53 protein-coding genes (1 of these 53 running past the window's edge) are annotated in these 57,671 nt (G+C 31.8%); 36 read left to right on the top strand and 17 right to left on the bottom strand.

Annotated elements, in window-relative coordinates; translation table 11 throughout:
• The 20 genes from rplF to N5D90_RS07170 form a co-directional block, all read left to right on the top strand.
• Positions 1-407, top strand: partial view of a 50S ribosomal protein L6 gene (rplF, locus tag N5D90_RS07265; protein WP_171623149.1) — the 3' portion only. It extends 139 nt beyond the left edge of the window; the window shows 407 of its 546 coding nt (coding positions 140-546); the start codon falls outside the window, past its left edge; the stop codon is at positions 405-407.
• 13 nt (positions 408-420) lie between these two features.
• A complete protein-coding gene (gene rplR / locus N5D90_RS07260) occupies positions 421-774 on the top strand; it encodes a 50S ribosomal protein L18 (RefSeq protein WP_114999013.1) in 354 nt (117 codons plus the stop codon).
• A 16-nt stretch (positions 775-790) separates the two neighbouring features.
• Positions 791-1,312 (top strand): 30S ribosomal protein S5, encoded by a 522-nt coding sequence (gene rpsE / locus N5D90_RS07255; RefSeq protein ID WP_171623150.1) that lies wholly within the window; start codon positions 791-793, stop codon positions 1,310-1,312.
• Between the two features lie 11 nt (positions 1,313-1,323).
• The gene (gene rpmD / locus N5D90_RS07250) at positions 1,324-1,503 is read left to right on the top strand and encodes a 50S ribosomal protein L30 (RefSeq protein WP_135835261.1); all 180 of its coding nucleotides are present in this window, start codon (positions 1,324-1,326) and stop codon (positions 1,501-1,503) included.
• A gap of 29 nt (positions 1,504-1,532) precedes the next feature.
• Positions 1,533-1,988, top strand: a complete 456-nt coding sequence (gene rplO, locus N5D90_RS07245; protein ID WP_114999016.1) for a 50S ribosomal protein L15 — start codon at positions 1,533-1,535, stop codon at positions 1,986-1,988.
• 15 nt (positions 1,989-2,003) lie between these two features.
• On the top strand, positions 2,004-3,374 hold the full coding sequence (gene secY, locus N5D90_RS07240; protein ID WP_038335544.1) for a preprotein translocase subunit SecY: 1,371 nt from the start codon (positions 2,004-2,006) through the stop codon (positions 3,372-3,374).
• A 22-nt stretch (positions 3,375-3,396) separates the two neighbouring features.
• The gene (gene infA, locus N5D90_RS07235; RefSeq protein ID WP_019974180.1) at positions 3,397-3,612 is read left to right on the top strand and encodes a translation initiation factor IF-1; all 216 of its coding nucleotides are present in this window, start codon (positions 3,397-3,399) and stop codon (positions 3,610-3,612) included.
• A gap of 75 nt (positions 3,613-3,687) precedes the next feature.
• A complete protein-coding gene (gene ykgO, locus N5D90_RS07230; RefSeq protein ID WP_013598490.1) occupies positions 3,688-3,804 on the top strand; it encodes a type B 50S ribosomal protein L36 in 117 nt (38 codons plus the stop codon).
• Between the two features lie 12 nt (positions 3,805-3,816).
• On the top strand, positions 3,817-4,194 hold the full coding sequence (gene rpsM / locus N5D90_RS07225; RefSeq protein ID WP_038335547.1) for a 30S ribosomal protein S13: 378 nt from the start codon (positions 3,817-3,819) through the stop codon (positions 4,192-4,194).
• Positions 4,195-4,205: 11 nt separating this feature from the next.
• Entirely contained in the window at positions 4,206-4,595 is a 390-nt protein-coding gene (gene rpsK / locus N5D90_RS07220) for a 30S ribosomal protein S11 (protein WP_019974178.1), read from the top strand.
• 47 nt (positions 4,596-4,642) lie between these two features.
• Entirely contained in the window at positions 4,643-5,245 is a 603-nt protein-coding gene (rpsD, locus tag N5D90_RS07215) for a 30S ribosomal protein S4 (protein WP_114999018.1), read from the top strand.
• Positions 5,246-5,267: 22 nt separating this feature from the next.
• On the top strand, positions 5,268-6,260 hold the full coding sequence (locus N5D90_RS07210; protein ID WP_114999020.1) for a DNA-directed RNA polymerase subunit alpha: 993 nt from the start codon (positions 5,268-5,270) through the stop codon (positions 6,258-6,260).
• A gap of 12 nt (positions 6,261-6,272) precedes the next feature.
• Positions 6,273-6,746 (top strand): 50S ribosomal protein L17, encoded by a 474-nt coding sequence (gene rplQ / locus N5D90_RS07205; protein ID WP_038335555.1) that lies wholly within the window; start codon positions 6,273-6,275, stop codon positions 6,744-6,746.
• Between the two features lie 89 nt (positions 6,747-6,835).
• Positions 6,836-12,832, top strand: coding sequence for an MG2 domain-containing protein (locus tag N5D90_RS07200; RefSeq protein WP_280062038.1), 5,997 nt, complete (start codon positions 6,836-6,838; stop codon positions 12,830-12,832).
• A gap of 113 nt (positions 12,833-12,945) precedes the next feature.
• A complete protein-coding gene (locus N5D90_RS07195; RefSeq protein ID WP_236688209.1) occupies positions 12,946-14,016 on the top strand; it encodes a DUF6263 family protein in 1,071 nt (356 codons plus the stop codon).
• A 1-nt stretch (position 14,017) separates the two neighbouring features.
• A complete protein-coding gene (locus N5D90_RS07190) occupies positions 14,018-14,275 on the top strand; it encodes a hypothetical protein (protein ID WP_114999023.1) in 258 nt (85 codons plus the stop codon).
• Positions 14,265-16,910: a YfhO family protein gene (locus N5D90_RS07185; protein ID WP_280062037.1), complete on the top strand. Its 2,646-nt coding sequence runs from the start codon at positions 14,265-14,267 to the stop codon at positions 16,908-16,910. The genes N5D90_RS07190 and N5D90_RS07185 overlap by 11 nt, the downstream gene beginning before the upstream one ends.
• 7 nt (positions 16,911-16,917) lie before the next feature.
• Positions 16,918-18,213, top strand: a complete 1,296-nt coding sequence (locus N5D90_RS07180) for a glycosyltransferase family 4 protein (RefSeq protein WP_114999025.1) — start codon at positions 16,918-16,920, stop codon at positions 18,211-18,213.
• A 73-nt stretch (positions 18,214-18,286) separates the two neighbouring features.
• Positions 18,287-20,317 (top strand): hypothetical protein, encoded by a 2,031-nt coding sequence (locus N5D90_RS07175; RefSeq protein WP_280062036.1) that lies wholly within the window; start codon positions 18,287-18,289, stop codon positions 20,315-20,317.
• Positions 20,318-20,476: 159 nt separating this feature from the next.
• Entirely contained in the window at positions 20,477-21,640 is a 1,164-nt protein-coding gene (locus tag N5D90_RS07170) for a T9SS type B sorting domain-containing protein (RefSeq protein ID WP_280062035.1), read from the top strand.
• 67 nt (positions 21,641-21,707) lie between these two features.
• On the opposite strand, the gene N5D90_RS07165 is transcribed toward N5D90_RS07170, so the two are convergent.
• A complete protein-coding gene (locus tag N5D90_RS07165; protein WP_280062034.1) occupies positions 21,708-22,205 on the bottom strand; it encodes a hypothetical protein in 498 nt (165 codons plus the stop codon).
• A 206-nt stretch (positions 22,206-22,411) separates the two neighbouring features.
• Between N5D90_RS07165 and N5D90_RS07160 the strand changes: the two genes are divergently transcribed.
• Entirely contained in the window at positions 22,412-24,676 is a 2,265-nt protein-coding gene (locus N5D90_RS07160; RefSeq protein ID WP_280062033.1) for an NADP-dependent malic enzyme, read from the top strand.
• Between the two features lie 99 nt (positions 24,677-24,775).
• On the opposite strand, the gene N5D90_RS07155 is transcribed toward N5D90_RS07160, so the two are convergent.
• Positions 24,776-25,171, bottom strand: a complete 396-nt coding sequence (locus tag N5D90_RS07155; RefSeq protein WP_280062032.1) for a hypothetical protein — start codon at positions 25,169-25,171, stop codon at positions 24,776-24,778.
• Between the two features lie 60 nt (positions 25,172-25,231).
• Positions 25,232-25,567 (bottom strand): hypothetical protein, encoded by a 336-nt coding sequence (locus N5D90_RS07150; protein ID WP_280062031.1) that lies wholly within the window; start codon positions 25,565-25,567, stop codon positions 25,232-25,234.
• 255 nt (positions 25,568-25,822) lie between these two features.
• Here N5D90_RS07150 and N5D90_RS07145 point away from each other — a divergent pair, with 255 nt between their 5' ends.
• Entirely contained in the window at positions 25,823-26,746 is a 924-nt protein-coding gene (locus tag N5D90_RS07145; protein ID WP_038335576.1) for a T9SS type A sorting domain-containing protein, read from the top strand.
• A 33-nt stretch (positions 26,747-26,779) separates the two neighbouring features.
• Here N5D90_RS07145 and N5D90_RS07140 read toward each other — a convergent pair whose 3' ends face one another.
• The 4 genes from N5D90_RS07140 to N5D90_RS07125 form a co-directional block, all read right to left on the bottom strand.
• Positions 26,780-27,706 (bottom strand): T9SS type A sorting domain-containing protein, encoded by a 927-nt coding sequence (locus N5D90_RS07140; protein ID WP_280062030.1) that lies wholly within the window; start codon positions 27,704-27,706, stop codon positions 26,780-26,782.
• Between the two features lie 116 nt (positions 27,707-27,822).
• A complete protein-coding gene (gene dnaK / locus N5D90_RS07135) occupies positions 27,823-29,724 on the bottom strand; it encodes a molecular chaperone DnaK (protein WP_280062029.1) in 1,902 nt (633 codons plus the stop codon).
• A 217-nt stretch (positions 29,725-29,941) separates the two neighbouring features.
• Positions 29,942-30,964 carry a hypothetical protein gene (locus tag N5D90_RS07130; protein ID WP_280062028.1) on the bottom strand — a complete coding sequence of 341 codons (1,023 nt, stop codon included), beginning with the start codon at positions 30,962-30,964 and terminating at the stop codon, positions 29,942-29,944.
• Positions 30,965-30,973: 9 nt separating this feature from the next.
• Positions 30,974-31,300: a tRNA-binding protein gene (locus tag N5D90_RS07125; protein ID WP_280062068.1), complete on the bottom strand. Its 327-nt coding sequence runs from the start codon at positions 31,298-31,300 to the stop codon at positions 30,974-30,976.
• Between the two features lie 615 nt (positions 31,301-31,915).
• Here N5D90_RS07125 and N5D90_RS07120 point away from each other — a divergent pair.
• The 6 genes from N5D90_RS07120 (at position 31,916) to ftsY (ending at position 37,121) form a co-directional block, all read left to right on the top strand.
• Positions 31,916-33,559 carry a M1 family metallopeptidase gene (locus tag N5D90_RS07120; RefSeq protein ID WP_280062027.1) on the top strand — a complete coding sequence of 548 codons (1,644 nt, stop codon included), beginning with the start codon at positions 31,916-31,918 and terminating at the stop codon, positions 33,557-33,559.
• 142 nt (positions 33,560-33,701) lie between these two features.
• The gene (gene lnt, locus N5D90_RS07115; protein WP_280062026.1) at positions 33,702-35,357 is read left to right on the top strand and encodes an apolipoprotein N-acyltransferase; all 1,656 of its coding nucleotides are present in this window, start codon (positions 33,702-33,704) and stop codon (positions 35,355-35,357) included.
• Positions 35,358-35,439: 82 nt separating this feature from the next.
• On the top strand, positions 35,440-35,676 hold the full coding sequence (gene rpmB / locus N5D90_RS07110; protein ID WP_038337064.1) for a 50S ribosomal protein L28: 237 nt from the start codon (positions 35,440-35,442) through the stop codon (positions 35,674-35,676).
• A gap of 11 nt (positions 35,677-35,687) precedes the next feature.
• Positions 35,688-35,870, top strand: a complete 183-nt coding sequence (rpmG, locus tag N5D90_RS07105) for a 50S ribosomal protein L33 (protein ID WP_038337065.1) — start codon at positions 35,688-35,690, stop codon at positions 35,868-35,870.
• 14 nt (positions 35,871-35,884) lie between these two features.
• The gene (locus tag N5D90_RS07100) at positions 35,885-36,034 is read left to right on the top strand and encodes a DUF4295 domain-containing protein (RefSeq protein ID WP_084106961.1); all 150 of its coding nucleotides are present in this window, start codon (positions 35,885-35,887) and stop codon (positions 36,032-36,034) included.
• A 124-nt stretch (positions 36,035-36,158) separates the two neighbouring features.
• Positions 36,159-37,121, top strand: a complete 963-nt coding sequence (ftsY, locus tag N5D90_RS07095; RefSeq protein WP_038337066.1) for a signal recognition particle-docking protein FtsY — start codon at positions 36,159-36,161, stop codon at positions 37,119-37,121.
• A 67-nt stretch (positions 37,122-37,188) separates the two neighbouring features.
• On the opposite strand, the gene N5D90_RS07090 is transcribed toward ftsY, so the two are convergent.
• From N5D90_RS07090 to N5D90_RS07080, 3 genes are all read right to left on the bottom strand, one after another.
• Positions 37,189-37,815 (bottom strand): SDR family oxidoreductase, encoded by a 627-nt coding sequence (locus N5D90_RS07090; RefSeq protein ID WP_280062025.1) that lies wholly within the window; start codon positions 37,813-37,815, stop codon positions 37,189-37,191.
• A gap of 73 nt (positions 37,816-37,888) precedes the next feature.
• The gene (locus tag N5D90_RS07085) at positions 37,889-38,656 is read right to left on the bottom strand and encodes a helix-turn-helix domain-containing protein (protein ID WP_280062024.1); all 768 of its coding nucleotides are present in this window, start codon (positions 38,654-38,656) and stop codon (positions 37,889-37,891) included.
• Between the two features lie 10 nt (positions 38,657-38,666).
• The gene (locus N5D90_RS07080) at positions 38,667-39,101 is read right to left on the bottom strand and encodes a hypothetical protein (protein ID WP_280062023.1); all 435 of its coding nucleotides are present in this window, start codon (positions 39,099-39,101) and stop codon (positions 38,667-38,669) included.
• Positions 39,102-39,216: 115 nt separating this feature from the next.
• Here N5D90_RS07080 and N5D90_RS07075 point away from each other — a divergent pair, with 115 nt between their 5' ends.
• On the top strand, positions 39,217-41,307 hold the full coding sequence (locus N5D90_RS07075) for an outer membrane beta-barrel protein (protein ID WP_280062022.1): 2,091 nt from the start codon (positions 39,217-39,219) through the stop codon (positions 41,305-41,307).
• Positions 41,308-41,435: 128 nt separating this feature from the next.
• Here the strand turns inward: N5D90_RS07075 and N5D90_RS07070 are convergent, their stop codons facing one another.
• On the bottom strand, positions 41,436-42,497 hold the full coding sequence (locus N5D90_RS07070; protein WP_280062021.1) for an acyl-CoA reductase: 1,062 nt from the start codon (positions 42,495-42,497) through the stop codon (positions 41,436-41,438).
• 62 nt (positions 42,498-42,559) lie between these two features.
• Here N5D90_RS07070 and N5D90_RS07065 point away from each other — a divergent pair, with 62 nt between their 5' ends.
• On the top strand, positions 42,560-42,910 hold the full coding sequence (locus N5D90_RS07065; protein WP_114999046.1) for a 4Fe-4S dicluster domain-containing protein: 351 nt from the start codon (positions 42,560-42,562) through the stop codon (positions 42,908-42,910).
• 198 nt (positions 42,911-43,108) lie between these two features.
• Here the strand turns inward: N5D90_RS07065 and gldG are convergent, their stop codons facing one another.
• The 4 genes from gldG to N5D90_RS07045 are packed head-to-tail and all read right to left on the bottom strand — an operon-like array spanning position 43,109 to position 46,939.
• Positions 43,109-44,776, bottom strand: coding sequence for a gliding motility-associated ABC transporter substrate-binding protein GldG (gene gldG / locus N5D90_RS07060; protein ID WP_280062020.1), 1,668 nt, complete (start codon positions 44,774-44,776; stop codon positions 43,109-43,111).
• Between the two features lie 4 nt (positions 44,777-44,780).
• A complete protein-coding gene (locus N5D90_RS07055) occupies positions 44,781-45,509 on the bottom strand; it encodes an ABC transporter permease subunit (RefSeq protein WP_280062019.1) in 729 nt (242 codons plus the stop codon).
• Position 45,510: 1 nt separating this feature from the next.
• Complete coding sequence (locus N5D90_RS07050; RefSeq protein WP_038337072.1) at positions 45,511-46,056, bottom strand: CopD family protein; 546 nt, start codon at positions 46,054-46,056, stop codon at positions 45,511-45,513.
• Between the two features lie 40 nt (positions 46,057-46,096).
• Complete coding sequence (locus N5D90_RS07045; protein ID WP_114999051.1) at positions 46,097-46,939, bottom strand: S-adenosyl-l-methionine hydroxide adenosyltransferase family protein; 843 nt, start codon at positions 46,937-46,939, stop codon at positions 46,097-46,099.
• Between the two features lie 76 nt (positions 46,940-47,015).
• Here N5D90_RS07045 and N5D90_RS07040 point away from each other — a divergent pair, with 76 nt between their 5' ends.
• On the top strand, positions 47,016-47,990 hold the full coding sequence (locus tag N5D90_RS07040) for a PhoH family protein (RefSeq protein ID WP_038337083.1): 975 nt from the start codon (positions 47,016-47,018) through the stop codon (positions 47,988-47,990).
• 67 nt (positions 47,991-48,057) lie between these two features.
• Here N5D90_RS07040 and N5D90_RS07035 read toward each other — a convergent pair whose 3' ends face one another.
• Positions 48,058-48,231, bottom strand: a complete 174-nt coding sequence (locus tag N5D90_RS07035) for a hypothetical protein (protein WP_180905924.1) — start codon at positions 48,229-48,231, stop codon at positions 48,058-48,060.
• A 239-nt stretch (positions 48,232-48,470) separates the two neighbouring features.
• On the opposite strand from N5D90_RS07035, the gene N5D90_RS07030 reads away from it, so the two are divergent.
• A complete protein-coding gene (locus N5D90_RS07030) occupies positions 48,471-51,386 on the top strand; it encodes a VIT domain-containing protein (RefSeq protein ID WP_280062018.1) in 2,916 nt (971 codons plus the stop codon).
• 94 nt (positions 51,387-51,480) lie between these two features.
• Here the strand turns inward: N5D90_RS07030 and N5D90_RS07025 are convergent, their stop codons facing one another.
• Entirely contained in the window at positions 51,481-53,007 is a 1,527-nt protein-coding gene (locus N5D90_RS07025) for a YifB family Mg chelatase-like AAA ATPase (RefSeq protein WP_280062017.1), read from the bottom strand.
• Positions 53,008-53,114: 107 nt separating this feature from the next.
• Between N5D90_RS07025 and N5D90_RS07020 the strand changes: the two genes are divergently transcribed.
• The 4 genes from N5D90_RS07020 to N5D90_RS07005 all read left to right on the top strand — a co-directional run bounded on the left by N5D90_RS07020 (position 53,115) and on the right by N5D90_RS07005 (position 57,300).
• Positions 53,115-53,588: a cytidine deaminase gene (locus N5D90_RS07020; RefSeq protein WP_038337075.1), complete on the top strand. Its 474-nt coding sequence runs from the start codon at positions 53,115-53,117 to the stop codon at positions 53,586-53,588.
• 56 nt (positions 53,589-53,644) lie between these two features.
• On the top strand, positions 53,645-54,649 hold the full coding sequence (gene pdhA, locus N5D90_RS07015) for a pyruvate dehydrogenase (acetyl-transferring) E1 component subunit alpha (protein ID WP_114999057.1): 1,005 nt from the start codon (positions 53,645-53,647) through the stop codon (positions 54,647-54,649).
• A gap of 5 nt (positions 54,650-54,654) precedes the next feature.
• Positions 54,655-56,259, top strand: a complete 1,605-nt coding sequence (locus N5D90_RS07010; RefSeq protein ID WP_280062016.1) for a pyruvate dehydrogenase complex dihydrolipoamide acetyltransferase — start codon at positions 54,655-54,657, stop codon at positions 56,257-56,259.
• A 99-nt stretch (positions 56,260-56,358) separates the two neighbouring features.
• Positions 56,359-57,300, top strand: coding sequence for a YihY/virulence factor BrkB family protein (locus N5D90_RS07005; RefSeq protein WP_114999060.1), 942 nt, complete (start codon positions 56,359-56,361; stop codon positions 57,298-57,300).
• Positions 57,301-57,671: the final 371 nt, after the last annotated feature.

The raw sequence follows: 57,671 nt of genomic DNA, 5'->3' as shown, positions 1-57,671 counted from the left end.
ACGGAGTTTTAACTGTAGTTCGTCCAAATGATTCTAAAGATAACAAAGCTTTACATGGTTTGTACCGTGCATTAATCAATAACATGATTATCGGTGTTACTGAAGGTTTCAAAAAACAATTAGAATTAGTTGGGGTTGGGTATAGAGCTTCTAACCAAGGACAAAAATTAGATTTGTCATTAGGTTTCTCTCACAACATCATTATCGAATTACCAACAGAAGTTAAAGTTGAAACTTTAACAGAGAAAGGTAAAAGCCCTATTATTACATTATCATCACATGATAATCAATTATTAGGAATGGTTGTAGCTAAAATCCGTTCTTACCGTAAGCCAGAGCCTTACAAAGGAAAAGGAATTAAGTTCGTAGGAGAAATTATTAGAAGAAAAGCAGGTAAATCTGCATAAAAATCATTGAAAAATGGCATTATCTAAAGTAGAAAAAAGACAAAAAATAAAAAGACGCGTGCGTCGAAATATTTTTGGAACAGAAACTAAACCTCGTTTGTCAGTTTACCGTTCTAACAAAGAAATTTACGCTCAAATTATTGACGATAACAATGGAGTAACTTTAGCTTCTGCATCATCTCGTGAAAAAGGTGTTGCTGTAGAAGGTACAAAATCTGAAGTTTCTGTATCAGTTGGTAAAGCTTTAGCTGCAAAAGCTATCGCAAAAGGAATTGAAACTGTCGTTTTTGATCGTAACGGTTTCGTGTATCATGGTAGAATCAAAGCTTTAGCAGACGGTGCTAGAGAAGGTGGATTAAAATTCTAAAAAAGAGAAAGAAATTATGTTAGGATTTAAAAACGTAGAAAGAGTAAAACCAACAGGTTTAGATTTAAAAGATCGTTTAGTTGGAGTACAACGTGTTACTAAAGTAACAAAAGGAGGTAGAGCATTTGGTTTCTCAGCAATCGTAGTAGTAGGTGACGGAAACGGAGTAGTAGGTTACGGATTAGGGAAATCTAAAGACGTAGCATCTGCAATCGCTAAAGCTATCGAAGATGCTAAGAAAAACTTAGTACGTATCCCATTATTTAACAATACAATTCCTCACGCTCAAGAAGCTCGTTTCGGTGGTGCACAAGTATTCATACGTCCAGCAGCAAAAGGTACAGGAGTAATTGCAGGTGGTACAGTACGTGCGGTATTAGAATCAGTTGGTGTACATGATGTATTATCAAAATCAAAAGGTTCTTCTAACCCTCACAATGCAGTAAAAGCTACATTCAGCGCTTTATTAAGCTTACGTTCTGTAGAAACTATTGCACGTCAAAGAGGTATTTCTGTAACTAAAGTGTTCAACGGATAAAAAAAAGTAAAATGAGCAAAGTAAGAGTAAAACAAACACGTAGTGCAATCAACCGTGATAAATCTCAAAAAGCTACATTAGTTGCTTTAGGTTTAAGAAAGTTGAATCAAGTAGTAGAGCACGAATCAACTCCTCAAATCGAAGGAATGATTCGTAAAATCTCACACTTAGTAGTAGTAGAAAGAGCTTAATCGCTTTAACCTTTTAAAAATTATTAAAAATGAATTTAAGTAATTTAAAACCAGCTGCTGGTTCAGTACAAAATAAATTCCGTAAAGGTAGAGGTGAAGGTAGTGGAAACGGTTTGACAGCAGGTCGTGGACACAAAGGTGCTAAATCTCGTTCTGGTTATTCAAGAAAAATCGGTTTCGAAGGTGGACAAATGCCTTTACAAAGACGTTTACCTAAATTTGGTTTCAAAAACATCAACAGAGTTGAGTACACTGGAATCAATTTAGATACAATTCAACAATTAGTTGATAACAACAAAATTACAGATACTTTAAATAAAGAAACATTAGTTCAGTTAGGATTAGCTCACAAAAATGACTTAGTGAAAATTTTAGGTCGTGGAGAGTTAAAAGCAACTGTTAATGTTACTGCTGATAAATTCACTCAAACAGCTCAAGAAGCTATTGTGAATGCAGGAGGTAAAGTAGAATTAGTTAACGCTTAAGAATATATTTTATAGATGAAAGGGTTTATACAGACCATAAAAAATATCTGGAGCATAAAAGAATTGAAGGATAAGTTACTTGTAACTATCCTTCTATTGTTGGTTTATAGATTCGGTTCTCATATTCCACTTCCAGGTGTCGATATTAACGAGGTTAATCGTTTTGTTGCAGACCAAGAAAATGCAAATTCAGGAATTTTAGGATTATTAAACTCTTTTACCGGAGGTTCTTTTAAGAGAGCTTCCGTATTTGCGTTAGGAATTATGCCTTATATCTCTGCTTCGATTGTTATACAATTGATGGGATTAGCAGTACCTTACATCCAAAAACTACAAAAAGAAGGAGAAAGCGGACGTAACAAAGTAAATCAAATTACGAGATGGTTGACAATCGGGATTTGTTTGGTGCAAGCACCAGCATACCTTACATTGGTAACTTCTCAAATTTTACCTTACGATCCAACTTCATCATATGCTATCTATGTAATTCCTCCAACCAACTTTTGGTTCTGGTTCCCTTCAACAATCATTTTGATTACAGGGACAATCTTTGCCATGTGGATGGGAGAAAAAATTACTGACAAAGGTATAGGTAACGGTATTTCAATCTTAATTATGGTTGGTATCCTAGCCGACTTACCAAAAGCAATATTTAATGCATTTGAAGTAGACCCTTCAAACGGTATTTTCTTCTTGATAGAAATGTTAGGGTTAATCCTAGTTATTGCAATGTGTATTATGATTGTTGCAGCGGTGCGTAAAGTACCAGTACAATATGTAAGAAGAGCGCAAACTTCAAGTAGCTCATATATGAGATCAGTTACAGACTCTGTACGCTCATATATTCCACTTAAAGTTAATGCAGCAGGTGTAATGCCTATTATCTTCGCGCAAGCAATTATGTTTTTACCAGGAACATTGGCAAACTATTTTCTAGACGAAGGAAGTCCAGTAAAAGCATTCTTCGCGAAAATGGCAGATCCATTTACGTGGGAATACAATTTGATCTTCGGATTATTAATTATTATCTTCACCTATTTCTATACTGCGATCACAATCCCAGTAAACCAAATGGCTGAAGACTTAAAACGTAACGGAGGAATCATCCCTGGAATCCGCCCTGGAAAAGAAACTGCAAATTTTTTAGACGAAATTTTATCAAAAATTACGTTACCTGGAGCAATTTTACTAACTTTGCTTGCTGTTTTGCCAGCGATTGTAAAATTATTAGGTGTAGAACAGAGCTTAGCAATGTTCTTTGGAGGTACATCAATGTTAATTATGGTGGGAGTTATCTTAGATACTGTACAACAAATTAATACATATTTATTAAATCACCGTTACGATGGTTTAATGTCTTCAGGTAGAACTTCAAGAGATATCTAATAAGATTTTATTAAAAAGATTTATGGCTAAACAAAAACATATTGAACAAGACGGTACGATTACAGAAGCATTATCCAATGCAATGTTCCGTGTCGAATTAGAAAATGGACATGTTGTAACATGTAACATATCTGGTAAAATGCGTATGCACTATATCAAATTATTACCAGGTGATAGAGTTAAAATAGAGATGTCTCCTTACGATTTAACGAAAGGTAGAATATCTTACAGATACTAAAAGAAATAATAACGACTGGTGATAGAGTTAATGTAGATACGTTAACTCTATCGGATTATAAATAAATTTACAAAGATGAAAATTAGAGCATCCATTAAAAAGAGAAGTGCTGACTGTAAAATTGTGCGTCGTAAAGGACGTTTGTATGTGATCAACAAAAAGAATCCTAAGTTTAAACAAAGACAAGGTTAATTATTTAGAATTATGGCAAGAATTTCAGGTGTAGATTTACCTAAAAACAAAAGAGGGGTAATCGGACTTACATACATTTACGGGATCGGAAGAAGCAGTGCTTCTAAAATCTTAGCTGAAAATAATATTTCAGAAGATACAAAAGTTAGCGAATGGACTGATGAAGAAATCAACGCAATCCGTGCATCGATCAATGAAACTTTCAAAGTAGAAGGTGAATTAAGATCAGAAATCCAATTAAACATCAAACGTTTAATGGATATCGGATGTCAAAGAGGTATTCGTCACAGATTAGGTTTACCATTACGTGGTCAAAGAACAAAAAATAACTCACGTACAAGAAAAGGTAAAAAGAAAACAGTTGCTAACAAGAAAAAAGCCACTAAATAATAAATAGGATCATGGCAAAAAATCAGAAAGTAGTAAAGAAAAGAAAAGTAGTTATTGAAGCTACTGGACAAGCTCATATTCAAGCATCGTTTAACAACGTTATCGTTACTTTAACAAACAAAAACGGTGAAGTTATCTCTTGGTCTTCAGCAGGTAAAATGGGATTCCGTGGATCTAAAAAGAACACTCCTTACGCTGCTCAAGTAGCTGCACAAGATGCAACAACAGTTGCATACGAAGCAGGATTAAGAAGAGTAAAAGTATTCGTGAAAGGACCAGGTCAAGGTCGTGAATCTGCTATTAGAACAATTCATAACGGTGGTATCGAGGTTTCTGAAATCGTTGATGTTACTCCATTACCACACAATGGATGTCGTCCACCTAAAAAGAGAAGAGTATAATCATTTTTCTCAATTTAATTATTTAATATATTTAATAGTAACAAATCATGGCAAGATATACAGGACCAAAAACTAAAATTGCAAGAAAATTTGGACAACCAATTTTCGGTGACGATAAATCTTTTGAGAAAAAGAAATATCCTCCAGGGCAACACGGACCTAACAAAAGAAGAGCTAAAAAATCAGAATACGCTATTCAGTTAACTGAAAAACAAAAAGCAAAATATACTTACGGTATTTTAGAGCGTCAATTTGCTAACTTATACAAAAAAGCAAATGCTTCTAAAGGAATTACAGGTGAAGTATTATTACAATTATGTGAATCTCGTTTAGATAACGTAGTTTACCGTTTAGGTATCGCAAACTCACGTAGTGCTGCACGTCAATTAGTATCTCACAAACACGTAACTGTAAACGGAGAAATCGTGAACATCCCTTCTTACCAATTAAAAGCAGGTGATGTAATCGCTGTTAGAGAAAAATCTAAATCTTTAACTGCAATCACAAACTCTTTACACGCACGTAGCGAGTACGATTGGTTAATTTGGAACGACGAACAAAAATCAGGAACTTTCACAAAAGCTCCAGAAAGAGTTCAAATTCCAGAAGATATTAAAGAGCAATTAATCGTCGAGTTATATTCTAAATAAACCTTAAAATCAGACTAATAAAATGACTATTTTAAATTTCATCAAACCTGACAAAGTAATCTTAGTAGAGTCTGACTCTAAATTCGGACAATTCGAGTTCCGTCCATTAGAACCAGGATACGGGATTACAGTTGGAAATGCTCTACGTAGAGTGTTACTTTCTTCATTAGAAGGATATGCGATCACTTCAATCAAAATTGAAGGAGTTGAGCACGAATTTTCAACTATTCCAGGAGTAGTGGAAGATGTTACAGAGATCATTTTAAATCTGAAAAAGGTTCGTTTTAAGAAACAAATTGATGAATCAGATGCTGAAACTGTAACTGCTACTATCTCAGGGCAAGATCAATTAACAGCAGGTGATTTAGGGAAATTTATTTCTGGATTCCAAGTTTTAAACCCTGAATTAGTTATCGCTAACTTAGACGCTAAAGTAAACGTAACAATTACATTTACAATCGAAAAAGGTAGAGGATACGTACCAGCTGATGAGAATAAAAAGGCTTCTGCGCCAATCGGTACTATAGCAATTGACTCAATTTACACTCCAATTAAGAATGTAAAATACGCAATTGAAAACTATCGTGTAGAACAAAAAACTGACTACGAAAAATTAGTTTTTGAAATTACAACAGATGGTTCTATAACACCTCAAGATGCTTTAACTGAAGCAGCTAAAATCTTAATTCACCACTTTATGTTATTCTCAGATGAGAGAATTACATTAGAAGCGGAAGAAGTTGCATCTGGTGAAACTTATGATGAAGAAGCATTACATATGCGCCAATTATTGAAAACAAAATTGGTAGATATGGATTTATCAGTAAGAGCATTAAATTGTTTAAAAGCAGCTGAAGTTGAAACATTAGGCGAATTAGTTTCTTTCGCTAAGTCTGACTTAATGAAATTCAGAAACTTTGGTAAGAAATCTCTTACAGAGTTAGAAGAATTGGTGGACAGCAAAGGTCTTAACTTTGGAATGGACATCGCAAAATATAAGTTAGACGTAGAATAATTTTATTAAAAAATGAGACACGGAAAAAAATTTAACCATTTAGGTAGAACTGCCTCTCATAGAAGAGCTTTATTATCTAATTTAGCTATAGCGTTGATTACTCACAAGAGAATTAACACAACAGTAGCAAAGGCTAAAGCATTACAAACATATGTTGAGCCTTTATTGACAAAGTCTAAAACAGACGATACTAACAACCGTCGCGTTGTATTTTCATACTTACAAGATAAAGAAGCTGTAACTGAATTATTCAGAACTGTAGCTCCTAAAATTGCAAATCGCCCAGGAGGATACACTCGTATCATCAAAACTGGATTCCGTTTAGGTGACGGTGCTGATACTGCAATGATCGAGTTAGTAGATTTCAATGATATCTACACTAACGCGAAAGTAGAGAAAAAAGCAACTACACGTCGTAGTAAAAAAAGTACTAAAACAGAAGAAGCTGCACCAGCTGCTGAAACTGAAAGTACAGAAGAAGCATAATCTATTCGATTATATAGTAAAAAGCCTCCCAATTTGGGAGGCTTTTTTTGTTATAGAAAATTTCATATTTTTAGATGATAATTAACTATATGAAATTCAAATTACTACTTTTTATATTACTGAGTACTTTTACATTTGGTCAAAATTATAATTTTAAGAATTCATTTGATTCTATTAAAGTTAATCAATCGAAGTTAAAATACACACGAGTAGCTTATTATATTGGTGACATAAAATCGAATGCTTTAAAAGAAAATAAAAGACCTGAATATCTTTTTGCTACGATAAAAGAATTTGAGAACCAAAGTAAACAGCATACAAAAAGAGAAGATATTGTTAATAAAATTTCTCCATTAATAGAAAAAGAAATTGCTAAAAGTAAACCTATCGATCTGGCATTTCTTAATTTTTATTACGCGAATCTATTATTTGAAAACATCAATGTAGAATCTTCTACTAAAAGTGATTTGTCTACTAATTTCGTGGATTGGACTTTCGAAAAGAGATTTAAAATGATTGATTCATTATTGTCTGAATCAATAAGAAATAAAGAACTTTTGATGAATGAACCAACAGAAAATTGGAAGATTATTTTAGATTCAGATTATATCAATCAAGCTTTGGAAAAAGAAGCTAAAAAGTCAGTTTATCATTACAATCAATTCACTTTAATACCCACGCTTTATCATTTATTGGGAAACTTATATATAAACGGGATTAATCAACTTTATCAAAGCAATCGTTATATTCAAAAAGATAAATTTGAGCGAATTGCAAATAAAGTGAAACCTATTTTGTTTGAGTTAAATCAACTTAATGAAAAGAAAAATTATAAAGAAGCAAGTTCATATCAATTTTATAAAAACATTAATTATTTAGCTGATTTCGATAAATTAAAAAATGAATTAAACAAAAAACCAGCAGATTTTAATGCTCAGATTTTATTTTATCAATTAAAGGAAGCTTATTCTATTCATCCTGATGCAGACAAAACTGTTAAGCAATTAAATGAGGTCATTCAACTTTATCCAAAATCAATTTGGACTAAAAATCTTGTAGAATTTCGGAATGATATTTCGGCTCCAAAATTAGATATTCAATATACCGATTCTTATCCAAGCAACGAATACATTCCGATTACTGTAATTCACAAAAAAGTAAATGAGCTTTATATAAGAGTTTACAAGAAGAAATATTCGCCAAAACAAGATGAAATTTATACGAAATATGATTCGTTGACCAAAAGTTATCATTTGGATGAAGAACTTGTTTATAGTGAAAAAGTAAAATTAAAGGAATTTAAAGATTACGATCATCACAAAGTTTTGTACAAATTAAATCCGCTTACAAATGGATATTATGAAGTTTTTATTAGTAATAATGAAAATTTTATTGATGATTATTATTTTAATATCGTCAAGAATACAACTATTCAGGTTTCAGATTATTTTATTTCTGCTTTTGAAACCGAAGAATTAGAAAATGGTTATAAATACAGAGGACAAATTATTAATCGAAAAAATGGTTTGCCCTTAGCAAATAAAGCAATCAAACTTTATGGAGAAGCGAATAAGAAAGCCTTCCATAAAGTAAAAAGTGTGCAAACGAATGCGAATGGTGAATTTACATACAAGTCGAATGATGATTCGGATAAACGCGAAGATTTGGACAATTTGTATTTATACATTCCATCTACAAAAGATTTTTTTGACTTATCGAATAACAATATAAACGAAATTTACGATTATTCGGATAATGAATCTGATATAGAAACAGATGCTACACTTTTGTTGGATAGAAAAATTTATCGACCAAATCAAGACGTATTTTTCAAAGCTATTTTGCACGAACGAAATGCAGTTGAAGGTAAGGTTCTTCCAAAAGTTGATTTGATAGCTTTTCTAAAAAATGCAAATAAAGAAACGATAGATAGTTTAGCTTTAACAACCAATGATTTTGGATCTATAAATGGAAAATTTAAATTGCCAGCAGAAACATTGAATGGAAATTTCAGAATTGAAATTCGTTCTTCAAATTCAAATAATAAAAAATCCATCAATTCAATTAGTTTTAATGTAGAGGAATATAAACGTCCAACTTTTAGAGTTGTTCTTGAGAAGAATAAGGAAACGTTACAAATAGGAGATAAAGCGACTTTCAAAGGTTATGTAGAATCGCTTTCGGGAGCGCGAATTAATGATGCAAGCATCCAATATTATTTTGAACGAAATTATGGTTCGATAAACGAAGAATCTGATACGATAAAAACTGATCAAAATGGCGAATTTGTCATTGAAAAGTTATTAACAGGAAAAGAAGATATAGAAAATATAACGTTAGATGTTACTGCGGTTTTGCAAACAGGAGAAACTCAAAATACATCAACGAATTATTATTACGGGAAAAATATTTTCGAGATTAAAATAATTTCTGATGAGATTTTCATCAATAAAGATTGGAATAAAATCAATTTAGAAACCAAAAATTTAAATGATGTTTTTGTTCCTATGAAAGGGAAAGTTTCAATTTATAAACTTCAAGAACCGAAAGGAATTTATGGTTCTAACTATTTAAGTTTTGATTCGGATTATGATTTATTAACGCAACAAGAAAAACAAGCGTATTTCGGAAAGTATAATTTAGATAAAAAGAATTCAAAAAATTGGAACAAAGAAACGATTGTTCAACAAACTGATTTTGATACGACATTAGAAAAAACGATTGCAATTAATCATCCAGAAAAATTACAAAAAGGATATTATTTGGTTGAAGCAATTTCGTTGAATAAGAATGATACAGTAATTAGTTCTCGCATCATAAAAATTGCAGAAGATATTTCGTATCATTTTTCTTATAAGGAATTTTTAGCGGTTAGCACGGAAAAAACAGCATATACAATTGGTGATACATATAATTTGTTTTTTGATACAGATTTTAAGGAAGATGGTGTGGTTTATATTTATACACAAGATCAGAATAAATTTATAAAATCGGAGAAATTAAATTTCAAAAATGGAAAAGCAACTTATTCTGTAAAAGTAACAAAGGATATGATTATGAATAAATTCAGAATTGATTATTTATTCATTCGAAACAATCAATATCAGAGTGCTTTTGTTACAATTCCTACGGAAGAAAAAAATCATCAACTAATTGTAAAGACAGAAGTTTTTCGAGATAAAATTCAACCCAATCAACAAGAAACATGGTCGCTTAAAATTTCAAGTCCTTCGAATAAAAAAGTAGATGCAGAAGTTTTAACAACAATGTATGATGCGTCTTTAGATCAGTTTAGAAGCAATAATTATTTTGATGCAATTAATTGGAATTTTAATTCATATTACCCATTTTCTTCTTATAAAATAACAGAGAATTTTTATGATTTTGCAAGTTTTGGTTCGCTTTATTCTCCTAAAAATATTCAACCAATCGAATTTACATTTCCTCAAATCAAGACTTCTCTTTTCAGAAGTTTTAATGCTGCAGATATTGATGAAATTATAAGCAAATCATCACTTTCTTACATAGTAAATCAAGAAGAAAGCGAGGATTATCTTTATGCGTTATCAGGAAAACTTAATGGGCTAGATTTAGCAGAAGTTGTGACAACAGGTTATGGTCAAACTGGAGCTTCAAAAAATATGATTATTAGAGGTGTAGGAAGTATAAATTCTCAACAAGAAGCATTGGTTATAATTAACGGAGAGGTGAAGAAAATGACAGATATTAATGCAGATGATATTGGCGAAATTACGGTTCTAAAAAATAATGAAGCTACGGCTTTATATGGTAGTCGTGGAGCAAATGGTGTAATTATTATACAAACAAAAAATAAAAATTCGGAAGAAAAACAAATAGATTTATCTAAAATAAAAGTGCGCACAAATCTTAATGAAACAGCTTTCTTTTATCCAAGTTTACGTACAGATTCAGAAGGAAATGTTTCTTTTGATTTTACTACGCCAGAAGCATTAACGGAATGGAAATTATTAGTGTTTGCACATGATAAAGAGTTGAATTCTGGCGATGGAACTTTTATTACAAAAACACAAAAAGATTTGATGGTTTCACCGCATTTACCTCGTTATTTTAGAGAGAATGATGAAATGATTCTTTCAACTCAAATTCAAAATATTTCGGATAAAAATCTGAATGGAATTGCAAAAATTGAGTTGATTAATCCAAAAAATAATCAAATCATTACTTCTGATTTCGCTGTACAAAATGAAACACAAAACTTTGATGTAAATGCTAAACAAACGTCAATGATTGAATGGAAGATAAAAGTTCCTGAAAATTATGAAGATGTTATCGTTAAAATTGTCGCAGGAACAGAACTGTTTTCTGATGGTGAACAACAAGTTCTTTCTGTTTTATCAAATAAAATTACACTTGCAGAAAGTCAATCTATTGTGGTTTTACCAAATGAAACGAAAGAAATTAAGTTAGACATTTCTAAAAATCAGTTCCAATCGTTCAAATTTGTAATTGAAACAAATCCATTATTTTCGGTTCTTAGCTCGTTGCAGCAGTTAGCAATTTATCCGTACGATTGCAGTGAACAAACGACAAGCAAATGGTTTGCGTATAAAATGTTAGAAATTTTACAACAAAAATATCCTGATATTGCTGAATATTTCAAATCGATTAATCAAAAAAATGTCCCTAAAACGGCTTTAGAATATGAGATTTCTACAAAACCAACTTCTTGGAATAATAAGGTAAAAACGCAAGAAGAAATAATTGTTGAAATTGCTAAAACGATGGAAGAAAAATACATCGAAAAACAATTGACAATTTTAGAAAATAAATTGGTCAAAATGCAATTTAAAGATGGAAGTTTTCCTTGGTTTGTAGGAGGAAAAACCAATGTTGCGATTACAAAACAGAATTTGATTTATATTGGTCGATTAATCAAATTTTATCCAGAAAATGTTTCGAATGAACTGAAACAATCTTTCAGAAAAGGTCTTGATTACTTGATTGATTATAATCTAAATTTGAAGAAGAATAATCCCAAAAAACAATATGATTTAACAGAATTTGTAGATTTGATGTACATCGAACAATTTTATCCTTCCACAAATAAAAAATTGGAGGAAGTAGTAAAAATGTATGAAAATGATTGGAAATCGATAGAGAAAATTGCTGGTAAAAATGAGTTAGAATCTAGAGCGAAATCTGCCATTGTTGCAAATTATTTGAATGCAAAATCGTTTGGTGCAACAATCATAAAAAGTATAGAATCTGAAATGATTATTGACAAGGTAAATGGAAATCATTGGAATGCAGATGAAAATCAATATTTGACAAATTCTATCTCAACTCAATCATTAATTATTGAAGCTTTTAAGACATATAAAATCGAAACGAAAAGTTTAGTACAATGGATTTTACATCGATACAAACAAGACACTTGGCAAAGTACTTTAAGTTCTAATTATGCTTTACATTCGATTATTTCAACTTCTGATTTTAATAAAAACACAAATAAAGTTTTGATAGAAGGAATTGATTCGAATAAAATAAATCAATTATTTGGACAAAATATTTTTGAAACATCAAACTTAAAGGAACTACCAAAATCAATAAAAATAACAAATAATTTTTCAGAAATTTTGAATGGTAGTATCGTTACTTATAAATCTGTTCCGATGAATGAAATAAAAGCAGATCAAAGTAAATTACGCGTCGAAAAAACGTTACTTGTAAAGGAAAAAGACAAATGGATTCCATTAAATAGAAAACTAAAATTAGGAGAAACTGTTCGTATTCATATCACATTAATTGCAGATGAAAGTGTAAGTTTTGTGCAGTTAAAAGATTATCGTGCAACTGGTTTTGAGCCTATTTTTGTGCCGTCTGGATATATTTGGAATCGAAATGCTCCTTATTATTTTGAAACAAATGACGAAGAAACGAACTTTTTTATTGATTATTTACCAAAAGGAAAACACGAGTTTGAATATGATGTGAAAGCTAATTTGCAAGGGAAATTTAATAACGGAATCACACAAGTAGAAAGTATGTACAATAATAATTTCCGAACGCATACTGACAATAGAATAGTAGAAATAGAAAAATAATGGTTAGAAGTTTCATTCCCAATACATTTCAATCTTAATGTTAAAAAATCAACTAAAATCCTTATTTTTGGATTGATTTTGGCAATAAACCAATTATCAAACATAAAATTGATATGAAAAAATTACTATTCATGATGGCTGTCGCAATGGCAGTTGTTTCATGTAAAAAAGATGATAAAGTCGTAGGAAAAGATAAAGACGGAAAAGAATTAATTGTGAACGAAAAAGGCGATACAGTTGCCAAAACGGAAACAACAGATTCTTTGAAAGTCGCTGAAACACCTGCTGAGCCAGAAGTTGTAGCAATAACAAAAGGTGCAGATGACAAATATGCGTACAAATACAATTTAGAGATAGGAAAAACTTATCCAATGACGTTGGGAATCAAAACAACTCACACGGCTTCGGATGGGAAACAATCTCAAAAAATGTCAAGCGAAAGTAAAAAACAAATTGATTATACGGTAAAAGATTTCAAAGATGGTGTGTATACATTAGAAGTGAAATCTAAACAATATAGCGAGAAAATGACAGATCCTTCGGGGAAATCAATTTCGTATGATACAAATGCTGCGAAACCAGCGAACAAAGATATTGCGGTTTCTTGGTCGATTTACAAAGCGATGACGGGGAAAACGTATACAATGAAAGTTGATCAGAAAGGAAAAGTTGTAAGCGTTGATGGATTAGAAGGAATCAAAACTTCAATTCTTAATTCTGTGAAGAAACAAGTTTCTGCAGAAGAGTTCAAATTCTTTACACAGATTATCGACAATTCATTAAACAAACAAGCAATTTCTTCTCAATTTGAAGAAACAATGAATATTTTCCCTAACAAAACTTTAGCGCTTAAAGAATCTTGGAGCGATAGTCAAAAAATTGACCAAGGTCCAATGAAAGGAAATATTTCAATGAAGAGAACTTTAGCAAGTGTTGAGCCTGCAAATACGACAATTACTGTAAATGGAACGCAAAGTTTGAAAGGTAATGAGTCGCAACAAGGTGTTACAATGTCTGCGAATAGTAGTGCGAATGTAGATGGAAAAATTTTGTTGGACACTAAATCTGGTTGGATCAACAAAGTTAATTTAACGAAAAAGGAAACATTAAAACGTACAGTGGAAGCGCAAGGTCAAAAACAAACAATGACTGAGTCGGTTACAACTGTCACAACAGTTAACTAAAATGAAAACAATTCTTTGGGTTCTAGTTTTAAGTATTATTTTCTTAACTATTTTTAGATTTTTAAGAAAAGTATTTGCTGTAAAAAAAGTTTTTCAAGAAGCAATTAATCAGCAAAGAAACGCTTATAATGAGAGCCAAAACTCAAATGATTCGTACAACGAATCGAAACCAAACACATCTTTCGACAAACCGAAATATAATATAGACGCCGAAACGGTGGATTACGAAATAATCGAAGAAAAAAAGGATGAAAAATAAAAAGAATTTACTCTACGTTCTTATCTCATTGCTGCTTTTTGCAGTGATTGCATTGGTGTATTGTTCACCAGTTTTATCAGGGAAATCTGTTATTCAGCCTGATATTATCAACTACAAGGGTAGTGCACAAGAAATGTTAACGTATCAAGACAAAACGGACGAAAATGTCTATTGGTCTGATGCGATGTTTGGTGGAATGCCAACCTATCAAACTGGTGCGAAATATAGTTTTGATATCATCAAAACCATTGATGGCGCATTCAGATTTTTACCGCGTCCAGCAGATTACATTTTCTTGTTATTTACAGGATTTTTTATTCTTGGCTTAACGCTTTTCAAAAAGTGGCAATACGCTTTAGTCGGTGCAATTTTCTTTGCATTTGGTTCGTATTATTTCGAATTAATTGCAGCCGGACATAACGGAAAACTACATACAATTGGTTATTTCGCGCCTTTGGTTGCTGGAATTCTTTTATTGTATCGCAAAAAATACATTGCAGGTTTTGTACTCACAACATTGTTTATGGGATTGCAATTACAAGCCAATCACATCCAAATGACGTTTTATTTGTTTTTAGCGATGTTGGTTTTTGCAATCGTTCAATTTATTGATAGTTTAAAGAAAAAAGAATTACCAGATTTCTTCAAATCATCTGCATTAGTGGTTGTAGCTGTAATTATTGCAGCAGGATTGAATGCAAATCGATTATTGTCAACTTACGAATACAGTAAAGAAACGACTCGTGGAAAATCTGAAATGACTTTGTTGAAAAAGAATTCGAATGGATTAGATCACGATTATATCACACAATGGAGTTATGGAAAATTAGAAACACTAAATCTTTTTATTCCAAATTTGATGGGTGGTGGTTCGCAAACGAATCCAGAAGATTTAAAAAATTATACATCCGAATTACAAAATACACAATATAGCCTTGGTGAAGACGAGTTCAATCGGCAAGTTTTTCAAGCTGTGGCAAGTCAGCCGAGAAGTGCGTATTGGGGAGATCAACCAGGAACTTCGGGACCTGCTTATCAGGGAGCTGTTGTTGTTTTCCTGTTTATTATCGGAATGTTTATGGTGCGAGGAAAATATGCGACCTATAAAAAATGGTTAGTTGGTGCAACGATTTTAAGTTTCATTTTGGCTTGGGGTAAAAATTTACCTTTCGTTACCAACTTATTCATCGACTATTTCCCTATGTACGATAAATTCCGTGCCGTATCATCAATCTTGGTGATTGCCGAATTTACAATGCCTTTCTTAGCAATTTTGACTTTATATTATTTCTTTAATTCTGACGAATCAGATGAATTCAAAAAGAAAGTACTTTATATAGCCGGTGGTTCTACAGTCGGAATTCTAATTATATTCTTCTTATTCGGTGGAATGATTTTTCCATTTACATCAGAGAACGAAAAATTAATGACTGAACAATTAATCGGACAAATTCAGCAAGCAAATCCAAATGCAATCGGACTTTGGGATGGATTAATTAAACGATTGGATGAAGCATTAATTCAAGATAGAATTGCAATGTTTAAAGCGGATACAGTACGTACATTGATTTTTGTTTTGTTCACAATGGCTTTGTTGTTGGCCTATTTATTCAAGTTTATCAAAAAACCAATTATCGTTATTTTAGCGATTGGTGCGTTGGCTTTTATTGATGGATTTACGGTGAATAAAAGATATTTGAACGAAGATAATTTTGTGTCTAAATACATTGTTGACAATCCTTTCCCAACAGAAATGTCACCTCGTTTACAAACCGAAGCTCAGAACAATAATAATGTAGCGCAAATTGCTTACAAAGTTCCGTTGAACAATTTATTGTCAAATATATCTAAACAAGATAAATCACATTTCCGTGTATACAACACAGTTTTGAGTACATTTAACGAAGCTGGAACTTCATATTTTGTTCCTTCAATTGGTGGTTATCATGCAGCGAAATTAGGAAAATACCAAGATGTTGTGGATATCTATTTTTCGCAAGATCCACAATTGAAAAAATACGGAATCAAAGATGAAACAGGTTTGATTAATGTATTGAATATGATGAATACGAAATACATTATTCATGGAAGTCCTACTGAGCCACAAGTGCAGCAAAATCCTACAGCTTTGGGAAGTGCGTGGTTAGCCTCAAATATTAAATGGACAGAAAATGCAAATGATGAAATTTTAGCGATAAATTCTACACCAGTTGATCATACGGTTATTTTACGTAAAGATTTGGTTGAGAATAAAAACTTAAATGTTTCGGCAGATGCTAATTCTAAAATTGAATTGGTTGATTATTCACCGATGAAAATGACGTATAAATCTTCTTCTAACGCAGATCAAATTGCTGTTTTCTCAGAAGTTTATTACCCACATGGATGGACTGCAACCGTTGATGGAAAAGAAGTTCCGATCGAAAAAGCGAATTATGTTTTGCGTGCAGTTCCTGTACAGAAAGGAAATCACACAATCGTGATGGAATTTAAACCACAAGTTATTTCTACTGGAAATATGATTGTGATTGTTTCGAATATTTTACTTTTAATCGTTGTGGCTGGAGGTATTTATTTGGGATATAAAAAATGTTCTACAAAAGAGAATTTAAACTTAGCCGCTGAAAAGGCTTAATTTTAGAATGAAAAAAATATTAATCATCACCTATTACTGGCCTCCTGCGGGAGGTCCTGGTGTTCAAAGATGGTTGAAATTCACAAAATATCTTCCTGAATTTGGATATGAAACCTACGTTTATATTCCAGAAAATCCTTCTTATCCAATTCTCGACGAAACTTTAGCGAAGGACATTAATCCAAAAGTTAAAATCGTCAAGAATAAAATTTGGGAACCTTATCAGTTGGCAGAAAAACTGAATCCAAAAAATAAAGCTTACAAAGGTGGACATTTTGAGAAGAAAGAAAATCAATCTTTCATGTCGAGATTGTCGGTTTTTGTGCGTGGAAATTTCTTTATTCCAGATGCGCGCAAGTTTTGGGTAAATCCTTCTGCGGAATATTTGAAAGACTTTTTACAGAAAGAAAATATTGATACGATTGTAACTTCTGGTCCGCCTCATAGTTTACATTTAATCGGTTTGAAATTGAAAAAACAATTACCAAATCTCAAATGGTTGGCAGATTTTCGTGATCCTTGGACGCAAATTAGTTATCATAAAGAATTGAAATTAACTTCTTGGGCAGCTAAAAAACACGAAGATTTAGAGCGTGAAGTGATGCAAAAAGCAGATGTTGTTTTAGCAACTAGTTATGCTGATGGAGAGAATTTTAAGAAGATTGGCGCAAAACATGTAGAAGTAATCACAAATGGTTTTGAAGAAGTAAAACAACAAACAGAAAAAGATCAAAATCACTTTCATTTGATGTATTCTGGAGGTTTGGAAATGCTTCGAAATCCAATTGCTTTGTGGAAAGCTTTAGCCGAAATTAGCAACGAAAATCAATCATTTCGAGAAGATTTTAAACTTAATTTTTATGGTTCTTTGGCTGATGATGTTAAACAAACAATTCTTGAACAAGGTTTACAAAATAACTTGATTGTTCACGGATATGTTTCGCACCAAGAATCGTTACATGCGATTAATTCTGCAAATATTCTGTTGTTAACAAATTTTGATAATGTTGCTTCGAAAGGAATTATTCCAGGGAAATTATTCGAATATATGGCAACTGGAAATCCAATTTTAGCGGTTGGTCCAGCGGATGCTGATGTCAAAAAAATACTTCAAAAAACAAAAGCGGGCGATTATTTTTCTCATCAACAAGTCAATGAAATCAAAACATACATTCTTTCGATTTACAATCAATGGTTGAGAAATCCAAACCAAAAATTTGAAACCAACGAAGCCGAAGTTCAACAATTCAACCGTAAAAACTTAACGAAGAAATTGGTTGAAGTGGTGGGGAAATTATCATAATAAAATACTATGTTTTAACAATATAAAGTAAATATTTCTGTTTAAGGATTATATAATTATTAAATGATAATCAATGAAGAAGTATTTACTTATTTTATTTTTATTTCTTAATATTATCCAATCATTTGCTCAACTTGATACAAAACATTGGTTTGCACCAATGATGGATAGAACAGGAAACCCCTTTCCTAATCAAAAAGTATATTTATCTACGAATAGAACTATTCCTTTTGAAGTTAAGATATATAATAACAATGTTGTTGTTGGTAATGTAACAATAAGTAAAGGGAATCCAGGTATTTTTAATATTCCAAGATCATATATAATTACAAGAGACCAAGCTGATATGTTTAAGCCAATAAAAAAAGGGTTATACTTAGAAGCAGATTATGCTTATTTTGCAAACCTTAGGTTTTCTGTCGCTCAACATGCTGAGATTGTGACATCTAAAGGAAGGGCAGGTACTGGAACTTTATTTTATACTGTTATGGCTCCAATAACGACATACAATGGTATTTTGAACTTTATGACAAGTGTTTTAGCTACAGAAGATAATACCACAATAAAGGTTTCAAATTTTGATTCTAATATTATTTTTAGTGATGGAGAGAAGAGAACAGAATTTAATATTATATTAAACAAAGGAGAGTCATATATTATTGATGGTATTGGAAATTATAAAGTGAATTATGAAGGTTTTATCGGTGCTAAAATTGAATCAGACAAACCTATATCTACAGCAAATGGTAATTTTAATGGGCAATATGCAGGTTATTTTCCAAATAGTTCAGATATTTTAATGGATCAAAACGTTCCAGTTTCTCAACTTGGAAATGAATTTGTTTTGGTAAAAGGTTTGGGTGATATTGGAAGTAATATGGAAGGCGCAATAGTTGTTGCAACTGAGGATGGCACTGATGTTTATGTAAATAATGATCCTATTCCGCTCATCACCTTAAATGAAGGCCAACACTATATTATTAACGAAAATAAATACATTAATCAAGGAAAAAATCATTTTAATTTATATATTCAGACAACTCATAAGGCATATGTATATCAATTGTTAGGAGGAAGTAATGAACGAAATATTGAAGCTACAGGTGGAATGAATTTTATTCCAGCACTTAATTGTTTTCTACCAAAATCAATAGATGAAATTGGTTTGATAGATGAAAATGAAATTTATTTATCTAAAGAAGGAAGTGGTAGTTATTATTCAATTCTTAATGTGCCAACTAAACTTAATTTAATAACAGAAAAAAATGCTAATCTTACTGTAAATGGAAAAGTTCCTAATTCCAATTACGGTCCATTTGATATAGTTGGAACAACAAACTGGGTAACTTACGGTATACCTAATATAAAAGGAAATGTAACAATTAAATCTGATAAAGCTGTAACAGGAGGTATCACAGCAGGAAGTGAAGCTGCTGGATATGGTGGTTTTTTTGCTGGATTACCAACAAAACCAAAAATCGTAGCAGAAGGATGTTTTCCTGATGTAACATTAACAGTAACACCAGATATATACGAAACATATCAATGGTTTGAGGATGGGGTTGCTATTCCAGGAGCAACCGAAGTAACTTTTAAACCAACAAGATTAGGAAATTATTCGGTAGAAGTTACAATAGGTACTTGTCCGCCATTAAAAGACGAATATAAATTAAGAACTTGTCCTGATGAATCAGAATTAGAATTTGAAACATGTGGAGTTGCTCCAATTCATATTACTCCAAAATTTACAAAATCTGCCCAAACGATTAATTTCAATGAAACCAAGATAGTAGAAAATCCTTCAAAAGGAGTCGTTACAATTAACACTGTAAAAGGTATTATTACTTATACGCCAAATAAAGGGCAAAAAGGTTATGATGAATTCAAATATATAATTTATGGATCTGATAAATTTGAGGATAGTGAGATTGTAACAGTTAAAATTTTGATTAATGAACTCATTGTTAATAATGCAACGGTCTATGCGTGTAATGTAAATGGTAAAGGTATTTTTGATCTATCTGATGCAAATGTAACTTCTGATCCAGATGTGACAAAAAATTATTATCCTACGAAAGAAGATGCAGAAAATGAAGTGAATTAAATAATAGATTTTGAGCATTATGAATCTACAAATAAGAAAGTTTATGTAGTTGTCAAAAATAAAACAGGATGTAAAGAAATTGCCGAAATACAATTAGAGTTTTTTCCTTTTCCACAGATTGATTTAACTAAATATCAAACTACATATTGTGGAAGCAAAATGAATATTAAACTTGATGAAATTATCCGACAAATTTTTTCTAACCGAGAATTGTTTACAGTAAAATATTATTTAAATGAGCAAGATGCTTTAGACGGAAATACGAATACAATTTCATCTCAAAATATATTTACTGCTGATACAAAAGTGTACGTAAGAATTGAGACATTGAAAGGTTGTCAACCAGAAATTATTACTTTAGAATTTAAATTCGGTGAAAAAGTAAAACTTAATCAAGAAGTTTTAGATGTAGATGTTTGTGATAACGATTTTGATGGAGTTTATACATTCAATTTGAATGATTATGTTTTAGTAAATTTTGTTAATGATTATAATTACGATTATAAGTTTTTTGAAACCTTCGATGACGCTGAGAATAACATAAATTCAATTAATTCTAATCAAGTTGTAAATAGAGCTAAAACTTTTTATGTAAGATTTGAAAAAGCAGGTTTATGTTTTTCTATTGCTGTTATTAATACTTTTGTATCTGTTCCGGAATACTCATCAACGCTAAAAGATGTGAAAATATGTCCTAATACCAAAACTATTTTAGATGCAGGAGATAATTATTTAGATTATAAATGGAGTACAGGTGAAACAACACAGACGATTGAGGTTGGGTTTGGAGATTATTGGGTAGAACTTCTTTCAAAAGAGGGATGTCCATATGTTCACAATGTTAATGTTTCTCATTTTCAATTACCAAATATTGTAATGATAAAAACTGTCAATGGACGTGCAGAAATCATTGTAGAAGGAGGAACACCACCATATAAATACTCATTAAATGGTGTAGATTGGCAAAGTTCGAATGTCTTTGAACCTTTAAAAGAAGGAAATTATACTGTTTATGTAATTTCGGCTGATAATTGTACTCCAGTAACAAAAGATTTTTTTGTAAACTTAATTCCTAATTTTATTTCACCTAATAATGATGGTTATAATGATAGTTGGAGAGCACAATTTTTAGGTTACAAAAATGCAATTGTTCAAATCTTTGATCGATATGGAGCAATTATAAAAGATGAAGTTGTGAATGATGAATATATTTGGGATGGTAAAAAGAATGGTTTTACAGTTCCTTCTGATAGTTATTGGTACAGAATAAAATTGAATGATAAAGAAATTATTACAGGCTATATAACAGTTAAAAATAAATAATTTTTTTGAAGTAAAATCCCACTTTCTACATTCTGAAAAGTGGGATTTATTATTTAAAATTAATAATTTAAGTTATGTTTCCAATAACATCTAATGATTCATTTTCATCATCACAAATTATAACAATTTCGTTTTTAGATTTTGTTATTAAAGGACTTGGATGGCATTCTGTTAGATAAAAGTTAGAGAAATTTTTGTTTAAAATATTTTTCCAAAGCTGAATTTCTTCTAACAATCCACAACATTGTGGGAATAATTCAATTTTATTATTAATTGAAATTGCATATCCACCAAAAAGTGAAATGGAATCTACTATTTTAGTATCAGCAAGATGTAGGTTTATAATTTTCTCCATATTTGCTAATGATATTTTCAAAAGATTGTATTGATAAATTCCAGACTGAATAGGTTGAGGAAAGTTAGTATAAATTTTATCAATTTGATTTTTTTGATAACTATCCCATTCAATAGAATTGTTGAATGAAATTTCTTGCAGAATTTTTCCATTTTGATTGTCTTTCAAAATAGGAGGTTCTATTAAAGGAATAAATTTGATTTTATCCATTTTTGAAAATTTTGTAAAAATATCGTTTAATACTTATATACAATATATATAATTCTTATAAAAAATAAAAATATCACAATATAAATTCGCCAAATAGTATAAGTTGATAAAAATTTTTCTAAAATTTTAAAAATCTAACATCTGTCATAAGTGGGTTGAATATATTTTGCCTAAATTTATTTTGAAAAAATATAAACCACAGAGAAATGAATGACAATCGTAAGAAAGATGCATTGAATTACCATTCGATGGGTCAACCAGGAAAGATTGCAGTTGTGCCTACAAAACCTACGAATACGCAACGTGATTTATCGCTTGCTTATTCGCCAGGTGTTGCGGAGCCTTGTTTAGAGATTGAAAAAGATCCAGAAAATGCTTATAAGTACACAGCAAAAGGAAATTTGGTTGCTGTAATTAGTAATGGAACAGCCGTTTTAGGTTTGGGAGATATAGGTGCAGTAGCTTCAAAACCGGTTATGGAAGGTAAAGGTCTTCTATTCAAAATTTTTGCTGATATTGATGTTTTCGATATCGAATTGGATACAAAAAATGTTGATGAATTTATCAATACGGTAAAAGCTTTAGAGCCAACTTTTGGAGGAATCAATTTAGAGGATATTAAAGCGCCTGAATGTTTCGAAATTGAGAAACGTTTGAAAGCTGAAATGAATATTCCAGTTATGCACGACGATCAACACGGAACAGCTATTATTTCTGGTGCAGCGTTGATTAATGCGTGTGAATTACAAGGAAAAGATATTTCTAAAGTCAAAATTGTAGTGAACGGAGCTGGTGCAGCAGCAATTTCGTGTACAGGAATGTATATTTCTGTAGGAGCAACGAAAGAGAATATCGTGATGTTGGATAGTAAAGGTGTTATCCGTTCGGACAGAGATAATCTTGATCCTTCTAAAGCAGAATGGGCAACAGATCGTGATATTTCGACATTGGCAGATGCTGTGAAAGATGCGGATGTTTTTATCGGTTTATCAGCGGCAGATGTTTTGTCAGCAGATATGTTGAATACAATGGCAGAAAATCCAATTGTATTGGCAATGGCAAATCCGAATCCAGAGATAGCATACGATTTAGCAGTTGCGACACGTCAAGATATTATTATGGGAACTGGGCGTTCTGATTATCCAAATCAGGTGAACAATGTACTTGGATTTCCGTATATTTTTAGAGGAGCGTTAGATGTTCGTTCAACGACAATTAATGAGGAAATGAAAATTGCTGCTGTTCGTGCAATTGCAGAATTGGCGAAAGAACCAGTTCCAGAAGTGGTAACGCAAGCATACAATAATCATTCAATCAAATTCGGAAAAGATTATATCATTCCAAAACCTAACGATCCACGTTTGTTACCAGAAGTTTCGGCTGCGGTTGCAAAAGCTGCGATAGAAACTGGTGTTGCAAAAAATACAATTACAGATTTCGAAGAATATAAATTGTCTTTGATTAAGCGAATCGGAAAAGAAAGTACGATTATGCGTAATTTGACACAAACGGCGAAATCAAATCCAAAACGTGTTGTTTTTGCTGAAGGAGATCGTTTCGAAATTCTTCGTGCAGCGCAAATTGTAAAGGAAGAAAAAATCGCTATTCCAATTATTTTAGGAAAGAAAAATAAAATTCAACAAATGATAAAAGATTATATGTTGGATTTGGAAGATGTTGAAATTGTTGATACAAATGCAGAAGAAGATTCGGATAGATACAATCAATTCGTTGATTTTATTTACTCGAAACGTCAACGAAAAGGAATCTCAAAATCTGACGCGAAAAAATTATTGAGAGATCGTAATTATTTTGGATCATGTATGGTTGAGTTTGGTTATGCAGATGCAATGATTTCGGGAATGACGAAAAATTATTCGCAAGCGATTCGTCCAGCTTTAGAATTAATCGGAGCGGAGCAAGGTCAAAAAGTTGCGAGTATGTATATGATGTTGACAGAAAAAGGACCAGTTTTCTTAGGTGATACAACGGTTAATTTAGATCCAACTTCAGAGGATTTGGTCAACATTACATTGCAATTTAACGAAACAATTAAGAAGTTTAAAATTGAACCAAAGATTGCGTTATTGTCTTATTCAAACTTCGGATCGAATAAAGGAGAAACGGTTTCTAAAGTTCAGAATGCGGTAAATTATTTACATAAAAATTATCCAGAAATTATTGTTGATGGTGATATTCAGGCAAATTTTGCAGTGAATAAAGAGAAATTACAAAGTAATTTTCCGTTTTCTAAATTAGCAGGAACGCATGCGAATACGTTAGTTTTTCCAAATCTTGAATCTGCGAATATTTCGTACAAATTATTACAAGAATTAGGAAATATAGAAGCGGTTGGACCAATTTTGATCGGAATGAAAAAACCAATTCATTTGTTACAATTGGATAGTACTGTTCGCGAAATCGTGAATATGGTCACTATTGCTGTGATTGATGCACAACAACATCAGTAAAATATAAAATTTAGAATACAAAAAATCCACTTAAAATCATTTAAGTGGATTTTTTTATTTTGTATGAAATCGAGATGATTTTTTAAAATATTTATATTATCATTTGATAATAATGTAATATTTAGAACCTTTTTCATTATTAATATTATCTACTAAATTAGTGTTTGTAATTATTAATGAGTCATGTTCCTTATTTATTTTAACAAAGTTAAAAGGCAGGTAATTTCCTAGCTTACCTCTCTCTCCAAACAAAAAAATACTATCATTAGGATTCAATTTATAAATACCCTTCTCAAAATCATTTTGATTATTTAATTTCTTAGAATTTATTTTTTTATAACTAACACCTTGTTTAATCATTATCCTTTTTTCAATTGAAGGTTGTGTTTCTAGTTCTATTTCAGCGTCTGTATTATTTACAATGAATATATTGTAGGCAGGATAACAGCCTACTGTAAATAATAAAAGAGTAAATAAAGCAAAATATAACTTCATAATGATTAATTTGGATGATAATGTACAAATAAACTATTTATTATTTAAATTCTTAAAAGACTATTCAACGACTATTTGATAAATTCCGTTTTGAGAAAGAGCTTCAATATCTTTAAATGAAACATTATCTATTTTATTTCCTCCACATTTTCCGGATAATTTAGAAGCATTGACAGTAAAATTAAAGAATTTAATTTCTTTTGTTAATACTAAAGCTTCATAAGTTGTAGAACCTACTATCCATCTAGGTTTATTTAAAATAACTCTATTTTCATGATTAATTTCAAAAGAAGTTCCGATTTTAGTATCGCCAACAACTTGTAAGAAATGAAAATGTTCTTTTGTTAATGTTCCATTTTGGATTAAATTCTCTCCTTTTGAATTTACAAATTCCATTATAATCGATTCTGGAGGTGTAAAGCAATCATCATCATTACACGAAAATAGGATAAATTAAAAGATGAAGGATAAAAAAAGTAATTTTTTCATAGTAGATTAATTTTTAATAAGATGAGTAAATATAAAATAGGTTGCGTAATGATAAATAATATTTACGTATAATGATAACATCTGTAAAATGTATTTATTGTAATGAGGATTAAAACTCAATTAAGAATTATTTTAATATCTTGTAAGCTTAATTGAATTAATATGAAGAAGATTTACATTTTATTACTTACTGCAAGTACATTATCATTTGCGCAGAAGAACACATCTTTTGAAGCCAAAGAAGGATTTATATTAGGAAATATCCATACTCAAAATGGTTGGGATGTTGCGGAGGGAAACGGAAAAATTTTAAATAATCAACTTGTTTCTGATGAACAAGCAAGCGAAGGAATTTATTCTTTCAAGAATGGAGATCAGACCGATTTTGGTGATCAATGGTTTCCAGTAATGGGCGTTACCAAAATGTTTGATAAACCGGTCGATTATAAAAATTTTACAATTTCATTTGATGCTTTTGTAACAAAACGGAATGGAGCTGATTTTGAATTTACGTTATTTACAGTTAATTCATCTACTGATGAGTTTTATCCAGTTGCTGGTCTTGGAATGGAGAATAGGGGATATTTGTATATTACAAAAAATATTGATTATGGCTTCGATTATGCTGATGCAGCAGAAGGTTGGCCAATTAATAAATGGAATAATTTTAAAATTGAAGTTACTGAGAATCAGATTAAGTATTATCTAAATGATAAATTAGTTTATACAGGTGATAATTTTACGAAATTAGATGTTCATGGTTTTACAATGCTTCATAATAATTATGGCGGAGATGCTTATTATGATAATTTTAAATTTAGTACAGATGATTTAGCTGTGAATCAAGTTAATCAGAAAGAATTCAAAGTTTATCCAAATCCAGTTCAAGATGTTTTAACATTCGATACGAATTTTTATGATCAGATTTCTGGAGTTGAGGTTTCTAATACTGTTGGTCAAATTGTTTTGAAAGCTGATAAATCTTTAAAAGAAATGAATACATCGTCTTTAAAATCAGGAATATATTTTGTGAAAATCTATATGAAAGATGGAAAAACAATGACAAGAAAAATTATTAAAAAATAAAAATAAGGAAAGCCTCGCATTGCGAGGCTTTCCTTATTTTTTTAAGAAGCTAATAACTTCTTTTTGTTGATGAGTTGTAATAACAAGATAATATTTTCCTATAGTTAATTTACTTACATTTATTTTATCATAATTATTATTTTGTTGTAAAACAATTCTTCCGTTACTGTCAATTATACTTATTTCCTTTATATCTTTTGTTGTATTTAAATTTACAAAAGACCTTGTAGGATTCTCCGTAATCATGTATTTTTTTGAAACATTAACATTAGTAATCTTTAATAATTCATTGTTTTTGCTATAATAATTTAAACCATCATTAGAAAAACCTAACAAATAGCTGAAAAAACCATCGATATTATTTGAAGTTTGATAAATAAAATCACTTTTAATATCACCTATTCCTTCGTATATCCTTGATTCAACACTTTGAGCAGGGATTTTATAAACAAATTCTCTTGTAGAAATATTGAAATAAGTGGCATTATTAATTTCATATAAATTTTTCACATAAGGATCAGGATTGACGCTTACTTGTTCCGAAAAATCATAAAACTCTTTTTCTTCACCATCAAATTGTCTAATATAGACTTTCTTATTTTCTACATCATCTCTTAGATATCCAACAAGAATAGCTTGATTATAATTATTTTCATTCAAATATCCTAAGTAATTACCAGCTTCCGAAGTTTTATCACAAAGCCAAGCTTTTTGAAAGCTTTCTTTAGAATCAAAATTATATTGACGATAGATTTCTCTATATTCTTTTCCATCTATTATTTTCAAAAGTTTAGTAGATAAAATGTAGTCAATTTTTTCTTGCGGTAAATTTTGACATTCAGTACCTATTGGCCAAGTCTGTAATTGCAATTTCCAAGAATTATTTTCTTTTGCCATAGGAATATAGTTTTGAGCAAAAGCTATTGATCCTATAAAAATAAAAAGTAAATGTTTTTTCATATTATTATAGTGTTATCTACTAATATACAGTAATTTAATGTATAAACAATAAACTAATATGATACAAAAAAAAGCCTCGCATTGCGAGGCTTTTCTATTTGATAAATGAAATTCTATTATTTAACTTCTTCGAAGTCTACGTCTTCAACACCATCATTATTTGCTTGACCTTGATCAGCACCTGGTTGAGCTTGCGCACCACCTTGTTGACCTTCGTTCATTGCAGCATAAATTTCTTGTGAAGCAGCATTCCAAGCTGTGTTCAATTTTTCCATAGAAGCATCAATTGCAGCAACGTCTTGAGCAGCGTGAGCAGATTTAACCTCAGCTAAAGCTTCTTCAATTGGTTGTTTTTTGTCAGCAGGAATTTTATCTCCGTACTCTGTCAATTGTTTTTCCGTTTGGAAAATTAACGCGTCAGCAGCATTTACTTTTTCAACTTTTTGTTTTGCTTCTTCGTCTTTTGCAGCGTTTTCTTGCGCTTCTTTTTTCATTCTTTCGATATCAGCATCAGATAATCCAGATGAAGCTTCAATTTTGATTGATTGCTCTTTTCCAGTTCCTTTATCTTTTGCAGATACGCTTAAGATACCATTCGCATCAATATCAAATGTTACTTCGATTTGAGGAACACCTCTTTGTGCTGGTGGAATATCTACTAAGTCAAAACGTCCGATTTCTTTGTTATCGTTGAATAATGGACGCTCTCCTTGACCAATTCTTAATGTTACTGCTGGTTGATTGTCAACTGCAGTTGAGAAAACTTCAGATTTTTTAGTTGGAATTGTTGTATTCGCTTCGATTAATTTTGTGAATACTCCTCCTAAAGTTTCGATACCTAAAGATAATGGTGTAACGTCTAATAATAATACATCTTTTACATCACCTGTTAATACACCTCCTTGGATAGCTGCACCAATTGCAACAACCTCGTCTGGATTAACTCCTTTAGATGGTTTTTTACCGAAGAATTTTTCTACTTCTTCTTGGATTTTTGGCATACGTGTAGATCCACCAACTAAGATAACTTCGTCGATATCGTTGATTGATAAACCTGCATCAGATAACGCTTTTTTACAAGGCTCCATAGAACGACGTACTAAATCTTCTGTTAACTGATCAAATTTAGAACGAGTTAAAGTTTCTACTAAGTGTTTTGGTCCTGTTTCGTTAGCTGTAACGTATGGTAAATTAATTTCTGTTTGAGCAGAAGAAGATAATTCGATTTTAGCTTTTTCAGCAGCTTCACGTAAACGTTGTAAAGCCATTGCGTCTTTTTTCAAATCTACACCTTCTTTTGCTTGGAATTCAGAAGCTAACCAATTGATGATTGCATCATCAAAATCATCACCTCCTAAGTGAGTATCACCGTTTGTAGATAATACTTCGAATACACCGTCACCTAATTCTAGGATAGATACGTCAAAAGTACCACCACCTAAATCGTAAACAACGATTTTTTTATCTGAGTTTGCTTTGTCTAATCCATAAGCTAATGCAGCAGCAGTAGGCTCGTTGATAATACGTTCTACTTTAAGACCTGCAATTTCACCAGCTTCTTTAGTTGCTTGACGTTGCGCATCGTTAAAATAAGCTGGTACAGTAATTACCGCTCTTGATACTTCTTGTCCTAAATAATCTTCAGCAGTTTTTTTCATTTTTTGTAAAATCATTGCTGAGATTTCTTGTGGAGTATAGTTACGTCCATCAATATCAACTGCTGGCGTATCATTGTTTCCTTTTACAACTGAATAAGGAACACGACCGATTTCATCTGCATCATTATTAAATTTAGTTCCCATGAAACGTTTAATAGAATAAATCGTTTTCTTTGGGTTTGTTACAGCTTGACGTTTTGCTGAATCACCAACTTTAATTTCTCCTCCTTCTACGAATGCTACGATAGATGGAGTAGTTCTTTTACCTTCTGCATTTGGAATTACAACTGGCTCGCTACCTTCCATTACAGAAACACAAGAGTTCGTTGTACCTAAGTCGATTCCGATTATTTTGCTCATATTGTTTAGTTATTTTTTATATTATTAATGATTTATTTTAAACTTTTACACACCATCAAAAATGATGCTACAACAGAATAGTCAATCTTTGTGCCAACGTAGAAAATGATGACATCTCAATTTTTAAAATGTCATGTTGTCAGATTATGATGAATGATTTGATTATTTATCGATAAAAAAGTCAGTTTATTGGTTGATAAATTGTCAGCATTAAGTTTTAGTTAATTTGATCAATTTGAACAAACTTTGATTGTATATCTTTTTTAAGTAATTCTAATGATTTTTTTGTAAAATCTTTATCTTTTGAATACTTGTATAACATATTTGAATTAAACTTTTTGAACATTTTTTTATATTGTTCTTTATCGGCGTATCCAAATGTAATATATGCGTTGCAACTGTTTTCTACATAATAGGTCTGAATTTGATCAATATATTTTTCCTTGTAAAAATTTATATCATCTGCGGCATATTCATTGCAAAAATAAGGTAAATGTTCTTCCAAGTCATTAAGAAAGGGATTAGATGAAGTATCTTTGTTTTTATTCAGAATTGTATAATCAATCAATTTATCATTTGTATAAAAATCAGTATTAATTTTATGCAACTTGAAAAATTTGAATGAAGGAACATAATAATCTTCATAATGTGAGTGTATAGCAGATAAAAAATAATTAGGATTCAAGTTTTCAAGAAGTCTATTGTCGTATGTATAATTGATATACTCCAACATTATTTTATTGAGAGGTTTAAAATTTATTTTAGACGAATTATCACCAATTATAGATTCGATAGATTTAAATGTAATTTCATTATTGCTAGATTCTTCATTCAAATTAATATATTGTCTTTCTGTTTCTGTTTCACTAATTATAGAATGACTTGCCATCTTGAAATTGTCCTTTGCGAAATAAGGTTGATTAATAATCCATTCACTCGCGTAGATTTCAACAGGGAAATTATACGTAATATTGTTTTTTGAAAGGATTAAGTTCGTAAAAGAATTCATTGGATTACTCAACAGAGAATCAATAGAAAGTTGAGATGATTCTTGATCTGATATTAAAAATAAAAAAGGAGAATCCTCTGTTTTACTATCAAACAAAATGTAATAAGATGTCAATTCATCTGTTGACGAATATTGAAGTGCATAGTCAAAATGATGTTTTTTTATTTGTCCATTAATATTTACACAAATAAAAAAAGATAATAAAATAAAGGTTTGTAGTAGATTTTTCATATTAATTGTTTACCCAATTTTACTTCCGTTTTCTACTTTTCGTTCGGGATTCAAGAGAATAACATCGTTATTATTTCCATAAACGCCCATCACGAGACATTCGCTCATAAAAGTGGCAATTTGCTTTTTCGGAAAGTTAACCACAGCCATTATTTGTTTTCCAATCAATTCCTCTTTGGTATAAAGCGATGTAATTTGCGCCGAACTTTTCTTGATTCCTAACGGACCAAAATCAATTTCTAATTGATAAGCAGGATTTCTTGCTTTCGGAAAATCATTTGCACTGATAATTGTTCCAATTCTCATATCTACTTTCTCAAAATCTTGCCAAGAAATTGTTTCAGTATTATTTTCAGGTTTTGGTTCTTCTTTTGGTTTATTTTCTTTGTCGTAAATCGTTTGCAGAATTTTTTCTAAATCAGTTTTTTCATCCGCATATTTCGTTTTCATATCATCGGGCATTCGGTTGTAATATGTCAACGCCTTTTCACCAAATTGCTTGATGTAAAAATCGGTCAATGGTGGAACGTTTGGAAATCGTTTATGAAAAATCATTTCTGTATACGCTTGCCATTCGCGTTCTTCTCGCAATTCGATTTGATTTTCACCCGAACGCTGAAAAACATGTACCATTTCGTGCATCAAAACATTAGAAAGTAATACTAAATCAAAATCTAAGATATTACGTGGAACACGAATTGTAATTCCAGTTTTTTCTTCGCCTTCTGCAGTCAATAAAAAACCTTTTGGATCGATTTCTTCTCGAAACGTAAAACCTGTAAAAGCGCTATGTTTTAATTTCAATTCATCTAAAATTTCGTACAATGCTTCAACGATTAAGTGATTATTTTTTAAATAATTTATTCTTTCTTTAAATTTTTCTGTAATCATAGCTTTTTGGCTTATTTATCAAATATATAATCTTATTTTTGATATGTTTTAAAAATGACTATGAAGAAATTAGTACTATTACTTGGCTTGATCTCGATAACAACAAATGCACAAGTACTTAATAACAAACAAGAGTTTACGCGACAAGATTCGCTTCGTGGAACGAATAATGAATTCCGAAATTGGTGGGATGTCAAAAAATATAAAGTAAGTGTAGAACCAGATTATCAGTCAAAATCGATAAAAGGAAAAACGACAATTATATTTGATAAAACTGCTCCTCAACAATCAGATTTATTGCAGATAGATTTACAAGATCCGATGATGGTTTCGGCTGTAAAACTGAATGGAAAGAAAATTTCTGATTTCAAACGTGATGGGAATGTTTATTTTATTAATGTCGGAAAAAATATCAAGAATACTTCAAATCAATTAGAATTAGAATATAACGGAAATCCTCGTGTTGCAGTGAGAGCACCTTGGGACGGCGGTTGGATTTTTGCAAAAGATGAAAAAGGTCGCGATTGGATGTCTGTTGCGGTACAAGGTCTGGGTGCAAGTGCTTGGTTTCCGAACAAAGATTATTTAGGTGATGAACCAGATAATGGAATGGAATTGGAAATTATTGCCCCAAAAGATTTGGTTGGAGTTGGTAATGGACGATTAGTTTCTAAGAAAGAGAAAAATGGTAAAACAATTTCTACATGGAAAGTTGTCAATCCAATCAATAATTATAACATTATTCCATATATCGGACATTATGTCAATTTCAAATATACTTTTGAAGGTGAAAAAGGTAAATTGGATTTAGATTATTATGTGTTAGATTATAATATAGATAAAGCAAAATCGCAGTTTGAACAAGCAAAATTGATGTTGAAAAGTTTCGAGCATTGGTTTGGACCTTATCCATTTTACGAAGATTCTTTCAAGATTGTTGAAGCACCGCATTTGGGAATGGAACATCAATCTGGAATTGCGTACGGAAATAAATTTGAGAATGGTTATTTAGGTCGCGATTTATCAGGTTCTGGCTGGGGATTGAAATGGGATTTTATCATCGTTCATGAAGCTGGTCACGAATGGTTTGGAAATAATATTACCGAAAAAGATGTGGCAGATATGTGGATTCACGAAGCATTTACGGCTTATTCGGAAACGTTGTTCACAGAAACTTATCATGGAAAAGAAGCAGCAAGCGAATATGTGCGTGGAACGAGAAAAGCAATTCAAAATGATATTCCAATTATCGGCGTATATGGTGTAAACCAAGAGGGTAGTGGTGATATGTACTATAAAGGTGCAAATATGATTCACACGCTGAGAACGTGGATGAATAATGATGAAAAATTCAGACAGATGTTACGTGGATTAAACAAAGAGTTTTATCATCAAACTGTAACGACAGAGCAAATCGAAAATTATATTGCGAAGTTTTCTGGTTTAAATCTGAACACTTTTTTCAATCAATATTTAAGAACAATTAAAGTACCGACTTTAGAACTTAAACAAAATGGAAATAAAGTTGAATATCGTTATACAAATGTGGTAGATGGATTTGCAATGCCTTTGCGATTGAAAGATTCCGATGTAACCATCAATCCAACGACTGATTGGCAAACAATTAATAATTCAACAATTACAAAAGCGATTGATGTTACAATTAATCCAAACTATTATATCGATACGCATATTATATATTAAAAATAAATGAGAACTTGAAATGAGTTCAATATGACAAAGAAAGTCAATCTAAACTTGTTTCAGGTTCTCATCCAAAATGATTTATAAAATATTCCAAACAAATATCATCGGTTATTGAATGATGAAATTATAAATTTGTGACATGAAAAAATATATTGCATACGCAATCTTATCAGGATTATTATTAACAGCAGGTTGGCCATCGCATGGCTTTCCATTGTTATTATTTATAGGATTTGTACCCTTGATGTTGGCAGAACATCAAATCACGCAACGCGCAGAATTCAAGAAAAAAGGGCGCAAAATTTTCGGACTTTCGTTTTTAGCTTTCTTTATTTGGAATGCGATTGTAATTTGGTGGCTGCATTATGCACAAGAAACGGACGCGAATGGAGATTTGCACAATTCGTGGAGCGCTTATTTGATTCCAGTTGTGGCGAATTCCTTGTTTATGTCAATTGTTTTTCAGTTGTATCATTTTGTCAAAACAAAAGCTGGTAATCTGTATGGATTGGTTTTTCTTCCTGCGATTTGGATGAGTTTTGATAAACTAACCTTGAATTGGGAACTCACTTGGCCTTGGTTTAACCTTGGAAATGGTTTTGCAAAATATTACGAATGGGTGCAATGGTACGAGTACACAGGAACTTTTGGAGGTGCACTTTGGATTTGGTTAGTTAATATTACAATATTCTATTATTTGACGGCTTATATTAATAAGAAAGAAATGAGATATCTAAACAAATTAGGTATTTATGCTGGATTATTAATCGCTGTTCCAATTGGGATTTCTTATATTATTTATGCGAATTACGAAGAAAAAGGAAAAGCGCTTGATGTGTTAGTTCTTCAGCCAGATCTTGATCCATACAATGAAAAGTATATGAAAGATGGTTTGCAGATTTATGATGAATTGAAACAATTGGCACTGAAAAATATTCAACCAAAAACTCAATTTGTTGTTGCACCAGAAACAGCCGTACCCGGATCATCTGCCTTGATTTTTGATAATATGTATGATGATTTAATTATACAAGACATTCAGCAATGGACAAAAACCAAAAAAGATTTACATTTTGTAACAGGAGCATCTATCATGCGAATTTATCCAATGCAATCTTTAGCATCGGAAACAGCATCTGTTATGAGAGATGGAATTACGTGGTACGACGCTTATAACTCGGCTTTGCAGATAAGTGGAAACGATTCGATAGAAGTTTATCATAAGAGTAAATTAGTACCTGGAGTAGAAATTTTTCCATATCGAAACATTTTAATGCCAATTATTGGAGAATTTATGCTTAACTTTGGCGGCACAACAAAAACGTTGGGGATTCAACCTCATCGTTCTGTTTTCAAGAATAAAACAAACAACGCTACTGTTGCTCCGGTTATATGTTACGAATCTATTTACGGAGACTATACGACAGAATATGTGAGAGAAGGCGCAAATGTTATATTCACAATGACCAACGATTCTTGGTGGGGCTCTACCGATGGTCATCGTCAATTACTATTATATGGTAATTTGAGAGCTATTGAAAATAGACGCGCTATCGTTAGATCTGCAAATTCAGGTATTTCGGCTTTCGTTAATCAGCGAGGAGATATAATGAAGTCTTTACCATATGGAGAGCAGGGTGCCTTAAATGGTACAATTTTAATGAATAGTGAATTAACGTTTTACACAAAATATGGCGATGTAATCGCGAGGATAGCGCTGTTGGTAATGGGAATTATCTTGGCCTATACTCTTGCGCAGAAGTTGTTATATAAACAAAATAAGAAAAAAATATAAAATTAATAACCTAAAGAGTTGTATAAGTAATATATAATTTGTTACTTTGCACTCCGTTTAAAATAGGACAATACAAAATAAGATGTCAAAAATTTGTCAAATTACAGGTAAGAAGAGATTAGTGGGAAACAATGTTTCTCATGCTAATAATAAAACAAAACGCACTTTTGAAGTGAATTTGTTCAAAAAGAGATTTTTTATGCCAGAAACTGGTGAGTGGATTACATTAAGAGTTTCTGCACACGGTTTAAAAACAATCAACAAATTAGGAGTTGATGAGGCTGTTAAACGTGCACGTAAAGAAGGTTTAATCAAATAATTTAAGACACCATGGCAAAAAAAGGAAACAGAGTACAGGTTATTTTAGAATGTACAGAGCATAAAGAAAGTGGTATGCCAGGAATGTCTCGTTATATCACAACTAAAAACAAAAAAAATACTCCAGATCGTATTGAGTTGAAAAAATACAACGCAGTATTGAAAAAGTATACAATTCACAAGGAGATTAAATAATAAAATTTTAGACGATGGCAAAGAAAACGGTAGCAACCCTACAAACTGGGTCTAAAAAAATGACCAAAGTTATCAAAATGGTAAAATCTCCAAAATCTGGAGCTTACGTATTTGTTGAAAAAGTAGTTAACGCTGATGAAGCAGATTCTTTCTTCACGAAATAATCAAATCATCTCCTTAACAAAAAATATTTAAGGTTAATTGAGCTGCCTCGTTTTCAGGGCGGCTTTTTTATTTCCTTATATTTTATGTATCTTCGTACAAAATTTTAAGAAATTTAGCTTATTAATGAGTTGGTTCAAAAAGATATTAGGTAAAGAAAGCAAAGAAAAATTAGATGAAGGGTTAGAAAAATCTAAAACTTCTCTATTTGATAAAATCAGTCGTGCTGTAGTAGGTAAATCTAAAGTAGACGATGAGGTTTTAGATGATTTAGAGGAAGTATTGATTTCTTCTGATGTCGGTGTTGAAACAACGATCAAAATTATTCGTCGAATAGAAGAACGTGTAGAACGTGATAAATATGTTTCGACTTCTGAGTTAGATTTAATTCTTCGCGAAGAAATTGCAGGCTTACTTTCCGAAAATAATATAGAAGATACAAACGGTTTTTCGATTCCAAAGAAAGATGTACCATATGTTATTATGGTGGTCGGAGTAAATGGAGTTGGGAAAACAACGACGATTGGTAAATTGGCTTCTCAGTTCAAATCACAAGGACTTAAAGTGGTTCTTGGTGCGGCAGATACGTTTCGTGCGGCGGCTGTAGATCAATTAGTAATTTGGTCGGAGCGTGCAGGTGTGCCAATTGTAAAACAAGCAATGGGTTCTGATCCTGCTTCGGTTGCATTTGATACCATTCAGTCGGCAGTTGCGCAAAATGCAGATGTTGTTTTGATTGATACAGCAGGACGTTTGCACAACAAAATTAACTTGATGAATGAGTTGACAAAAATAAAACGTGTAATGCAAAAGGTAATTCCAGATGCGCCTCACGAAGTTTTATTAGTGTTAGATGGTTCTACAGGTCAAAATGCTTTTGAGCAAGCAAAACAATTTACGCAAGCAACAGAAGTTTCTTCTTTAGCGGTTACAAAATTAGATGGAACAGCAAAAGGAGGAGTGGTAATTGGAATTTCAGATCAATTTAAGATTCCAGTAAAATACATTGGTGTTGGTGAAGGAATCAATGATTTACAAGCTTTCAATAAAATGGAGTTTGTCGATTCTTTTTTCAAACGAAATAATTAAGAAATTTAATTTCTATAAAAATATAAATCCTTCAAGTTTTTTTGAAGGATTTTTTTGTTTCTATTTTTCAATTTGAAATACTTACCGCTTTTTTCAAATATTTTTTCGAATCTATTTGCTGAATCATAAAATTAGCAACATCAGGTCGACTAATTTTTAAAGATAATTTTTTGACAGTTTCATCAAAGTTTTCCTGATAATTAGTACTAATTTCTCCGTCTGTTAAGGCACTTGGACGTACAATTGTATAATCTAAATCGCTTTCCATAATGTATTTTTCTTGCAAATTATGATCTGGTAAAACTTTTTTCAATAGAAAACCAAACATGACATATTTCCAAATAAAATTCAGATTGGTATAACTATTTCCGGCACCAATTGTTGACTGGCAAATAAATCGATTTGTTGTAGAATCTTTTAATGCAGTTATAATTTGTTTAGTTCCTTCAGCTCTTATTTTTCCAATTTTTCCATCGCCCAAAGCGCATAAAACAACGTCTTGATTTTTAACAGCTTCTTTCACATCGGCAAGATTAAGTACATCACCTTGAAAAATATTCAAATTTGGATGACTTTTAGAAGTTAATTTTTCAGGATTTCGGACAAAAGCTGTTACAGAATAACCCTTTTCCAATGCTTGATTCACAATTTTTTCTCCTACAGAACCTGTAGCTCCAAATACAATAATCTTCATAATTTTAGAATTTTGATACAACAAATTTTGTGAAATTCTAAATCAAAAAATAGAATAAAAACGACACAAATATTTATCCAAATTTTTTCGGAGTTTTTCCTGTAAAAGCTTTGAAAACTCGTATGAAATGCGATTGATCAGAGAAACCGTTTTCGTAGACGATATCGGTTAATTTTTTGTAATCTTTGGCTGTTAATTGTTGTAAAGAAGATTGAAATTGAATGATTTTTGAAAATTGTTTTGCTGATAAACCTGTTTCCTTTAAAAATCTTCTTTCAAAAGTTCGAATATTTAAACTCTCACTTTGGGCAATAGAATTGATTTGTATTTGACCTTTTTCGGTAATAATTTTTACAATAGCATTTCGAATAGATAAATCAAGATTGACCTTCTTTTTTTCAAAATAATCAATCAATAAATTTGAAATCAAATGAATTCGTTCTTCAATTGATTTAGCATTGATTAAATTTTCAACCAATTTATGATGAGATTGATTAGAAGAATTATCTAAAAAATAACAATTATCGTTGATACTTTCTGGCGTAATATCCCAAAAAGCGCGTAATACAAACGGATAAAATTGAAAAATAATAATCTGATAAGGACTATTAATTTCAAGAGTTATTGGAGTAATTGTTTGACCATACAAAAAAAGAGTAGGCATTTTTTTGTTATGAGGAAGTACGCTCAAAGTAAGATTCGATTCTTGAAACATCAATCCAGGATATCCATCAGCAAAAAAAGGAATAGAGGTTTGCGTATTTTCTTTATTCTCGAAAACCCAAATGTTTTTCACAAAAAGATTGATTGATTTGTCAGGAAGAATACTTTGAAAATTCATTGTAATAGTTTTAATAAACCACCTTAATATATTCTTTATAAAACTTTTTGCTTTTGTTTTCTTTCTTCGAAATAGTTTTTAGAAACTCGTTTAAATATTCTCTAAAAGGAGAATCTTTCGCTAAAGCATCTTGTTTCTTACTCGTCAAAACTTGAACAGTTCCGTACATTTCTTCGTCATTTTCTATGCTCGATGCAATCAAAGTAAAAGTTTCATTGGATTCATTAATGATATTTTTATTCGACCAAACTAACAACGGTTGATTGTTTTCGTTGTACAAAACATTGTCCCATTTTCCTAACCAATCGTATAGCATTTTTTTAGCAACCAAAGGCGTTTGAAAACTTTCGACACGATATTCTGTCAACGAACGTTCGGCTTGTTCTTGCGCATATAATAAATTGAAACTTGTGAAAAGTGCGATAAAAAGAAATAATTTTTTCAAACTCAAAAATCTTGTTTAGCGTAAAGTTATCAAAAATAATTGCAATTCTTATGTAACTTATTTGTTCTTCATGCGTCATTTAAATATACACTAACTCTTAATAGAAGAATTAACCATGAAGAAATTTTTTGTACTTGCTGTTACATTGTCAGGAATTTTTGCTTTTGGACAAGATGAAAAGCAGGATTCAACGGACTATAATCCAATTGAAATAAAAGAAGTTTTAGTTCAATCGCAACGCAAAAAAATGTTTGCGGACAAAGCAGTTTATACGTTTGATAAAGAAGCGTTGGAAAAAGCGCGCTACGCAAAAGATTTGTTGAATACGTTACCTGAATTACAAGTTGATCCAATTTCGAATACAATACAGAGTACAAAAGGTGGAACGACTTTGTTGTTGATTAATGGAATTGAAGCAACAGATAATCAAATTCGTGCCGTGAAACCACAAGATGTGGTGCGTGTTGAGTATTTTGATATTCCGCCAGCGCGTTATGCAAATCGTGCAGATCAGGTGGTGAATTTGATTACACGAAATCCAGAAAATGGTTATGTGTACGGAGCGGATCTTACTTCGGCGTTCACAACAGGTTTTATAAATGGTTCTGCTTATGCGAATTTTACGAAAGGAAAAAATAACTTTGGATTGGAGTATAACATCTATCTGAGAGATTATAAAGATCGTACTTCGATGAATATTTATGATTATAACTTAAATAATATTCATTATAGAACAGAAAATCAGCGCAACGAATATTTTGGATATACGGATCAAACAATTGCATTGCGATATACCAATTCGGATTCGGATAAATATGCTTTTCAAGCAAAGTTGGATATGAATATCAGTTCGAGTTTTGCTTATGCAAATGGAAAAAGTTTGTTCTATCAAAATAGTTTATTAGAGAATCATTCGACTTACAAACATTCTAATTCTAATTATTCAAAACCAACATTAGATCTTTATTATTCGAGAAAATTAGGAAAGAAAGATGACCTAAGTTTAAATGTAGTAGGATCAATGTATACAACCAAATCGATTGACGAAACTCGCGAATGGGAAACTTTATCAGGTGCGGAACAATATAATTATCTGACAAATTTAGAAGCTGATCAAAAAGGAATTGTAGGAGAAATAGCGCATACGCATAGTTTCGAGAAAGGAAAATTAAATTCTGGTTATCGAATTTCAAATAATTCAATTGATAATAAATTAGAAAACTTAAATGGACCTTCGAATAATAAAGTAAATTATTTAGAACAATATATCTATTCGGAATATTCAGGAAAAGCGAAAAAGCTGTCGTATCGTTTAGGTGTTGGATTAACGAATGTTCATAATAAAAATGAAGATACAAACATAGATACGCGGACGTTTACGCCAAAATTAGTATTGGGTTACGAATTAGCGAAGAATCAAAATTTACGTTTTTCGAGTTCGTATAAACCAACAAGTCCTTGGAATTCGGCATTGAGTAAAAACGTGATTCAGGTTGTGGAAAATATTACACAAGAAGGAAATCCGTATTTAACTATTCAGAAATCGTTTGGAAATAATTTGATTTATTCCTTCAATTCAAAATATTTTGATTTAAATACAAATGCATTTTATCATTATACAAAAGATCCGATTAATCAATTGTATTTGCAAAATATCATTAATGGAAATGTAGAAGGGTATAAATTAACGTACGAAAATGCTCAAAATTCGCAACGTTACGGTGTTCAAATTACAGGTTCTATCAAACCTTTCGGAACAGATATTTTAACTGTTAAAGTAAATGTAGCACCAGCAACAGAGCGTTTCAAAACGAAAGATGGTAGAATTTTGAAGAATGATTATATCGGAAATTATTTTGCATTATCATCTGTTTACAAAAACTTTCGTGTAGATTATCAATTTAATATTCCGTATTACACGTTGGGCGGAGCTTTGTTGTACACACAAGAAAACATGAACCATGCTTTTGCGAGTTATAAGTACAATAATTGGACTTTTTCTACAGGAATGTATTGGATTGGAATGCCGTCGACTTACAAGCAAAAAACGATGGATAAACAATATGTGGATTATTCTCGTGTAGGGAAAATTTGGGACAACAAATCGATGTTTGTTGTTGGTTTGAGTTTTGATTTTGCTACAGGTAAGAAAACAAATATCAATCGAAAATTAGAAAATGAAACTGCAGGAGCAGCGACATTTTAATAAATAAACAAAAAGAGAATCCTTAGGATTCTCTTTTTGTTTATTTATAATTTGACTGTGATGTTGAAACGAGCTCAGCAAGACATATTAATTGTTTTTAATAAGTATAAATTTTAGCTTTCTAACATCTACAACTCCGCCAAAAATTTCAACGTATCAATATTATCGGCATAATCTGTTAATTTAGGGAATTGAGTTTGCCCAAATTCAACATAATTCGGATTATCTTTCATGTCATTTCCTATCACGCATTGTATTTGATTTTCATTTTCGATCAAATAATTTTTTACATCATTTATATCTTTATAAACTTCAAAATTTACAACTGCAATTGGAGAATGTAAAGCTGTATCTTTTTTCATTAGAACAAAATTATTGTCTAAAAATTCATCTTTTCCTAACAAAAATATTGCACGATTATAATCGTAATTATTTGCATATTTAGGATGATTAATCACATCGCCATAAGAAAAAATAGCTTCGAAAATTTTCGGTAATTGCGCTTCATCTTTTACATAAAGTTTCGTCACATTTCGGCAACCTAATCCAAAATAAATGAATAAGTCGTTACCCAATTTCTTTAACTCTTCATTAGTTTCCGAACCATTCAATACAGCAACCGAAGTTCTATTTTTACGAATAATGTTAGGAAATTTTCCAAAATATTGTTCAAAATAGCGTGCCGTGTTATTACTTCCTGTTGCAATAACTGCATCAAAATTTTCTAATCGTTCAACAGTTTGAATAATCAATTTGAAATTTTCATCAATCGAATACAAATATTTTATCGCTAATTTGATTAATTTATCATCCTTTGATGAAGTTTTAATCAACGCATTATTTCCAGAAATAACAACAGAAAGCAAATCATGAAAACCAACCAAAGGTAAATTTCCTGCCATTATAATTCCAACATTTTTTGATGTTTCAGCAAATGGATAATCTTTCGTCCAAGCCAATAAATTTTCTTCCGTTAAAGCTTCCGCCCAACTTTTCAAGGCTAACGTAATATTTTCTTTTGTAAACCAATTGTTGTAGGCTTCTGCATCGCTCACCGCATATTCAGCTTCTTCTTTCCAATTCTCGAATTTTTCTGTCAGTTCCGCGTCTTTAATCGAATCATTATTTATAATAAAATTAAAAAACTGTCCCAATTCGTTAAATGCTGAAATCCTTTGTTCAAATGTCATTTTTTCTGAAAATTAAATGTAATTTTGTAGTTGCAAATGTAGGAAATAAAAAAACAGATACAATGGCTATAATTATTACAGATGAATGTATAAATTGTGGAGCTTGTGAGCCAGAATGTCCAAATAACGCAATTTATGAAGCTGCGGTAGATTGGAAATATTCTGATGGAACTTCTCTTAGCGGGACAATTGTAAACGTAGACGGCGCAACTTTTGACGCTGATGCGGTGCAAGATCCTGTGAGTGATGAAGTTTATTACATTGTTCCCGATAAATGTACTGAATGTAAAGGTTTCCACGAAGAACCACAATGTGCGGCAGTTTGTCCGGTGGATTGTTGTGTGCCTGATGATAACCACGTAGAAAGCGAGGAGCGCCTTTTGAGCAAAAAAGCGTTTATGCACTTAGAGTAAAATCGTCACAACTTTACATATAAAAACCTCTCAGAATTTGAGAGGTTTTTTTTGTCTTTGGGCAATCCCTTCGGGCGGGCTTTTCGTTGCAATCTTTTTCTCAAACTTCGACTTCGCTCAGTTATCAAAAAAGGATTTCCACTTCAATCCCTATTGCATTTTATAAATTTCGAAACTCGAGCTTCGAAACTCGTTTTTTTAAGAATATCTTTTCTTTCTAATCCAAAATCCAATTCCAGCCAATAAACCAATAATAGCAGTTGGAACAAGTAGATTAATCATTTGCCAAGTCGATTTTTCTTGTAAAACAGTTGTTTCACTTAGTAACGGAATTTCTAATTTACGATTGCGTAAAGCCAAGAAATCAGAATCGCCTAATAAATAATCCATCGCATTCATTATAAATGTTTGGTTGGCGTATGTTTTCGGTTTTCCGTCTGGATTATCTGGACGAACCGAAAATTTATTTTCTCCTAATTGCATCGGAATTCCTCTCCACAAAGCATTTTTCAAAACATCTCCGTCCGAAATGACTATCATTTTTCCATCGGTAGTTTTCGGTTTGAAATTCGGAAATTCCTTGCGTTCGTAACGCGAAGCATAAGCCGAATTGAAATTCCCTTCTAACAAAACTGCCATCGGAATTTTACCCATTTTATATTCTTCAGGATTCTCGATTTCTACTTCGTTTAATTGAATATAATTTAAAGCAGGTTTCAAACTTGATTGTTCAGAAGAACTTAATAAAACGGTTTGCTTAATATTTGGATTTTTCAACAATTCGATAGGATTTGCAAATTGAAATAAAACAGGATCTATTGAACTTGTAATTGGGTTTTCTTCCCCTTTTATTCCTAACTCAAAATAAGGCCAATTGTAATAATTGTAACTTGTATTTCCAGCCGTTTCGCCATCAGCCAAAACAATTTGCGCTCCATTCATATCCTTGATAACAGCTGGATGAATACGAACACCATAATTGAATAAGAAATCATTTAACTTCAAATCTCTTGGAAAAGCAACGATTTTTCCACTTCGGAAAATAGAATCCATTTCGGCATCGACAGTTTCCACAGCCATCATCATTTTTCCGCCATTCATAATATATTGATCCAAAACCAATTTATCCATATCAGAAAAAGGTAATGTAGGTTTTGCTACAATTAAGGCGTCAAAACGTTTCAAACTATCCAAATCAGAAGGTTGTAAAGTAAACGATTTGTTTGCAATTGGATTTAGATAAATCTCCACATCATATTTTTCTGACAAAGCAGAACCTAATCCTTGAATATTTGCTTCTGGTAATTCGTCATGATGAACGATAAAACCAACTCGTTTGCGCTCAAAATTGGTTGCTTTCTGAATTTTTTCGGCAAATAAATATTCTAATTTTTCAGTTGAAGTTAATGCTAATTTTTCAAATGGAGTAGAAGGATCATTGACCAAAACCTCCATATAAGTCGATTTGTCGCCGTAAGTTAATTTTGCGTACGGATAAACATTCAAAATTCCTTTGTCGGTTTTAATAGGAACTGGAGTCAATTTATTTTGCTCTAATTCGGCTTGTCCTAAATCGACAGGATCAATAAAAGAATAAGAAATATTGCTGTTTTTTTCGCGAAGTTCGTCTAATAAAAACTGAATTTCGTTCTTCAAAATTCTGTAATCGCCTGTTAAATCTCCACCCAAAAGAATTTCAATTTTAAGCGGTTGTTTTACATTTTCTACCAATTTTTCGGTTGTAGAAGTTAACGTAAAACGTTTGTCTTTTGTCATGTCAATTCGTGTGTAAACAAATTGAGCGATGATAAAAAGCGCGATGAATGCGATGAAAGTAATTAGATGTTTTTTGTTTAATTTTTTCATGGCACTATTTTTTATTTTCAAGATTAACGATTGAAATTTGATTTAAAATTCCAATCAAAATCAAAAAGTAAAGTAAATCTCGTGAGTCAATAATTCCTTTCAAAAACTGGTTGTAATGTGTAAAACTTCCAATTTTTTGAACATAGAAATCCATCGAACCAAGTAAATTATATGATGCTAAACTTTCGAATCCATAAAAAATAATGAAGCAAAAGAAAACCGCCAAAACATAAGCCATTACTTGATTTTTGGTGATAGATGAGGTAAATAAACCAATTGCGGTGAATAAACATCCTAAAAAGAAAAGTCCTAAATAGCCAGAAAAAATTGTTCCGTAATCTAGTTCTTGTTCAGGCATCAAAAATTCTTGCAACGTAATGGTGAACAAAAAAGTTGAAAGCAAACAAAAAATGACAACTGAAACGACTGCTAAATATTTGCCCCAAATAATTTGGTTGTTTTTTATAGGTAGTGTGAATAACCACAATAATGTGCCATTTGCTTGCTCTTCCGCGATTAATTTCATGGTTAAAGCAGGAATCATGAATAGAAAAATCCAAGGTCCGACAAAGAAAAAACTATTTAAAGTTGCATTTCCTGTATTGAAAACATTGAATTCGTTATCAAAAAACCAAAGGAACAAAACCGAAACGATAACAAATGTTGCGGTTGCTAAATAAGCGGTGAAGCCTAAATAAAAATTGGAAAACTCTTTTTTGAAGATTGTCCACATGTTATTTTTTATTATTACGATTAATTAAACGCACAATAAGCATAAGTAGTATACCGCAACCAAAGAAACTGACAATTGACCAATACCAATCTCGACCAAAATCTGTTTTTTGAATGACAGCAAATACGATAACAAATAATAAAATTGTTGCCAATTCATTCATCATTCGCAGTTGAACAGAAGTGTATTTGAAAACTTTATTTTGGATTTGTTTCAACGTTCGCCAACACCAAAAATGATAAATTAATAAAACACTTATCATCCCCAATTTACTTTTCATCCAAGGCATATGCAACAAACCTTGATTTTTGTAAAGCATATTCAATCCCATTGTGATCAAAATAACCAAAGCAGGAGCGGTAATTACATTCCATAATTTTTTCTCCATGTAGGTATATTGATCCTGCAAAATTGATTTTTTTGGTTCTTCCATTTGTTGCGTTTCTGTATGATAAATCATCAAACGAACAATGTAAAATAAACCAGCAAAGTAACTTACCACGAAAATAACGTGTATTGCTTTGTATATTAAATAATTATAAGTCATATAGTTATTGTAAACTCTCTAATACTAAATTTTCTCAGCGTTAATTTTCAAATTCAATTGTAATTGTATCGTTTTTCTTCAATCCCATTAACTGATTCGCACCTCCTGATATCGTTGGATTACTTTTGTAAAGCGTAACTTCTAAAAATCCTGCCGAATTAAACAAACACAATGTTCGTCCAAAAGCTTGCACTTCTTTGTTAAAATCTTGTACAACCTCATTGTAATGCTCATAAATAACAGTAATATCGGTCATCGAGAAATCTTTCTGACGAAGCAAAATTTTATATTTTCTATCTTGTGCAATTTCATCGAAAAAATCTTTCGAAATATTACTTACAACATTTCCAAAATGATCAATATAAATCACATTTCCAATGATATATTTATCATCGCGATAAATTGGTTTCAATTCATTCAATTGTTTCATTTCGGTACGTTTGTTCCCCAAAAGAGCAGGAACTCCGCCGCGCGCCAAGTGACATGCAACTGGCACAAAACAATTTTTCATTGGAAATAGACTGTCTATTCCTTCTGGATAAGCAGTGATTTCGTAAATTTCTTCTGGTTGATTTTTTTGGCAAATCAAGGATAAAATTCCATTATCTGCACAAATAAAATAATGATGATTGATTAATGCACAAATCGGCTTCTGATAAGGCGTACTTAAGGCATTAATCCCAATAATATGTATAGTTCCGTCGGGAAATTCCTCGTAAGAATTACGAATGATATAGGCAGCTTCAGATAAATCATAAGGATTAACATGATGCGAAATATCTACAATCGTAACATCGGCCAATTCCTTTAGAATTGCGCCTTTAACGCTAGAAACAAAGTAATCTTTGACTCCAAAATCCGATGTTAATGTAATAATTGCCACTATTCTCTAATAATTAGCAAATATATTGTTTATTATTCTTTATTTTTGTGTAAGTGAACCAAAAAAACAATCTCATTTGACAGAAATTAATATTGAATTAGCCGAAATTAATGCTCAAGATTTTTATGGTGCTAATAATGAACATCTAAAAAGAATCAAAGAATATTATCCAAAATTAAAGATTGTTGCTCGCGGAAGAGAGTTGACAGTGTTTGGAAATGAAGATGTTCTGAAAGTATTTGACCAAAAAATGCAACGAGTAATTCAGCATATTCACAAATACAATCGACTATCTGATCGCGAACTCGAAATCATTATGACCGAAGATAATAATGAAATGCTTCAAATGAAAAAAGAAGATGAAATTATTGTACACGGTGTAAATGGTAAAATCATCAAACCTCAAACGCCTAATCAACAAAAGCTGGTACAAACTGTTTACAACAAAGATATGGTGTTTGCAATTGGACCTGCTGGTACGGGAAAAACCTATACGGCTGTTGCGTTGGCGGTACAAGCATTGAAGAACAAAGAAGTTCGCCGAATTATTATGACACGTCCTGCCGTAGAAGCTGGCGAGAATTTAGGTTTTTTACCAGGTGATATGAAAGATAAATTAGATCCATATTTACAACCTTTGTACGATGCGTTGAAAGATATGATTCCGTTCGAGAAACTTTCGTCTTATACCGAAAAAGGAGTGATAGAAGTTGCGCCTTTAGCATTTATGCGTGGTCGGACGTTGGACGGAGCTTTTGTAATTCTTGATGAAGCACAAAATACAACCTATGCTCAGATGAAAATGTTTTTGACGCGTATGGGAAAAAATTCTAAATTTATCATTACCGGAGATCCTGGTCAGGTCGATTTACCACCAAAACAAAAATCTGGTTTACGTGAAGCGATTAATATATTGAAAGATGTAAAAGATATCGGATTTATTTATTTGGATGATAAAGATGTTGTTCGACACAAGATTGTTCGCGAAGTCTTGAAAGCTTACAAAGTGAGTGAAGACAAAGAGCGAGAAAAAATAGATATTAAAAAATAAATCAAAAAGCCAATTGTTTCTAAGAGCAATTGGCTTTTCGATTTAATATTTATGGCAGAATATTAAATTATTCTTTTAGTGGATTAGTTTTTAAAGTAAAACCTAAAATGTTAAATGCTAATCCTATTGGCAAAATCATTCCTGCAATTAAGCTCATTCTATTAGAATCAGAAAATTCTAAGATTAATAAAATTGAAGTTAATATTAAAACTAATCCCGTTATATATAATATGTTTTTCATTTTATTATAAATTGTAATTCAATCAAATATAATGATTTATTTCTAATTTATGTAAAAAATATTCAGTCTTAAAATAAGGTTCAGAAAGATAATTTTAATAATATGAATCAAGTAAGTATCCTTCCGACGAAAAGAGGAAATCTGAAATAAACTTATAACTAACAACTCAACACTTAAAACTTTTTCACATCAACCAACCTTTTTGTAATTTGTTGCATCTAACTTACAAATCAAACAATATGAAAAAGTTATTTTCTTTTTTCTTTGTTTTTGTTGGAATGTTTTTTTCTACAAAAATAAATGCGCAAGATATCCGAATTGGATTTCCGCGTATCGAAATCGGTGAACGTCCAGACGAAAATTCTGTGAGTTTGCAATCGATGGATGTGCAAGTTGAGATTTTTGGAAATCTAGCCAAAACGACAACAACTTTAGTTTTTACAAATTCGTCAAGTCGAAATCTCGAAGGGAATTTAGTTTTTCCTTTGCCCGAAAACACGACTGTTAGCGGATATGCAATTGATATTAATGGAAAACTTCGAAATGCAGTTCCTGTGACAAAAGCGCGTGCGGTTGAGGTTTTCGAAAGTATTCAGAAGCAAAATGTCGATCCTGGAATTATCGAAAAAGTAGAAGGAAATAATTTCCGAACTCGTATTTCTCCGATTCCAGCAAAAGGATCGCGTACGATTCAGTTGTCGTATTACCAAGAATTGAAATTGGATAAATCGTCGTATCAATATCATTTGCCATTAGATTCTTCGAAGAAGATTGCGAAGTTTAATTTGACAACAAAAGTGTTCAATGCTGCTGGAAAACCACAATTGGTAGAAACGCCAGATGGTTCGTTCAATTTTTCTGAAAATAGTAATATATATGAAGCAAATTTGTCGAAAACAGATTTTACACCTAAAAAATCATTAATTATTAATCTTCCAAAATCTCCGAATAATGTAGAATCTTTTGTTCAGAAAAATGTAGATGGTTCGTTTTATTTTTATGCGAATTTATTGGTTGATGCAAAATCTCAACCTAAAGTTTGGTCGAAAAATATCGGAATAATTTGGGATAATTCGTTAAGTGGTTTGAAACGAAATCATCAAAAAGAATTAGAATTTTTAGATAAAATTATTTCTCAACAAAAAAATCTAAATATTGAAGTTTCGTTGTTGAATATTTCTTTGGAAAAATCGAGATTGTTTCAAATTAAAAATGGTGATTGGTCAGAATTGAAAAAATATTTGGAAAATGTGACATATGATGGAGGAACAAATTATGCAAAAATTCTTCCAACAAATCTGAAAGCAGACGAATATTTATTGTTTTCGGATGGAATTTCATCTTTTGGCTCGAATATTTTTAACATAGATAAACCTTTTTATACGATTGCGTCTTCGCCGACTTCTAATTATGGTGTTTTGAAAATGATTGCGCAAAAAGCTGGTGGAAAATTCATCAATCTTAATGAAAATTCTGTAGAAAATGCGTTCAAACAAATCAATGAAAGTTCGGTTCAATTCTTAGGAATTATCAACAATACAGCAGGAGAAGTTTATCCTATTTCGACAAATGATGTGAGTAATGGAATTTCGATTGCGGGAATTTCTCAGTATCCAAATGCAAAATTAACGATGATGTTTGGACGAAATGGAAAAGTGGAATTCAACAAAGAATTGGATTTGAGTAAAGCAACTCAAAATCTTGAAATCAGTAAAATTTGGGCGCAAAGTAAAGTGAATTATTTGGAATTGAATCCAGAGCAAAATAAAACAGAAATTGAAGAAATTGGGAAACAATTTTCGATTGTAACATCGAACACAAGTTTGATTGTTTTGGAAAATGTTTCGGATTATGTAAAGTATAAAATCAATCCACCAGCAGAATTGCAAAATGAATTTAATAAATTATCGAAACAAGGTTTTGAACAAAAAGAAACTCGAAAAGCTGATTTGTTGAAAAATGCAATTGCGAAAGCAAAGGAATTGAAAGAGTGGTGGAAGAAAGATTTTAAATATGTAAAACCGAAATATCCAAAACCTGTTGCGGATTCTGTTTTAGTTTCAGTTGCATTAGAAGGAAGAGCGGAAGGGATTGCAATTGAAGAAAGAGAAGTTTCTGCAGATATACAAGCTGTTTCTGTTACAGCATATGGAACAACTAGAAGAGAAAGTAGAGCGAGTAGTGCAAATATGCTTGTTACAGATAAAAAAATGAAGGATGTATCATCAGCTTCGGTTCCAGAAATTAAAATAGTTAATGTAAAATCGGATAAAGAATATATGAAGTTGATAGAAGCATCTAAAAATCCATATCAAACTTATTTAGATTTGAGAAAAGATTATGCCGAAACACCTGCGTATTATTTTGATGTGGCAACATTTTTCTTTCAGAAAAAGGAAAGAGAAACTGGTCTTAAAATTTTAAGCTCGATTGCAGATTTAGGATTGGAAGATGCCGAATTGTATAAAATGTTAGCATACAAATTGAAAGAAATTGAGGAATATCAAACCGAATTATTTATTACGAAAAAAGTATTAGATTGGCGACCTTTTGATGCGCAAAGTTATCGAGATTATGCGTTGGCGTTACAAGATAATGAGCAATATCAATCGGCTTTAGAGCATTTATATAAAGTATTGACAAACGATTATTCGATAGAAATTGCTAATCGCGATCGCGATATTACAGAGATTATTGTGCCTGAAATTAATAATTTGATTTCGCTTCATCGCAAAGAATTGAATTTGTCTAAAATCAATAAAGATATCATAGTAGACGTTCCAGTTGATATTCGTGTGGTGATGAATTGGAACAAAGATATGACCGATATTGATTTGTGGGTGACCGATCCAAATGGCGAAAAATGTTATTACGGACATCGTTCAACTGCGATTGGAGGAAGAATGAGCGAAGACGTGACGCAAGGTTTCGGACCAGAACAATTTATGTTGAAAAAAGCGATTAAAGGAAAATATAAAATAGAAACTAATTTTTTCGGAGAAAGACAAATGAGTATTTCGGGACCAACAACTATTTCGGCAGAGATTTACTTGATGTATAGCTCGGGAAAACAAGTGAAGAAAATGATTACATTCCAAAATAATAAGCCAAATTCTGGTGGTGAAGGAATTTTGGTTGGTGAATTTGAATTTTAGTAAATGGAAAAGGAATCTTGAAAGAGATTCCTTTTTTTGCATAACACATAACACATAACGCACAACGGGTTATACATACTACATTCTACAATAATCACATCCATTGATTACGATCCAAACTTCTGTACTGAATCGCTTCGCTAATATGTTTCGAAAGAATAGTTTCTGAATTATCTAAATCAGCAATTGTTCGTCCAACTCTAATAATTCGGTCATACGCACGAGCAGAAAGATTTAATTTTTCCATAACAACTTTGATTAAATTCTTCGAATAATCGTCTAAATCACAAAAAGCATCCAATTCTTTTGGTCCCATTTGCGAGTTATAATGAACTTTTGTGTTTTCAAATCGTTTGGTCTGAATATTTCTTGCATTAATCACACGTTCACGAATCACAGCACTTTTTTCGCCACGACGTTCTTGCGACAAATCATCAAACGGAACAGGATTCACTTCGATATGCAAATCAATTCGGTCTAAAAGTGGTCCAGAAATTTTATTCATATAACGTTGCATTTCCGCTAAAGAGGAAGTGTTGTTTGGATCATCCATAAAATAACCACTAGGACTTGGATTCATTGAGGCGACCAACATAAAGCTTGCAGGATAATTCACCGTGAATTTCGCCCTCGAAATTGTGACTTCTCGATCTTCCAAAGGTTGACGCATAACTTCTAAAACAGTGCGTTTAAATTCGGGTAATTCATCCAAAAACAAAACACCATTATGCGCCAAAGAAATTTCTCCAGGTTGCGGATACGAACCGCCGCCGACTAAGGCCACATCCGATATAGAATGATGGGGACTAGAATAAGGACGACTTACAATGAGTGATTTGTTAGATAATTTTCCAGCAACGCTATGAATTTTTGTCGTTTCAAGCGCTTCTTGAATAGTCATTTTCGGAAGAATAGAAGCAATTCGTTTGGCTAACATTGTTTTTCCACTTCCTGGAGGACCAATCAAAATAATGTTATGTCCGCCTGCAGCAGCGATTTCCATCGCACGTTTTACATTTTCTTGACCTTTTACATCTGCAAAATCGAAAGGATAATTATTCATTTCACTAAAAAAATAATCATCTAAATTGACTTGATGAGGTTGCAAAATAATTTCTCCGTTAAAATAATCAACAACTTCTCTGATGTTATCAACCGCAAAAACATTGATTCCTTCTACAACTGCTGCTTCGTCTGCATTTTGTTTGGGTAAAATAATTCCTTCGAAACCTTCTTCTTTTGCTTGTATTGCAATCGGCAATGCACCTTTTATAGGTCGTAGTGAACCATCGAGCGATAATTCGCCCATCATTATATATTTATTGAGTTGTTCAGAATTTACTTGTTCAGAAGCTGCTAAAATTCCAATTGCGATTGGTAAATCATAGGCAGAACCTTCTTTTTGTAAATCTGCTGGCGCCATATTAATCGTGATTTTTTTACCAGGTAATTTCAAATCAGAATTTTTTAGTGCAGCATTTATCCTAAAATTACTTTCTTTTATTGCGCTATCGGGCAAACCAACCAAATGATAACCGACACCTTGATCAATATTAACTTCCACAATAATGGTTTGTGCGGAAACTCCGAAAATAGCACTTGCAAAAATTTTTACCAACATAAAATCTTTTTTTATAAATTTACTTCCTTTTTCTATTGAATAAAATAGCTGAAAGGATTTAAGTGTTTAATAATTAATTAAATAACACACTTCGGTGTAAATTCTATATGAAAAAAGAAAAATATTCTTTTGAATTTGAACGATTCGAGAGTAAATCTGAGCTTGCAGCAGAACAAAAAAAAGTAGTAGAAGAGGCTTATGATATTTCGTTGAATGCATATGCTCCTTATTCTAATTTCAATGTTGGTGCATCTGTTCAATTAGAAAATGGAGAAATTTTTTCGAGTTCAAATCAAGAAAATGCTTCGTACCCAGTCGGAACTTGTGCCGAAAGAGGTTTATTGGCTTATGTAAATGCAAACTTCCCGAATATTAAGATTGAAAAATTGGCTGTTTCTACGCCAAATGTCAATTATCCATTGCCTCCATGCGGGATGTGTCGTCAATATATTTTAGAGATCGAAAAGAAGCAATCGCAACCAATCGAAATTATTTTATCTGGAAAAGAAGGCGATGTTTTGGTGATAAATTCTGCTAAAGATTTGCTTCCATTGCATTTTACTGATGAATTTTTAGGGTAGCAATTTTGTACACTAAATAGATTAGTTTAAATTTGTTCCAACGGAATTGTGCAATTATGGAAAAATTAACGCAAGAAACGTACCTACAATGGTATCGTGATATGACTTTTTGGCGTCGCTTCGAAGATAAGTGTCGTTCATTATATTTAAAGCAAAAAATTAGAGGTTTCTTACATTTATACAATGGACAAGAAGCTTTACCAGCTGGTTTTATTCATGCAATGAAGCCTGGTGTAGATCATGTGATTACTGCTTATCGTTGTCACGTTTGGCCTATGGCTTTGGGTGTAGATCCAAAACGTATTTTGGCTGAATTATGTGGTAAAGAAACAGGAACTTCTCATGGTTTAGGAGGATCTATGCACGTTTTCAGTAAAGAACATAATTTTTATGGTGGACACGGAATCGTTGGTGGACAAATTCCATTAGGAGCAGGAATTGCTTTTGGTGATAAATTCTTCAACCGCGATGGTGTTACAATCTGTTTAATGGGAGATGGTGCAACTCGTCAAGGAACATTACATGAAACATTTAACATGGCGATGAACTGGAAATTACCAGTTGTTTTTGTGTGCGAAAACAATCAATACGCTATGGGAACTTCTGTTTCTCGTACTGCTAACCACGAAGATATTTGGAAATTAGGTTTAGGATACGAAATGCCTTGTATGCCTGTAGATGGTATGGATCCTGTAAAAGTTGCAGAAGCCGCTTACGAAGCTATCGAAAGAGCGCGTCGTGGAGATGGACCAACTTTCTTAGATGTACGTACATATCGTTATAGAGGTCACTCTATGTCTGATGCTGAGCCTTATCGTACAAAAGAAGAGGTGGAAGAGTACAAACAAGAAGATCCAATCTTGAATGTTGAGAATCACATCTTAGTAAACAATTGGGCAACTAAAGAACAATTAGATGCAATTGTTGATGAAGTAAAAGTGATGGTAGAAGAATGTGCAGAATTTGCAGAAAACTCTAACTATCCAGAAGAACACGTAATGTATGATTATATCTATTCAGAAGAAAATTATCCATTTTTAGATAAAATCGAAAACAACTAAAAACCATGGCAGAAATTATTACAATGCCTCGCTTAAGCGATACAATGGAAGAAGGAACTGTTGTAAAATGGCACAAAAATGTAGGAGATAAAATTGCTGAGGGTGATATCTTAGCAGAAATCGAAACAGATAAAGCAATCCAAGAATTCGAATCAGAATTTGACGGAGTATTATTATATCAAGGTGTTGCAGAAGGTGTATCAACAAATGTTGATGAAGTTTTAGCAATCATCGGAAATGAAGGAGAAGATATTTCAGGTTTAATCGGAGGTGGAGCAAAAGCAACTGCTGAAGTGAAAGAAGAAAAATCAACTCCCAGCGAAACAAAAACAGAAGAAGCAAAACCTGCTGCAGAAATTCCTGCAAATGTGGAAGTAATTACAATGCCTCGTCTTTCTGATACAATGGAAGAAGGAACTGTAGTTGTTTGGCACAAAAATGTTGGAGATCAAGTTGCGGAAGGTGATATTTTAGCAGAAATTGAAACAGATAAAGCAGTGCAAGAATTCGAATCAGAATTTGATGGTGTTTTATTATATCAAGGTGCTAAAGTGAACGAGCCTGCGCCAGTAGATTCTGTTTTAGCAATTATTGGTGAAGCTGGTACTGATGTTTCTGCAATTGTAGCAAACGGAGGTAAAGTTGCTGCTCCAGCAGCTTCTACAGAAGTTGTTGATGACGAAAAACCAGTAGTTGTACAATTAGATGTAAATAATAAGGTTGAAGAAACTTCTTCTTCTGATCGTATTTTTGCATCTCCATTAGCAAAAACAATTGCAAAAGATAAAGGAATTAATTTAGCTGAGGTGAAAGGTTCTGGTGATAATGGACGTATAGTGAAAAAAGATATCGAAAATTATCAACCATCTGCTCAACCAAAAGCGGAAGCAAAATCTGAATCAGTTAAACCTGCTCAAACTTTTGTTTCTGGAGAAGATAAAGTGATTCCAAATTCTCAAATGAGAAAAGTTATCGCAAAACGTTTGGCTGAATCTAAATTTACAGCTCCTCATTATTATTTAAATGTTGAGTTGGATATGGATAACGCAATCGAAGCGCGTAAACAATTAAACGCTGTTCCAGATACTAAAATTTCGTTCAACGATATGGTTGTTAAAGCATGTGCTATGGCATTACGCAAACATCCAGCTGTAAATTCTACTTGGACAGATGCAGAAATTATTCAACACGGAGATATCAATATTGGTGTTGCAGTAGCTGTAGAAGATGGTTTATTGGTTCCTGTTGTTAAAAATACAGATCAAAAATCATTTGCTCAAATTTCTGCTGAGGTTAAAGATTATGCAGGTCGTGCAAGAGATCGTAAATTAAAAGCTGACGAAATGGACAAATCTACTTTCTCAGTTTCTAACTTAGGAATGTTTGGAATCGAATCATTCACATCGATTATCAATCAACCAAACTCTTGTATCTTATCAGTTGGTGCAATTATTCAAAAACCAGTTGTAAAAGACGGACAAATTGTAGTTGGTAACACAATGAAATTGTCTTTAGCTTGTGATCACAGAACAGTAGACGGAGCTACGGGTGCACAATTCTTACAAACGCTAAGAATGTACATCGAAAATCCTGTTACAATGTTAGTGTAAGCTAAGATTTAAGATATATTTTTAAAGACCATTCATCGAATGGTCTTTTTTTTGTTATAGATTTTATGAATTTGTATCTTTAATCTCTAAACCAATTTAATGAAGCAACTAAAATTTTACTTTAATATTTTAAAACAGACAATTGTCGAATTTGGTGAAGACCGAATTATGAAATTGAGTGCTTCGTTAACTTATTACGCATTATTTTCACTTTCTCCATTAATTCTGATTGTAATTTCCAGTGCAAGTTTATTCTTTAAGAAAGATGCTATCGAAAACCGAATGTTTTATGAGCTTAAAAATATTGTTGGTCCAGATGTCGCTTTAGCTGTACAAAATTTTGTCACAAATTCTACCATTTCAGGAGATAGTTCGCTTGCATTATATATAGGTATCGGAATTTTGATTTTTGGTTCTACAACAATGTTTACCGATATGCAAGATAGCCTCAATCTCATTTGGCGTGTCGAAGCAGTTCCAAGAAGAGCATGGTTAAAATTTGTGATCAATAGAGGACTTTCGTTTCTTATCATTCTATCGCTTGGAATCGTACTTATCGCAACGGTAATTCTCAACAGTGTTTTAGTATCATTTGGCGAAGAAATTTTCAGTCTTTTCGAACTCGATACCATTATGACGAAGACCACAGTGATTCTTCTTAATAATACATTGAGTATTTCAATCTCGATTTTGATATTTTATATTCTTTTCAAAATTCTTCCCGATGCACGTATCAAAGCAAAGCCAGCTTTTGTAGGAGCTGTTTTTACGGCGATTCTATTCTTTATTGCAAAATATTTAATTGGTATTTATATCGCGAACTCCAAATATTCTACCATTTTTGGGTCGGCAGGTTCATTGGTTATTCTTTTGTTGTGGATTTATTATGTTGCAACAATTCTATATTTCGGCGCGAAATTCACAAAAGTATTTGCCGAAGCCAAAGGTTACCCTATTATTCCAAAACGAAATGCGAAGCTCAGAAAAGTATCTTTTATTGATCATATTGCAGAAAAACACGATTACGAAAGCATCGATTAATAATATATTGAATGCCTTTTTTTGAATAGTTATTCTCGCTTCGCGACAATTTCTCCCGAGTCGATAACCCAAAAGTATCCGCTGTTGCTTTGCTTAATTCAGCAAACCATCATCGTCTAATCATCCTTTGCAGTAAAAACTAAAGTTTATTCTGTAGTACTGAATTTGTTTCAGTATTACATTCTATTAATAATTAAAGAAGAGTTATCTTAATTTAACGAAATTTAAAACGACCATTCAATAAAAAGGCGTTCATAAATGAAAAGTTCGAAGCGAAGAAAAAGATTTAGCCGATAGGTTTTTAAATCTTTTCGCGCAGAATGCTTCATTTTAGCCTTTTTGTTGAGGTCTTGATTTTAATACCCAAAATC

The sequence above is a fragment of the Empedobacter sp. GD03797 genome (genome assembly GCF_029842105.1).
Taxonomy (GTDB): domain Bacteria; phylum Bacteroidota; class Bacteroidia; order Flavobacteriales; family Weeksellaceae; genus Empedobacter; species Empedobacter falsenii_C.
This window is presented reverse-complemented; position numbering and strand designations above follow the sequence as displayed.

Coding starts and splice junctions, on each gene's coding strand:
- rplQ (WP_038335555.1), top strand. CDS start 6,273: ATGAGACACGGAAAAAAATTTAACCATTTAGGTAGAACTGCCTCTCAT.
- rpmG (WP_038337065.1), top strand. CDS start 35,688: ATGGCAAAAAAAGGAAACAGAGTACAGGTTATTTTAGAATGTACAGAG.
- pdhA (WP_114999057.1), top strand. CDS start 53,645: ATGGAAAAATTAACGCAAGAAACGTACCTACAATGGTATCGTGATATG.
- ftsY (WP_038337066.1), top strand. CDS start 36,159: ATGAGTTGGTTCAAAAAGATATTAGGTAAAGAAAGCAAAGAAAAATTA.
- lnt (WP_280062026.1), top strand. CDS start 33,702: ATGAAAAAATATATTGCATACGCAATCTTATCAGGATTATTATTAACA.
- rpsK (WP_019974178.1), top strand. CDS start 4,206: ATGGCAAAAAATCAGAAAGTAGTAAAGAAAAGAAAAGTAGTTATTGAA.
- N5D90_RS07210 (WP_114999020.1), top strand. CDS start 5,268: ATGACTATTTTAAATTTCATCAAACCTGACAAAGTAATCTTAGTAGAG.
- N5D90_RS07140 (WP_280062030.1), bottom strand. CDS start 27,706: ATGAAAAAACATTTACTTTTTATTTTTATAGGATCAATAGCTTTTGCT.
- gldG (WP_280062020.1), bottom strand. CDS start 44,776: ATGAAAAAATTAAACAAAAAACATCTAATTACTTTCATCGCATTCATC.
- infA (WP_019974180.1), top strand. CDS start 3,397: ATGGCTAAACAAAAACATATTGAACAAGACGGTACGATTACAGAAGCA.
- N5D90_RS07050 (WP_038337072.1), bottom strand. CDS start 46,056: ATGACTTATAATTATTTAATATACAAAGCAATACACGTTATTTTCGTG.
- N5D90_RS07160 (WP_280062033.1), top strand. CDS start 22,412: ATGAATGACAATCGTAAGAAAGATGCATTGAATTACCATTCGATGGGT.
- N5D90_RS07085 (WP_280062024.1), bottom strand. CDS start 38,656: ATGAATTTTCAAAGTATTCTTCCTGACAAATCAATCAATCTTTTTGTG.
- N5D90_RS07035 (WP_180905924.1), bottom strand. CDS start 48,231: ATGAAAAACATATTATATATAACGGGATTAGTTTTAATATTAACTTCA.
- rpmD (WP_135835261.1), top strand. CDS start 1,324: ATGAGCAAAGTAAGAGTAAAACAAACACGTAGTGCAATCAACCGTGAT.
- N5D90_RS07075 (WP_280062022.1), top strand. CDS start 39,217: ATGAAGAAATTTTTTGTACTTGCTGTTACATTGTCAGGAATTTTTGCT.
- rplR (WP_114999013.1), top strand. CDS start 421: ATGGCATTATCTAAAGTAGAAAAAAGACAAAAAATAAAAAGACGCGTG.
- N5D90_RS07065 (WP_114999046.1), top strand. CDS start 42,560: ATGGCTATAATTATTACAGATGAATGTATAAATTGTGGAGCTTGTGAG.
- N5D90_RS07180 (WP_114999025.1), top strand. CDS start 16,918: ATGAAAAAAATATTAATCATCACCTATTACTGGCCTCCTGCGGGAGGT.
- dnaK (WP_280062029.1), bottom strand. CDS start 29,724: ATGAGCAAAATAATCGGAATCGACTTAGGTACAACGAACTCTTGTGTT.
- N5D90_RS07055 (WP_280062019.1), bottom strand. CDS start 45,509: ATGTGGACAATCTTCAAAAAAGAGTTTTCCAATTTTTATTTAGGCTTC.
- N5D90_RS07070 (WP_280062021.1), bottom strand. CDS start 42,497: ATGACATTTGAACAAAGGATTTCAGCATTTAACGAATTGGGACAGTTT.
- N5D90_RS07145 (WP_038335576.1), top strand. CDS start 25,823: ATGAAGAAGATTTACATTTTATTACTTACTGCAAGTACATTATCATTT.
- N5D90_RS07005 (WP_114999060.1), top strand. CDS start 56,359: ATGAAGCAACTAAAATTTTACTTTAATATTTTAAAACAGACAATTGTC.
- N5D90_RS07010 (WP_280062016.1), top strand. CDS start 54,655: ATGGCAGAAATTATTACAATGCCTCGCTTAAGCGATACAATGGAAGAA.
- rpsE (WP_171623150.1), top strand. CDS start 791: ATGTTAGGATTTAAAAACGTAGAAAGAGTAAAACCAACAGGTTTAGAT.
- N5D90_RS07100 (WP_084106961.1), top strand. CDS start 35,885: ATGGCAAAGAAAACGGTAGCAACCCTACAAACTGGGTCTAAAAAAATG.
- N5D90_RS07185 (WP_280062037.1), top strand. CDS start 14,265: ATGAAAAATAAAAAGAATTTACTCTACGTTCTTATCTCATTGCTGCTT.
- N5D90_RS07150 (WP_280062031.1), bottom strand. CDS start 25,567: ATGGAATTTGTAAATTCAAAAGGAGAGAATTTAATCCAAAATGGAACA.
- rpsD (WP_114999018.1), top strand. CDS start 4,643: ATGGCAAGATATACAGGACCAAAAACTAAAATTGCAAGAAAATTTGGA.
- N5D90_RS07030 (WP_280062018.1), top strand. CDS start 48,471: ATGAAAAAGTTATTTTCTTTTTTCTTTGTTTTTGTTGGAATGTTTTTT.
- N5D90_RS07025 (WP_280062017.1), bottom strand. CDS start 53,007: ATGTTGGTAAAAATTTTTGCAAGTGCTATTTTCGGAGTTTCCGCACAA.
- N5D90_RS07190 (WP_114999023.1), top strand. CDS start 14,018: ATGAAAACAATTCTTTGGGTTCTAGTTTTAAGTATTATTTTCTTAACT.
- rpsM (WP_038335547.1), top strand. CDS start 3,817: ATGGCAAGAATTTCAGGTGTAGATTTACCTAAAAACAAAAGAGGGGTA.
- N5D90_RS07155 (WP_280062032.1), bottom strand. CDS start 25,171: ATGAAGTTATATTTTGCTTTATTTACTCTTTTATTATTTACAGTAGGC.
- N5D90_RS07090 (WP_280062025.1), bottom strand. CDS start 37,815: ATGAAGATTATTGTATTTGGAGCTACAGGTTCTGTAGGAGAAAAAATT.
- ykgO (WP_013598490.1), top strand. CDS start 3,688: ATGAAAATTAGAGCATCCATTAAAAAGAGAAGTGCTGACTGTAAAATT.
- N5D90_RS07175 (WP_280062036.1), top strand. CDS start 18,287: ATGAAGAAGTATTTACTTATTTTATTTTTATTTCTTAATATTATCCAA.
- N5D90_RS07020 (WP_038337075.1), top strand. CDS start 53,115: ATGAAAAAAGAAAAATATTCTTTTGAATTTGAACGATTCGAGAGTAAA.
- N5D90_RS07200 (WP_280062038.1), top strand. CDS start 6,836: ATGAAATTCAAATTACTACTTTTTATATTACTGAGTACTTTTACATTT.
- N5D90_RS07170 (WP_280062035.1), top strand. CDS start 20,477: ATGAATATTAAACTTGATGAAATTATCCGACAAATTTTTTCTAACCGA.
- rplO (WP_114999016.1), top strand. CDS start 1,533: ATGAATTTAAGTAATTTAAAACCAGCTGCTGGTTCAGTACAAAATAAA.
- secY (WP_038335544.1), top strand. CDS start 2,004: ATGAAAGGGTTTATACAGACCATAAAAAATATCTGGAGCATAAAAGAA.
- N5D90_RS07120 (WP_280062027.1), top strand. CDS start 31,916: ATGAAGAAATTAGTACTATTACTTGGCTTGATCTCGATAACAACAAAT.
- N5D90_RS07130 (WP_280062028.1), bottom strand. CDS start 30,964: ATGAAAAATCTACTACAAACCTTTATTTTATTATCTTTTTTTATTTGT.
- N5D90_RS07165 (WP_280062034.1), bottom strand. CDS start 22,205: ATGGATAAAATCAAATTTATTCCTTTAATAGAACCTCCTATTTTGAAA.
- rpmB (WP_038337064.1), top strand. CDS start 35,440: ATGTCAAAAATTTGTCAAATTACAGGTAAGAAGAGATTAGTGGGAAAC.
- N5D90_RS07195 (WP_236688209.1), top strand. CDS start 12,946: ATGAAAAAATTACTATTCATGATGGCTGTCGCAATGGCAGTTGTTTCA.